We start from the raw sequence: 57,671 nt of genomic DNA, 5'->3' as shown, positions 1-57,671 counted from the left end.
CAACTAGCTGAAATTCCATCAATAAGGGTGCAATTTGCTGCAATTGCTCTAAACGCTTTCCTCCCAGCGAATACTGTTCGAGCTGTGCGGCTGTTTGAGTCACTCGAAAACCCGCACCTTGAATTTTAGTGTTAGCAGCTTGCAGTTCTTTATCTGCTGCTTGAAAAAAGCGGAGTTTTTCTTGTTGAATTTTTTGGGCTAGCGCAACTTCTTTTTCTAATTGAGTGCGCTGTTCTTCATATACTTTCGCAGCAGCTAGAGCATCTTCGCGAGCCTTAATTTGTGGCGCTAATGCCTTTTCTTTGGCTTTTGCCTCGTCAAATTTCTGCTGCTCTACTGCTAGCTCTGAACGAGCTTTAATTAACAGCTTTCGCGCTGCCACCGAGGCACTTTCGGCAGTTTCATACTGACTGCGAGCCGATCGCACTAAAGCCCAATCTCCTTGTAAATGATTGGCAGCTTGCGCTCTTTCTAAACGCTGTGCTAAAATTTTTATCTCAGCAGAATTAGCATTTAATTTAGCCAGTTCTTGTTGCAGCTCTTGCCAGCGAGCGATTTGCGAAAATAGCTGTTCCTCTTCATCTAGATCCTTCTGAGCTTTCATCACAGCGCGATCGAACTCAGGCAACTGCTGCTCTAAAATCAAAAGTTGCGATCGTCTTTCAGCCACCTCATCCGCCGTCGGCGCACTCAACTCAGCTAACTGCCTTTCCACCATTTCCCGTTCCTGTTTCAGCAACTTTGCGAGTTCATTTGTTTCCTTCCGCATCTGCTCAAAAATCTCAAATCCCGCTAGCTGCCGCAAAATTTCCCTGCGTTTTGAAGTATCCCCTTTAATAAACTCATCAAACTTGCCTTGAGGCAGAACAATTGCTCGCGTAAAAGTATCAAAATCCATTCCTAAAATCTGTTCGATCGTATTTTGAACAGCAACGATACTCGTCCCCAAAGTTTCCCATTCGCCATTTTGCCAGTGGTCCAAAATCACCTTATTTTCGGGAGATTTCGGACGAAAACGCCACCTTCTGGTCACCCGATACTGTGCCGAACCCACAGAAAAACGCAACTGCACTTTTAAATTTTCGCTGCCTTGACTTGCCAAATCACTAACTTGTTTACCGCTGCGAGTTGTCGTGCCAAAAAGAGCGTAAGTCATGGCATCTAGCAGTGAAGATTTGCCCGCCCCTGTAGCACCAGTAATTGCAAACAAATCAAGTTGAGAAAAATCTAAACGCTGTTCCTGGCGGAAGCTGGTAAATCCTTCGAGAATAAGTTCTAGTGGACGCATATTAATTTTATATTTTAGATTTTGGATTTGGGCTTTCTATTACTTTTTACCAGGCTCTGCCTGGTAACACAGATTCGGAGGCTCTGCCTCCAATTTTCCTATTTAAGCGCGAGGCATCGCCTCTGGATATTGGTTCCCAGACCGAGCCTGAGAACCTGTTAAAAGAAGGCGGAGACAAGAGTATTTAATTGTTAACTGTTTCCTTAAACTTCTTGTACAAATTTTTAAATTCCTCCAATACTTCCGGTTTCGGTGTCGTTCCCAATCGGTTTTGATAATAGTTGCAAAACTCTACTGCCGGATCGAAATTATTGGGATCGATATTAGTTATTTCTGTTGCTTCTAGCGCTGCATCTGGATAGCGCGGTTCAATTAACAGCGCTTGAGAACAAATTTGGCGCACTCGATCGGCAAGTCCGATTTGCGGACTGTCCAGTTCGACAATTACTTTCAAGAAACCCGGATGATACTGATGAGCTTGTAAAGTTTCATCAAGATTGTCGTTATGACATTTAAGCACTTTTAACGGCTTGTGGCAAGTCACAGGCTTAAATTCCACTTTTGCCTGACTTCCCGGCTCAACTTCAATCAAGCAAAATCCTTTTTCCTGTTCCGCTTCTCCAAAATCTAACTGAATCAAAGAACCCGAATAATAAGCCGGAGAAGTCTCAGAAATACGCTGGTGAATGTGGATGTGCCCGAGGGCAACATACTGAGCTTCTGGGGGAAGAGTTTGCGATGACAGCAGGTATTTTTCTCGCGTGTAATAAGCGACTTCGGATTTTGCCAATCGAGCGCCGTCAATGCTCATGTGTCCCATCAGAATATTGACAGTATTGTCTCTAAAATCCCTGGTTAAATCTTCGAGTAAATATGCTACTATTTCGCGGTAATCTTTGCGGCGATCGGCATCGCCCGACTGCCACAGAGAATTAGCATCTAACAGTCTTTGTTCGGAAGCAAAAGGCATTGCTCCCACACAAAGTTTACCGCTTTTTGTATTGAGAGTAATCGTGCCGCCGTCTGCCGATCGCCTGGGTTTGCCTAAAGCGCGAACACCGGCGAGGGAAAGCAATTGCGCGATGCTGTCGATGCGGGATGCCGAATCGTGATTACCGGCGATCGCAATTGCGGGAATTCCTGCCGCTTGGAGTTCGCAGAAAAAGTTATAAGCAATGCGTTCGGCGTAAGCGGGAGGGTTGGGCACGTCGAAAATGTCGCCCGCAACGAGCACAGCATCGACATCCAAGGCTTTTGCTTGCTTCAAAATTTGTTCGAGGGCGATCGCAATTTCGGAAGTGCGATCGATCCCTCGAAAACGTCGCCCTAAATGCCAGTCAGCAGTATGAATTATTCGCATAGTACGAGGAGTATTTTGTTTATTTTCATAGAAACCTGTAACTTTTTAATCTTCCTCATTTTCTTGAATTGCTGTTTCAATCTCATCAGGAAATGCCTCAGCATAACTAAAAGCATTCACCAAATCTGCGGCACAGAGATCGGGATGACCTTCTAAAATATGAGCATCGGTGGCATCTTGACGGCGATAGCTTATTAACAGCCAAACAGGAATCCGCGTTTTTCGGATACAGGCGGCACCACCCATGACACCGGGAGTCTTTTGAATTCCATACCCAAGGTATTCTATCATTTCTACTCACTCCGAAGGACGGTTAACTCGAATCAGTAAACTTATCGCTGATTCTCGATTAGCAATAGCTTCATTAATGCGTAAAGCCAACTGTTCCCTATTTGAATCATCTTTACAAACAATGATACCAGCATGGTCTTGTTCTAATGTATGCAGCCTGATAAAATGACGGCGATTGAGCGTTAAAATAGCGCGGTCAATACTCACTGCAAAAGCTAACACTTCTTCATCAGGAATTTTTTGATTAGCATTTCCTGCTTCCTGTACGGTAAGGACATCGTGACCCAAAGTCCTCAACCATTCCACAACCCGCTTCGGAAATTGTTCATCTGCATAGAAACGCGCCACTTTTCAATCTTCCTCATTGTCTTGAATTGCTATTTCAATCTCATCAGAATATGCCTCAGCATAAGCCCAAGCATTCGCCAAATCAGCGGCACGCAGAGTCGGATAGTCTTCTAGGAGTTCAGCTTCAGAAATACCTAAACGGCGAGCATTCACCAGCACCCAAACAGGAATTCGCGTTTGTCTGATGCAAGCATCGCCGCCGCACACGCCGGGAGTCTTTTGAATTCCCGACCAAAATTTTCTTAAACTTTGGGCTAGTAATTCTATAGCTTGAGCCTTCTCTTCGGGAGTTAAAGCTAAGAGTTGCGGTTGCAATTCTTTCAGTGTCGTATTTGCAGTTATTGAGTTCATAAATATTAACTTTTTTTTGCCATACAGGTATTCTAGCACTGGTGGCTAAATCAAAACTTTCATTAAACAGGCTTCACATCGTGAAACCGAGTATAATCAACCACCCGCCCTCCCGTCGCCGATTTCAAAATAATATCTACAAACCGCATATTCCACAGAATTTCCGACGCCACAAAAGAATGTCGCGCGTGAATAGTTTGCGAAACTGTTTCGTCAATTCCTGTTAACGTAATTACAATTTCCGCTTGCTGTTCCATCAAGTCTTTGGCAGTAAGTTGGTACAAAGGACTGCTCTCGTCAATTGGGTGCATAACCGTCCAAGTTAATGCAAAAATCGGAGAGTGACTCCGCATCAATTGCAAATCGTAAAAACGCCGCATAAATTCTCCTTCCGATGTTACCTCGTCGCGGATCAAAGTAGCTCGCTGCTGCGCTTCTAAAATTTGGTTGAAACGCTGATTTGCCGTGCGGTACATCAGAGTCGGAACGCCGTTGAAAGGAGCGATTACAGCTACGCGGCTGAAGATAACTCTGGCTGTTGGTCGGGAAAATCTAGCAAAAGCCAGTCCCGTCACCATTGCCACTCCCCACAAAGCAAAAAGCGCTTGGATCGCGACTATAGTATTAGCGTAATCATTGCGCGGATACATAGCGCCGTAGCCGATCGTCGCCATTGTTTGCACGCTGAAATAAAAGGCATCTTTGAAAGAACCCGGTCGCGCGTTAGCAATGCAATCTCCTCCCGCCAAGTAAGCTAAGGCAAATAAAGAATTCGTGACTGTATACGACAGACAAATGAGTATGAAAAATCGCGGCCAAGAAAGAATTAGCAGCCTGTGGTAGAGGTCGGCAAAATGCAGGCGAGGTACTCCCAACTTGACAATATTTAAGGAGAATTGTCCTTTGCGGCTGACTAAACGAGCTTGTGGCTGGCGGTTGCGGTAAATTTTCATTGAGATTTGTAACTGCGGCTGTTTCAATTTGTAACTATTGCTTTGAGCGGGAAAACTTATCCTTTAGACTGATGTCTGATTCCAAAAATTCGGATAAAAGCGGAGTTTAGAAATGGTTGAGCTTAACTGGCATGACTATGTCGTTATGGTTTCTTTTGTGGCTTCTATTGCGGGTCTAGTCCTGCTGGGTGATAATCGCAACTCGCAGCCAACGGACGATCGCACTTTGAGCGAGGAAATCCTAATCAAGATGAGCTTTACTTACTGGATAGTGTACTGCATCTCTTTTTTCGGGCTGAAACTTCACCTACCAGAAGATAGCTGGTTATTGCTTAGTTTGAAGCTGACTACGGTTCTTTCTTACTTGTTGACTGCTTCTAGCATACTCAGCCTGCCGCTGCAACGCATGGCTGTCCGACGAGTTGAAGATTAAAAAAAAGGCGTTTGTAGTAAGGACTTCAGTTCTTTCGATCGCGGTGAAGAAAAACTAAAGTCCTGACTGCAAAGCTAATTGAGTTATATTACCGGGCAATCAGCTCACAGTTAGCTGTGAGCTTGTTTAATTTTTTATGATGTTAGAGAGGCAGACTAACGCGCCCAAAATGGCTAGGGTCGATCGCACTCGTACTTGAAATTGTCATTCTGTTCCTGCCTTCCTTTGGTTGCGGAAATCTCAGTGAGTATCAGTTGGCGAAGCGGGCGCGTTAGCGCATAGCATTAGGTGGAGTTGGTGAGCTGTCTACACTGTAGGCGATAGAATAGCGTGTAGGAGTATGCCACGAACTTAATTGCTCAGGATTTAAAGCCTTTAGAGCTTTTCTTTTTCTCCGGCGGTTTGGACTTTGACTTATTAACTTCACCTAAAGCTTCCTGAAATAAGTTGTGCAGGTGCAGGGGAACGCTGGCAATTTCCGGGAGTTCGGGTTCTAAGGGTTTTTTAAACTCTTGCAGCAGGGCATCTAAATCGCGATCGAGCTGAAAGTCTGGGCGTTGCAATACAGTTTGCAAAATTTGTTCTAATTTCGCTGGATTAACTTTAGCTAACCGTTGCCAAATCCAGACATTAATTGCAGGATCTTCTAGATAGTTGCGAACCAGCTTCTCGTAACCGGGAACGGTTGAAAAGTCTTCGGCTGATAGCATTGCAGTAAATTGAGCGTAAGTAGACAAAAAGGTTTGTCCCCAGCGAGGGTGAGAAAGTGCTGTCACCTGTTCGGCTTTCTTGAAGCGATCGGGCAATTCGACTTTCGGCATTACCATTTTTGAACTAGCATTGCTGTCGAGCATTACCTCAACTGCGTTAGCGTCTGCACCTGCTGCGGCGATGGCGGCTGCTTTGACTTCTTCTCGATCGACTCCGGCATCTTCAACGATATCCGCCAGAGATTTACTTCCATCAACGCCGATATCAGCTAGGCGTTTTTTAGTGATAAATTCCTGAAATTCAGCCAACTGTTTATTCAGGTGGTATCCCGATAGCGTTACTTCCTCGCTGCCAAAAAATTCGGTAAAATCTTCGTGGTACTTTTCTACCGACTCCCAAGCTTGCTCTAACAATTCCGGCGCATCGCTGTACAAATTATTTTTGTGATTTTGCTTGAAATTGCCGATCGCCACCGCCAACTTCGGCTTGCCCAATTTCCCCATCGGTATCGGAGGGCCTGAGAGTATCCACCAGTCATCGGTGAGAGGAGCGATCCGAGCCCGCAAGATTTCTCCTAACTTAAAGCGAGACATTTCTTGCAGGAAATTAGTGCTGTTGGGCTTAACAGCGTAGTGCTTCGCCGTCAGCCAGTTCATCAGTTCAAAGCTGTCGGGGGAAAGCTGAGTGATTTCAAATAAGCCGGTGAAGCTTCTGTGGCGCCAACTTTCTAGCAAGCTGCGATCGCTCTGGGTTAAATCCGGCTGACTTTCGACAAATAGGTCGATCGGCTTTTTCTCCCCGACTTTACCTTCAACTGTAAAACTGTCAATCACTTGATTTTGCTGAGCAATGTCGTAGCGCTCGCCGGTCGATCGAGCAGCCACAAAAGCTTCCAAAGCTACGGCTAACTCTCCCTCAGCATCCAGCACAAAGTCAATTAAATTTTGCTTGAGTGTCCAAGCTCTTTCCAGCATTTCATCCACAATTTATACCGATTTTGAATCAGAGGATTTAGATTAACAATTATCGGATTTGAGGCCACGAACGCTTTCACGCTCCGGCTGCGGCTAATGTGCATCGCGAACAATGACAGAAATATGCGATCGATGCCTCAGTCCTGAATTAGTTTAATTTTAAGGCTAACAGTCAAAAAAAAATGCCCATCTCAAACAGAAGCATCCCGATTTTGTACACAGCGTTTTTTAGGAGTGCGATCGTCCCCCACAGCAAAGCCTCTATATCTCGCTCCGTACTCTGCGGCTCGTACTCCTGTGAAATAAAAATCGTGCTGAAAAATGCGATTTCCACGGAGCATAAAAATACCCTCCCCGATGTAGAGAGGGGCTGAAAATCCCCAAAAACTTAGCTAAACTCGCGTTAAAAATAGTCCCAGGTATCAACAACAGTCCAAGACGCAGCAACCGGGTTTTTTTATCAAAACACTTCGCTGCATTCCCCACCAGGGGTAAAAAACCCGAAACGCTGGAATTTGTGTGCGTCCCAGACTGAGAAATACTTGGCGTCAGCCCTTAGCGGCCGTCTTTGTCAATGTCGCCAGGAACAGCGCGTTCCACGCGATCCCAAGCGTCGCGCGTGGCGTGCTTCGCTTTTTCCCAAGCCACATTAGACTTACCGCGATTTGTTTCGTAGTCGCGCTGCAAATCGTTTTCGCTCTCGTTGAAGCTCTTACCAGTACCGCCATAGCGGCTGTATCCCTCATAACCGGTGCGGTATGCAGGGTGATAGTCGTCGTAAGTCGCGCCCGTGTCCACGTAAGGACGGGAACTGTAGTTGGTTTGCCAATAAGCCTCTTCTACCGTGGGGTCGATCGCCTCGGCCACACCTTTGCCCGCCAAACCGCCGCCAAACGCACCTACAACAGCGCCGACAACTGCTCCTACAGGCCCGCCGATCGCACCGCCGATCGCAGCACCCGCAGCACCCGCACTCGCCGCACCAATACCCGTTCCTACTGGATGAGCCCCTGTTTCCCCGGAAAGCGGGTCGAGGTTAGCATCAGGTTCATGTACCGTTTTTTTGTCATCGCTCATGATATTTATTTCCTTTATCTAACTGTAGTTATTATTAAATTTACCTTTTAAATTAATATCTATTCATCTGCCTTAAGGATGAACCTGCTAGCTAAAATAAAGAGGGGAAGCACAAAACCCTTTTGAACGCAAAAAGTGGTTTTACACGCCCCTATAACGCGGTAAGGTGCGCATTGCGCACCTTACATAATTAGTGTCTAGTGAGTCCTGAGTTCGGCTCAATTGTATACTCACCGAAGGTCAGTATTTACCAGGCACTTGGGTGAGGTAGAAAACTGTAGATTTAGTCCTTGCCCGTGACTTTTTCGATCAAACCTTCAGCTTTTTGAACTATGTTTTCTTGCGGGTGTTCTCCCTTGTACTCCTGTAAGCTTTCGTCGTAAGCTTTCTCGGCCTTTGCAGGATTTTGAGAGGTTTTGACTATTTCATCGTAAGCTGCTTGGGGATTGAGATCCTCGAAACTTTCTGCGGGGTCAGTAATTTTAGCTTCTTGCGGCGCGTGACTCTTGTCTTGACCTGCGTAAGCAGCCTGACTGGGTACTACCGCTAGACCTAGCAGACCAATGAAAGCCAGCGTACAGACCAGCAAAATGCTTTGGCTCAATGTTTGTCCGAGAGCTTTTAAAACCCGCTTCATATCAACTTCTCCTGGTATTTTTCCGCAAAAATTATGGTGTTTGTCACCCCTTCACTGCGATCGCACATTTCATAATTTAGCGATCGGGGCAACTTTTGTTGCAAGTGCTGCGCCCTGAGACAGCGAAAAGGGATATTTACCGTGTTGTGAAATATATTAAACTCCTGCTCGTTAAGTTTACTTCTACCAAAAGATAGATTAGTTCGCTCCGCTCCTAAAATAGAAGATTCCTTACATCAGCTACCATGCTCAGTCACAGGCTAGGATTGCCCGTTCCACAACAAATAACCTTTCTGGGATCACAGATACAAAAGCCTGTAATTATGAAAGCCTGATTGAGGTTGCTACGCCATTTCAGTTATTCGCAACTCGACAAACATCCCAACGCATTTCCAGCCAAAAGTTACAAAGATTCTTGATTAATCTTCAGGTTGCGGCTCTGCATTGCTCCTTCAAATAATTCGGTAGAAAGAGCTTGCTCTACCGACCAAACGCCGGGTTTTTCCAGTTTTCCTTCTAACATTAATTGAGCTATGCTACCAGTACCGATGCCCGTAGCGGCGGCAGCATTTGGGTGTACCGCTGTCGAGCAAACTTTAGCGGGTTGACCGTTTTTGAGACCGCTCACTTGCGATCGCACTGCGACACCAACCCCACTAAAACTATTAGTAACACTGGTCATCCCGTAACTGACGTAGGATAGAAATTCAATAACTCCGTTATTTTTGAGCCAGCTAGCCGGCCAATACTTGGCAACAAACCAAGTAAGGTGATTGTAAAGGTCGGGAGACGTACCAAATTTAGTCACAACGGATTTAACGGGGAAAGTCTCGGGCAAAGTGATTGCTTCCGGCATATCGAACCAGTAAACCCCTGTTTTGCCGTAGGGTGTGGGAAATTCAATTGTTTCGCGATCGCTGTAGGGTTTTACTTGCTGCCACTTGCGATCGGCCCACACCTCAAAAGGAGTTTGCAAGCCTAAAAAAGTAGTTCTCATGACGGTAACGCCAGCACCGCCCGAACCTCCAACTACATAACTCAAATGGATGTGTTCTGCTTCATCTAATTGTTCCACATCTCGGCGCACCATGCTGTTAGAAACACCTGGAAAAATTCCCGTATTAATAATAGCCGTAATCCCAGCATTCTTAGCAGTTTCGCGCAATTCTAAAGCTCTGCGAGTAAAACTGCGGCTGTCGCTGACATCAGTATAATTAACACCTGCTTCTATGCAAGTTTTCAGTACACTAGCATCTCGGTAGTGAAAAGGCCCGGCACAGTGAACGACGAGGTTAGAGGATGAAACCGCTTGGTGCAGGGCTGCACTGTCTGCTAAATCTAAAGCTTGATAGTGCACCCTATCTGGTGGCAATCCCGGCGTAATAGAGCCTTCAGGGTTGCGTCCGGTAATAGTAATTTCTGCATCGGTATGGGTAACAAGGTCTTGGGCAACGCTGCTGCCAATTCGTCCCCGCCCGCCGACAATCAAAACGTGGTTTGCCATCGCTCAAAAAAGGGTAACGCCAGGTTTCAGTCTCTCAACTTTGGGCTAGCGCTTTCATCCGCATAAAGTATGAATTTACGAGAATGTGAGATGCTGGGGGATCGGCGGCGATCGCCCTTATCCGCAGATGGGGAGCGACTTTTACCAGCGACTTGCCTGTTCTGGTAAATTAGAGGTTTGGCTGCGGCGCTAAGTTTAAAAATGCCTTCAGCGTTAACTTGTTCTTCTAATATTGAGAATTTTATCAATGGAATGTGCTCTCGGATGCCAAAATATTTTAACAGATTAGAGGGAACGCGAACCACCGCCACCGATCGCGAAAGATGCTCCCGATTTAGAAAGGGTATTGAGGGCGATCGCAAATCGTTTTCCCTTCACAGGGAATCAACCCGAAAAAATTCTCGCACTCGCATACTAATAAATCAATACAAACAAACGCAGATGTGATTCATCTGCGTTTATCTACGTTCATTGGCAGTTCAAAAAATCTTACTTCTCATTACTCCGAAATACCGACTTACCCTTCGCTTTCAGAGTATTAGCCGCATCTGCGAAAGTCTGCGCGAAAGGCTGCTGCGAGTGCATGAAAACGCGAGCGGTATTGCGTCCCGGCATACCCGAAATCGATCCGCCCGGATGCGTTCCCGCCCCTGTGAGAAACAAACCGTCGATCGGCGTTTTGTAATTCGCCAACTCCGGTAAAGGACGGAAAAATATCATCTGATCTAGCGTCATATCAACGTGATAATAATTTCCCTTCAAAGCGCCCAAACGCTCTCCCAATTCCGCCGGACTTTCCACGTGGCGGCCGATAATTGCATTTTTGATATTTGGCGCGTATTCGGCTAATTTATCAATGCAGCGATCGGCAACTTTGTTTTTCAGCTCATCCGTCCACCCCGTACCGTGCTGGCCGGTTCCTTCAGCATTTTCGATCATGTAAGGAGCAAAAAATTCAATCCAAGCCGTATGATGTCCGGGGGGAGCCATTGACGGGTCTAGTACCGTCGGAAACACCACATACATCGATGGGTCTGAGTCGGGAATTCTGCCAATTGAAGGGTCGCTGTGAGAAATTTCAACGTGTCTCACCGAGTCTGCAATTAAAACCGACCCGATTAAATATTCGTCCCGATGATTCCAGCGCTCAAACTTGGGCATTTCATTGAGAGCTAAGTCTATTTTGAGAATAGTCTCGTTGTTGTTAACAATTTTGCGCTCCAATCTTTCCCGCAAATTCGGGTCAGCAGCATCGACATCGCTATCATCCATTAAATGCAGAAACAAGCGCTTAGCATCAATATTAGAAATGACACCTTTTGTAGCGCGGTATTCCGTGCCGTTGGCAACACGAACTCCCACAGCGCGACCGTCATCAACTAATATTTTCTCGACGTGCTGGTCGGTAAGTACCACACCCGAGTATTTTTTCACTACACTAAGCAGCGCTTGCACTAATGCACCCGTCCCTCCGCGCGGTCTTGCCATGCCGGGATTGTGCCTCATTGCCAGCATAATTGCGCCTACAGCCAGAGTTTTTTGCGAAGGAGGCGCGCCGAGTTCTGCGGCGAATCTTGCTAGGGGTGCTTTAATAAATTCCTCGTCAAACCACTCGTTGAGAATGTCTTCCGCGCTGGTGAGCATCGTGCGAACAAAGTCCAGCGTTTTGTCGGGGGAACCTATGACTGAAAATAAATCTTTGAGTTTGGCAATATCGTAGTTGCCTGCAATATCTATGAGGGATTTTGGTGGCGCATTAAACATCGGAACCATTGCACCTAAAGCCCGCTGCCAAAAGTCTGTATATTCGGCATATTTTTTAGCATCGCGCTCGTTGTAGCGGGCAATTTCAGCACAAGTTTTTTCTACAGATTTGTGCGCTAAGAAATATTTGCCGTCGGGATGCGGACAAAAGGCAACTGGATCGCAGAAAAGATATTCTAAACCGTGTTTTTCCAGTTCTAATTCTTCTACAACTGGCCCTAAATGAATAAATTCGTGGTCGATCGCGCACATATTGAATTTAAAATCCGGCAATTCGGGAATCGCAGCTTCAGTAGTTGCCGCGCCGCCGGGAACCGAACGTTTTTCTAACAACAGGACGGTATATCCAGCTTTGAGGAGATAAGAGGCGCAGACCAGTCCGTTGTGACCTGCTCCTATGATAATCACGTCATACGTTTGCATAGATGAAGCTCTGGGGATAGGATATTTTGCTTATTTTACAAATGTTAACAACTTGGCAGTCTCTACCAATAGAAATAGATTCACCTTCAGGAAGCTGTTTTAGCATCTTACAAAAGATGGAGTTTTTACTAAATGCTACTGTGCGATCCCGCTTATTTCCTCTTGAATTTACAGAGCGATCGCCATTCTCAAATCGCGCCAAAATTATACTGCATTTAGCCGCGTTTATCTGCAAATTATAAAAAAATAAAACAAAGGTAGGAAAAAGGAAGAAGGGAGAGGAAATAGGGAACACGGAATAGGGAATAGAAACAGTTTTGAGATTGATTTCTTCCTCCAAACGCTGCAATTGGAAGGAGTGAAGCCTTAAGAAAATTACTTGCTCAACGCTCAAAACTGCTAGCAAATTACCAATTGGTAATTACCAATTACCAATTATCAATTAGTACATTGAGAAATATTACTTTAGTTCCCGCAATGCCGCCTCAGCTTTTTCTGCACCATCATTGTTGCCTTGCTGGCGGTATGTGTCGAGGGCTTGTTGAAAAGCTTCAATTGCTTCGGATTTGCGATCGCGCGCTTTGAGTGCCGTACCCATATTGTAATAAGCTTCTGCCCGGTCTGGATCGAGCTGAATCACTCGGCGAAAAGTGTTAATCGCTCCTAAAAAATCTTGTTTTTCCAGTTGAATTTCCCCGATTCCTGCGTGTGCTGCCACTAAATTAGGTCGCACCGCAATAGCCCGCTGATAAGCTATCAGTGCTCCGTCGAAGTCGTTTTGAGCCTTGAGAAGTTCGCCAATTTCTAACTGCACTTCTGGATTCCGGGGCTCCAATTTGGCAGCTTCTTCAAAAGCTGCTAGTCCTTCGGAAGCGTGACCACTCCGCAGCAAAGCAGTACCTAATTTTAACTGGACGCTGGGCTGTTTGGGAGCGAGTTCTGCTGCTTCTTGGAGTACGGTAACTGCACTGGCAAAATTTCCTTGCTGGATCAATACTAAGCCCATAGAAGAATAAGCTTGCCAACTTTTCGGATCGAGGGCGATCGCCTCTTGGTATGCTTTAAAAGAACCGCTGTAATCTTTTTGCTGAAAGAGTACCACTCCCAGACCGATCCGGGCATTGACATTTTTGCGATCGAGAACAGCGGCGCGGCGGTAAGCAGCGGCTGCTGCGGGATAGTTTTGCAAATTCGCCATAGCATATCCTAAGGCGTATTGGAAGTCTGCATTGTTCGGTTCGAGATCGATCGCTTGTTGGTAAAATTCCACTGAGGCTTGATAGTTGCCCTGACGCGCTTCTAAATAGCCAATACCAGAAAAAATGCGGGGGTTTTCCCTATCTAAACGTGCCGCTTCCTGATAAATGGCGATCGCCTTACTGTAGTCTCCTAAATCTACCAACTCGCGCCCTTGTCGCAGCAGAGCATCTAAATTTGAATTTTTTTGAGGGTTGACTTCAACTGACGTTTCTGCTGAGAGTGCTATCTGCGGCGCTGCAACAGCGAGTCCCGCTACTAAAAGCGTACTGAATACCAAGAGACTTTGTTTGTGCACGGCCATTTGTTTCAAAGAGTGTGTGGAATGAAAGAGCGAATTGCTGCCAGCTTGCCAAGCTGACAACTTATGGTTTACCAGGAATTTTTGAGTGGCGAGATGTAGTAAATCTACATAACAAGACCCACTCAAAATTTTCGTGATTGAGGCCAACTGATGATTGTAACAACAACTGATATCATCCAAGGAGCAGAAATTCAATCTTACCTGGGAATTGTAACTGCTGAGGTGGTTTACGGCACCAACGCCCTGCGAGATTTCTTCGCGGGCATTCGCGACATCATCGGCGGGCGCACCGGCAGTTACGAGGAAGTGTTTCTCAAAGGACAGCGAGATGCCCTCGCGGAACTGGAAAAACGGGCTCAGCGCCTGGGCGCTAATGCCGTAATCGGCGTGGAAGTTGACACCGGCACGATTAATGTAGACTCGAGCGGAGCTTTGCTGCTGATTACTGCCGTTGGAACGGCTGTAAGATTGCGTTAAGCTGTCTTTCCTGTATACGTCCACGAACTTTTCTAACTGGATAAAATAGTTATCGGTCATCAGTCATCTGTCATCTGTCATTAGTGGCTGGCTGAGGGCTGATGACTTTTTTGTTTCTTTCTTCAGACATAGATACTGGTTATTTCCCCAGGCAGATATAGTTTTTATCAATCTCAGCCACGATTAATGCTTAGGTGAAAGATTGTTAAAAATTAAAGCAACTCTCAGAGGAAAGAAAAAGCTATGTCATATGTAAATAGACCTGTAGATAACGTTGGTACCGAACCCGTGGTGGTGAATTCAGTCATGGAATACCACGATCGAGTGCGGTGGGGTCCGATTTTTTCAGGTTTGGTAATTGCGATCGGCACGCAATTAGTTTTAAGTGCATTGGGCGCTGCGATCGGGTTGAGCAACATTGCCAATTCAGGAGCTCCGCGCACTATTGCAGGGGACGTGGGTACGGGCGTCGGAATTTGGTCAATTATTAGTTTGTTAATTAGCTTGGCTGTTGGCGGTTGGGTAACTGCTCGCGCTTGCGGCCCGATGAATCGCAATACAGCGCTTTTAAATGGAGCAATTTTGTGGGCAACTACCCTAACTATTGGCTCTTGGCTGTTAGCAAATGGCGTGGCCGGTACTTTTGGCGTAATAGCTGCGAATGCGGGAGAAGCAATTAATCAAGCGCAGCAGGGTGGGGTGGATTTGCCGAACAGAGCGCCTAACGTAACTGCTCAGGATACTCGCAATATTGCTAGTAATGCTGCAAAAGCTGGTTGGTCGTTTTTGTTCGGCTCGCTATTGGGTTTAGTTGCTTCGATGGTAGGAGCATCTGCGGGCGCGCGCACTCCCCGGCATCACTCGTAAAAGTTCGATCGGACATGGAAAGTTTATATTCATGAAAGCACTTTTTTTAAGGTGCTTTTTTGTGGGTTTCTCGTTCCCAGATTCTACCAAAAAACGCATTTCTGGAGGCTTTGCCTCCAGGTTTTTAAGTGGAGGCAGAGCCTGGTAACGAGTATAATGTTTCACCGAGGAATGTGCGGGCGACGCACCGTAGAAATTAAGCGGTGAAGTATTTGGCTGCTGGGTGATAGGTAATAATTGCGGTTGTTGATTGTTCGGGATAAAGTTGTTCGCTTTCATCCATGTAGAGGTTGATGCGATCGCACTTTAACAATTCCAGTTGCTTGTACTGATCCGCCATGTTCGGACAAGCGGGATAGCCAAAACTGTACCGCGAACCGCGATATCTTTGCGCTAGCATATCGCGAATGTTCTCCGGTTCTTCGCTACCAAATCCCAATTCCCGCCGAATTCGCGCGTGAGTCCATTCTGCTATTGCTTCCGCCGTCTGCACCGCTAATCCGTGAAAGTAGAGATAATCGGTATATTGATGGTTAGCAAATAGCTTTTGCGCGTACTCTGTAGCAATTTCTCCCACTGTCGCTACTTGCATCGGAAATACATCGATTTTACCCGATTCTTTGGGGGCGAAGAAGTCCGCAATGCACAGCCTGCGCGCCGATTTTTGCCGGGGAAATGTGAATGTTGCAGCGGGTGTCGATACATCTTGCCCGCCAGCCATTATTTCTGGGTCGTACAAATACAAAGAATTGCCTTCAGCTTGACAGGGAAAATACCCGTAAATTGCTTGCGGATGCAGTAACTTTTCTGCGATAATTTTGTGCTTCCACTCTTCCAATATCGGATAAACTTTCTCAGCTAAGAAAGCATCGTATTCTTCCCGCGATTGGTCTTTTGGCTTGCGGAACTGCCACTGACCGGCAACTAAGGCTTGCAAATCTAAGTGCCAGAAAATTTCCTCAAAGGGGATGTCTTCTGGCTGCAACAGTTTCGTTCCCCAGAAAGGAGGATTCGGGCGATCGATATCTGCTGCAACTGCTTCTGACCGCCTGGTATCTATCACCACAGGAGTGTCTGATTTCATCGCATCTTCTCCAGAAGTTTCTGGCGCAGCTTTAGCTTCTTTAACTACCCCATTATCATGCCCTATTTCATCTAAAAATCCTTGCAAGTCTTCCCAATTACCAGCAGATTTTGCTGGCATGAGTTTGTCCATAAAGTGCAAGTCAGAAAACGCATCTTTGCCGTAAACAACTTTACCTTTGTAGGTGTTTTGGCAGTCTTCATGCACAAACTTGGGAGTCAAAGCCGCGCCGCCCAAAATTACGGGTACGGTGATTCCTTTCTGGTTGAATACTTCCAAATTTTCTTTCATGAATGCGGTGGATTTTACCAGCAATCCACTCATCGCTATACAGTCGGCTTTGTGCTTTTCGTAGGCTTCGATGATATTGTCAACAGGCTGTTTAATTCCCAAGTTAATCACTCGGTAGCCGTTGTTTGATAGGATAATATCAACTAAGTTTTTGCCGATATCGTGAACGTCGCCTTTGACCGTAGCGATGATGAATGTTCCTTTGGCATTGTCCCCGGATTCAGACTTTTCCATGTGCGGTTCTAAATAGGCAACAGCCGCTTTCATGGTTTCTGCTGACTGCAATACAAATGGCAATTGCATTTGTCCCGAACCGAACAATTCTCCGACTACTTTCATGCCGTCTAATAGGAAAGTATTGATAATGTGGAGGGGCGGATAGGTTTCTAATGCTTTGGCGAGTTGGATGTCGAGCCCAATGCGTTCGCCGTCGATGATGTGCTGCTTCAAGCGTTCTTCTACCGGGAGGTTTGCGTCTTCTGTCCGATCGCGCTTGGTAGTTTTGCCCGCAAACACCGTTGTCAGGTCGCCCAAGGGGTCGTAAACGCAAATATCGCCGTCAAACTCCCGTTCGTCGTAAATGAGTTTACGGCAGATTTCTTGGTGTTGGGGGTCGATTTTGGCGATCGGCAAAATCTTATTCGGGCTGACAATTGCCGAGTCCATCCCGGCTTGCATTGCTTCGTGCAAAAACATCGAATTCAAAACTTGCCGCGCCGCCGGATTCAAGCCGAAGGAAATGTTAGAAACTCCTAAGATGACGTGACAACCTGGCAATTCTTGGCGAATGCGGCGGATCGATTCGATGGTAGCTTTGCCGTTTTTTCTGTCTTCTTCAATCCCGGTGGAAATGGGCAAAGCTAGGGTGTCAAAAAAGATTTCCTCGGCGGGAATTCCGTAGGCGACGGCGGCGTTATATGCGCGCTGGGCGATCGCAAATTTTTGGTCGGCAGTTCTCGCCATCCCGTCTTCGTCAATTGTCCCGATAACTATGCCCGCGCCGTATTTTTTCGCCAACTCCAAAACTTGATAAAAACGCGGTTCTCCGTCTTCGTAGTTAGTGGAATTTAGCAAACATTTGCCGCCCGCAACTTTTAAGCCGGCTTCCATCTTTTCCCATTCGGTGGAATCCAGCATTAAAGGGAGAGTTGCATTAGTCACAACGCGGGAAACTAATTCTTTCATGTCGCGCACGCCGTCGCGGCCGACATAATCAACGTTAACATCGAGAATGTGCGCGCCTTCTCGCACTTGTTCCCTGGCCATTGCTACTAAACCGTCCCAGTCTTCAGCATTTAGCAAATCGCGGCATTTTTTGGAACCGCTGGCGTTTAGTCTTTCGCCGACAATTAAGAAGGAATTCTCTTGTTCGTAGGGTTGGGCGGTGTAAATTGAAGCGGCGGAAGGTTCCCAAGTAAATTCGCGGATTTTGGGTTTAAGAGTTTTGCCAATTTCTGATAGTTCGCGGATGTGATCGTAGCGGGTTCCGCAGCAGCCGCCGATGACTTGCACGCCTAAGTCTTCGACAAAGCGCATCAAGGCCATTTTTAATTCTATTGGCGTGAGTTTGTAGTGCGCGTGACCGCCGATGTTTTCGGGTAAACCGGCGTTGGGAACGCAGGAAACGACGAAGGGCGAATGTTCGGAAAGGTATTTGACGTGTTCGGCCATGCGATCGGGCCCGGTGGCGCAGTTCAGGCCTAAGATATCTATGGGATAAGGCTGCAAAATTGCGAGGGCGGCGCTGATATCGGAACCGACTAACATTGTGCCGGTGGCTTCCATTGTGACTGATACCATTAACGGAATTCGCGCACCTTTTTTCTTAAATACTTCTTCAATGGCATTTAATGCTGATTTAATTTGCAGCACATCTTGACAAGTTTCGACAATAAATAAGTCAACGCCGCCGTCATAAAGTCCTTCTGCTTGTTCGGCAAAAGCGGCGGTGAGAGTGTCGAAATCGATGTGTCCTAATGTTGGCAATTTGGTGCCTGGTCCGATCGATCCTGCGACAAATCGAGGCTTTTCTGGCGTGGAAAATTCGGCGGCGATACCCTTGGCGAGTTCGGCGGCAGTTTTGTTGAGATAATATGCTTTGTCTGCCAAATCGTATTCGGCGAGTACGATGGAAGCGCCGCCAAAGGTGTCTGTTTCGATGACATCGGCCCCTGCTTCGAGGAATCCCCGGTGCACGTTGGCGACGGCTTCCGGTTTGGTGTGGACGAGATATTCGTTGCAGCCTTCGTATTCTTTGCCGCCAAAGTCTTCTGCTGTGAGGTTTTGGACTTGCAGGTTGGTTCCCATTGCGCCGTCGAAGACGATGACGGGGCGCGAGGGGTGGTGGAGTCGATCGAGGAATCTGCTATTCATAAGCGGTCAAAAAAAACGCAGGTGCTATATATTTACAATTTTATCTATTGTGCAATATTGTCAACAATTATGTGACTGTTGGCAAACGACTAATGACTGAAGGATTTAATGCTGCTGACAATAGTTTGCTCGTACCTGTAATTTTACCGATCGCCCTGGATAATTGTCAAAATTCTGTTGCGGGCGAGGCTGCGGGGGAAAAACTGGCGAGTTGCGAGGGATTTTTTCGGTTAACTGCTGACCTATTTTGCGCAAATGCGATCGCCACAAATAAACGAGTTATATAGCAATCCTAAATGACTCGTAAAATTTTACCCCACCCCAACCCTCCCCGAACCCGCTGGAAGCCCGTAATAAATTCAAAAATGATGCGAGGATTGCTATATAACTAAAGCATTAAGATTTCTTTCTCATTTTTCTGTTGGAAGGTCTTTTAGGCAGTCGCTTAATTTCACTTTCGCCTCCTTGAACTTCTACTTGTTTGAGATTTTCTTCTACTTCTTCTATAATTTCTAAATCAACACTTTCAACCCCGGTTCCGCTGATTTCTTCCTCTTCTTCAATCTCCTCCGAATTCTGTTGATTTGCGATTAACTGCACGGCTAACCCAGAAGCTTGAACCGACAATTCTTCGATTTTTTCATGAATTTCAGCTTTTTCAATCCGATGCTCAATTTCCGCGGATAAATCTTCCTCGGTAGCAGGAAAGTTATCAATTTCTTGACTCATTTCAGTTTCTCTGATTTCCTTTTCTACTAGCTGCATTGATAACTGCTGCTTTTCCCTTGACAATTCCTCAACCTTAGTCGCAAGCATTCTAAGCTGTTCGTTAAGAATGCGAATTTCTCGGTTTTGCTGCTGAATCATTTCTTCCGCATCAGCAAGAGTTCGATTTCTCTCTAATATCACCTCATTTTTAGTTTCTAATTCCAAAGCGCTCATAGCCGCTTTAATTACATTATAAAAATGCGGCTTAGATACATCAACTTGTTTAGCATTATGGCGACTTTTTCCCAAAAGCCCAATCTTTTGTCCTTGCTTAACAGCCAAAACAAAACCTTGATGATTTTTGATTTTTAATTCTTTGACAAAATCTACTTGAACTAAACTGCAAATATATTTGTGACAGTCAAAATAAAATTCTGCTTTCATCAAAAAGCACCCCTTCCTGCTACAGTCCCGCAGAATTATACCACGAACTACTTTAAAAATCGAACAAAATTTATAAAAATAGGTTGGGCATGGAGGGCTGTACCTTAGTTTATAAATGTATGCGATGTCAAGAGTTGTTCAGGACTTATGCGAAAAATCGTTTGACGCGCTACTTCTAGCAGTAATGGGCGCATTGCGTCCCTACAAAATTAGGTTTTGCGGGCATAAATTTAAATATTTTGGCTTAGCAAAATTCGCCAACGGCGACATATTTGATAAATCAATTAATAGTTTGTTCTTCTGACATAAGCGATTTCCAATCCGTGACGATAATAAGCTGTTTCTAAATCAATTCTTTTAGTTTTAACATGAGGTTCTAATTCAAAAAAGCTTAGCTGAATAGGCTCAGCTTTTTTTGGCTCTTTGTTAAACTTGCTCAAAAGTCTTTCTTCTAAATGCTGGTGCGATTCTAAAGTTCCATCTGACATAATGTGCTTAATTTCTAAATTAAACTCTCTGACTTTGTGGCAGACTAAAATAGTCCGGTGACAAGTAATCGGGTCTTTTTCCGCACACATTAAACTGATTTTATAATTGGTTGCGCCTTTGAGCAAGCGCTGAATTCCTGCGGAAAATAGAGGAGTTGCTGCTATGCGATCGTATAACGCTTTACCGCTAGAATCGTAACAGCTTAAATCCTCCGGCCTCGCGCCCAACTCTTTGCCTAAAAAAACATATTGAATGCCGACACTTGAGAGATAAGCTTTAATTTCCGATTTATTAAAATGAGGTAAATAACGGCTGAACGGATGCGATCGCACGTCCGCAACCGCCGTGATTCCGTGTTGTTGCAGCAGCAAAACAAACGCTTCAATACTCAGATTGGAGTGTCCGATTGTAAATAATTCCATTGCTTCAATCTTACTATTCACTCTTTGCCTTGCGGACGAGAGTTTGTGTAGCCCGATTGTTTCAACCTATAGACTTCCACCTGTGGGTTTTTTTCCCAAATTTTGAATCAAAATTTGCCCTGCCAGCAGCATCAAACCCACAGCCGCCATAGCAAAAACACCAGTCCCCAAAGCAGCCATTCCTACCACCAAAGTTCGCACGGCTACCGAAATTTTAATCGCAGTAATATTGTCCGAATGAACTGGCTTACTTGCAAAACTTTGAGCGATAGACATAGTTAGCGCGTACAAAGGTACCGCAATGCTGCCAGCCATCAGCGAACCAGTCAGGCACCGCAATACCGTCGGCGACTTCGGCGGCAAAGCATCCTCAGTAGAACTTGGAGGTTGAGAACTAGAATTAGGATTAGTTAAATCAGCCATTGCGATTTTAGATTTTAGATTTTAGATTTTAGATTTCTGGTTAATTCACCAAAATTAAAATCCGTGTTTCATGGCATTTTATCAGTTATTCGATCTCAATAGACTCTGCGCAAAGTTAGATTCATCTTGACAATCGCCTGTTAGACGCATTTAACTCAGATTGCGATCGCACCCTCTTCGAGTTACGCCCTCGAAATCGGCGGTTTCCTCTCGTTTCCCTCCGAAAAAATCTGAATTCCAGTATTGCTAAACTTTGCTACCCAAAAATCCAAATCTGGAGAAGCGATCGCACTTTTAACCCGTTCCAAAACCTGCTGAGCCTGCTCTGGAGACTCCGCCAGCGCAAACACCGTCGGCCCGGAACCCGACATCATCGTGCCCACAACCCCCGCCGACTCAAAAGCCTCCCGCAACTGCAACACCTGCGGGTACACGGGCAAAGCAACTTTTTCTAAATCGTTGTGCAGCAATTGACCAATTTTCGATCGATCTTTTTGGGCAATCGCCCCCACCATCGGGCCCGAATGCAGCCGTTCCCGGCGGCACTCCAAATCTGCCGCTGCACAATAGGAACTACTGAACTGCTGGCGATAAGTTTGATACGACCATGCAGTAGAAATACTGAGATTGCGGTACTTCGCCAACACCACAGAAAAGCCCGCCAAATCAGGCAGAGGCGACAGTTTATCCCCGCGACCGGTTGCCAAAGCCGTACCTCCAGCAATGCAAAAAGGCACATCCGAACCCAAAGTTCCCCCCAACTCTTGCAACTCCGAATGAGTAAGTCCCAATTGCCACAGCAAATCCATCCCGACTAAAACCGCGGCCGCATTTGCAGAACCGCCGGCGAGCCCCGCGGCCACCGGAATCTGCTTGTGAATGGCAATCTCGACTCCGCCGTATTTTGCCAAAGCATCGGGGAATTGCTTCGCCAACAAATCCGCCGCCCGGTAGGCCAGGTTATTCTTATCAGGAGGGACTTGTGGGTGATCGCAGCGCACGCGAATCGTGTCCGTACCGATCGCGCGCAAGTCAATTCGATCGGCTAAATCTATGCTTTGAAGTACCATCGCCAATTCGTGATATCCGTCGGGGCGATCGCCTATGATTTCCAGATATAGATTGATTTTTGCTGAAGCTAACAGAGAATATGAACGCATAGGTGATTAAGCCGCAGGTGAAAGAAACCCCTGGTTGAAATTAATTGACACCAGTCCGAGTCCATTTTCTCACAACTCAAAGGAAATATTATGCAGGAAATGTGGAAAACTTTTTTTAGTTCCGGGCCATTTATTCCTCACGGTCACTGCTACCTCTGGCAGACCCCGTTAGTCTGGCTTCACCTTACCTCAGATTCGATCATTGCACTGGCGTATTTTTCCATTCCGATTACATTGGTTTATTTTATTTCCAAACGCGAAGATTTACCCTTTGATTGGATCTTTGCGATGTTTGGAGGCTTTATCGTCGCCTGCGGGATCACTCACATATTTGAAGTTTGGACGCTTTGGTATCCTACTTATTGGGTTTCAGGAACAATGAAAGCAATTACTGCCATGATTTCATTTGCTACAGCCATACTTTTGGTAGACTTAATGCCTCAAGCCCTAGCACTTCCCAGTCCCGCCCAGTTAGAATCCGCCAACCGACTCCTAGAAGCGGAAATTGTGGAGCGCCAATTAGCAGAATTTGCACTACAAAAAGCTAAAGAAGAATTAGAAATTCGAGTTGAGGAACGCACCGCAGAATTAAAATGTCAAACTCAACATTTAGAATTCGCCAACCGACTCCTAGGATCTGAAATTGTGGAGCGCCAATTAGCAGAAGCTGCACTACAAAAAACTAAAGAAGAATTAGAAATTCGAGTTGAGGAACGCACCGCAGAGTTAAAATGTCAAACTCAACAGCTCGAACAAGCATTGTCTGAATTGAAGCAGGCTCAATCCAACCTGATTCAAAGCGAAAAAATGTCATCTTTAGGGCAATTGGTCGCTGGGGTTGCTCATGAAATCAACAATCCGATTAACTTTATTTACGGCAATATTACTCACACCCGCCAGTATGCCAATAGTTTGCTAGAACTGGTCAATCTCTATCAAGAGCAGTATCCAAATCTCCTACCTATAGTTCAAGAAAAAATTGCGTCTGTAGATTTAGATTTTATCATTTCTGACCTGCCAAAAATATTAACTTCAATGAAAAACGGTGCAGAGCGCATTCTCGGTATTGTCAAGTCGCTGCGAGTTTTTTCTCGCCATGATGAAGCAGAAATGAAATTAGCCGACATTCACAAAGGAATTGACAGCACACTGATGATTTTGCAAAGCAGATTGAATGCTAATCCCGGTTTTTTGAGCATTCAAGTTATCAAAGAATATGGCAATTTACCGCAAATAGAGTGCTATCCCGGACAGCTAAATCAAGTATTTATGAATATCCTGGCTAATGCTATTGATGCTTTAGAAGAGGAAAGCCACAGCGCGTCGATTGCAGCCAATGGAGCTAATCCCCGCCTGATCAAAATTTCTACTCAAATTTTAGATAGTGAAGTGGTAGAAATCCGAATTAGCAACAACGGGTCTGAAATAAAAGAATCCGTGAGGAACCAGTTATTTAATCCATTTTTTACCACTAAACCAGTAGGTAAAGGCACGGGATTGGGTTTATCGATCGGCTATCAAATTATCACAGTAAGACATCAAGGCGAATTGCAGTGTATTTCTGCACCGGGGAAAGGTGCGGAATTTATTATTAAAATTCCGATTAGCCTACAAAAAATCTTTAAAAAACCACAAAAAACCTAAATTAAACTGTTTGTAGTCAGACCGAAAATTCCTTATTCATAAAAAAACAGAATACCCTGAATCCCGCGCCACTTTAAGAATTTGGGTATCTAACAGAACCGTTAACTTCAAACCTCGCCCATCATATTATTACTCAAATTTACCCATTGCGCCACGCTTAAATCTTCAGCGCGAGATTGAGGATTTATCTGTAACTCTTCTAACAAGTGAACGAGTTTATCTAAATCCACAGCCCCTTTCAAATTATTTCGCAGCATCTTGCGCTTGCTACCAAATCCCAACTTAACTAAATTCTCCAAATAGCGCGGATTAACCGCCGCAGTTTCTATCTGTCTGGGAAGCAGCCGCACCACGGCAGAATCGACTTTTGGCGGCGGATAAAAGTCTTTAGACGGCACATCGCAAATTAACTCGCATTCTGCTAAATATTGCACCCGCACCGACAAAGCGCCAAAAGCTGTCGAACCCGGTTTAGCGTAAAGCCTTTGGGCGACTTCTTTCTGCACTAACAGCACGATCGAATCGAAGGGTTTAGCAGCAGGAACAGATATCGTTCCCAGCAGTTTTTGCAGAATTGGGCCGGTAATATTATAAGGAATATTGGCAACAACTTTATTGGGATTTTGGAATTTGGGAAAAGCTGTTAGTTCAGCCTCTAAGTCCATTTCCAGGATGTCGCCTTGCAACAGTAAAAAATTGTCGGTTTTGCCGAGTTGTTTGGCTAGCTTGAGACACAAATCTCGATCGATCTCCACAGCAACAACAGACTCAGCCGCCGGCAGCAAGCGCCGAGTCAAAATCCCCGTCCCCGGCCCAATTTCCAGGACGCGATCGCCATCCAAAGAAGCTGCTTTCACAATCTTATCTAAGGCTTTCTCGCTTTTGAGCCAATGTTGAGCAAACTGTTTCCGGGGTCTGGTCGATCGCATTTTTTGAATTGTTGGAGAAATCTTAGCCTGTCATTCTATCACAGCTCAATATCTTTTCCCAACCTACGGTGATGTTTATTTTTGTTAACAGGGGTTGAATTAACCAAAAAACTTGGGCACTATAATAAGGACAAACGATAAAAAATAAATTTATTTCTTCCCAATTACCAACAGCAGGACACGGAAGTCACGGATACACGGATAGCAGTTTTTCCAAACAACCAATAACCAATAACCAATAATAAATAATCAAGAACCAATTACCACTTCCCCAACAATGAAATTCCAACGAGTATTTGGTACATTACCCAAAACCACAGCCAGCGCCCCCGGCAGAGTAAACCTGCTGGGCGAACACACAGATTACAACGATGGATTTGTACTTCCAACCGCGATTCCCCAGCGCACAACAGTACAAATCGGCTTGAGCAGTGACGATCGACACCATGTTTATTCAGCAGAATATGACGAACTCATAAATTTTTCAGACGACGATACCATACCGCAAAAATTCGTCAGTTATATCTGTGGCTGCCTGAGACTTGTAGAAAAAGAAGGATACAAAATACCGCCAATCAATCTCTACATTACCTCGACTGTGCCGATCGGAGCCGGTTTGTCCAGCAGCGCGGCTTTAGAAATAGCAACCCTCAGAGGACTGCGCGCGCTGCTGAACCTCCCCCTAGACGACGTGCGGCTAGCTCAAATCGGACAGCAAGTCGAAATCCGGTATGCCGGCTTGAACTGCGGGATCATGGATCAAATGGCATCGAGTTTAGCAGACACCAACACCATGCTATTGATCGACACCCGCAGCCTTGAATGCCGCCCGATACCTTTTCCCACAAGCACAGAAATTTTAATAATTGACAGTGGCGAAAGCCACCAACTAGCAGAAGGAAGCGGCTACAACCAGCGGCGCGCCGAGTGCGAGGAATCCGCGCGGATATTGGGAGTTAAAGCTCTCAGGGATATCGCCGATCCGCAAGCAGTGGAAGTATTGCCAGAACCCCTCAGGAGGCGATCGCGCCACGTCGTTACCGAAAACAACCGCGTGCTCGAAGCTGTAAAATCTTTACCAGCAGAGCGTTTTGGCGAGTTAATGAATGCTTCCCACGCCAGCCAGCGCGACGACTACGAAGTTTCGGTGCCGGCAGTAGACACGCTGGCGGCCATCTTGCAGTCAATCCCCGGAGTCTTCGGCGCAAGGCTGACGGGCGGAGGTTTTGGCGGTGCTTGCGTAGCGCTGGTGGAGAGCGGCAAAGCGGGGGTTATCGCATCCGAGGCGATCGATCGCTACCAGCGCGCGGGTTATAGCGGCCGCGTTTTGGTTCCCGAAATTAAAGTTAATTCTTAACTCCAGAACTATCTCCCGGTAGGGAAGGCCACCGCACAGTCACGATCGTCGAATCCTCCTCGGCAGACCAATAATGAGGTACTCCCGGCAGCCAGAGAGCATAATCTCCTTCGCGACAAAGCAAGATTTCTTGTTCGGGAAATTGCAGGCGAAACCGTCCTTTTACCAGGATAGAAAGCGTCGTGGCTGCCGCATTTACCGCCCACTGAGTCCTACAATCTCCGGCGGGGTGAGTGCCCCATTTTACCTCTAAAACAGAAGTCGATCGCGGGTCATCGCCCGGCGTCATAAAGTGACCCGCAAACCAACCGCCCCGACTTGCACCTTCAGCGCCCGCATTTCCGAAAACCACTTGAGATGACATCAGCTAATCCGGTAAACAACAAAGATGCTTAAATCGGACATCTTGCACCATTTTCCATAAGCTTTTTATGGGCGGGCAGGATGCCCACCCCACAAGAAATTGACTTTTTGTGGAACAGGCATCTTGCCTGTTCTGGGAATGATCCAAGATGTGAGTTAGATCTGACATCTTGCACCATTTTCAATAAGCTTTTGAGGGGCGGGCAAGATGCCCACCCCACAATAATAAATTAATTCTTTGTGGAACAGGCATCTTGCCTGTTCTGAGAATGGTGCAAGATGTTAGTTAGATCGGAGGACACCATCTAACTTATTACTTGCGGCCCGAAGGTTGACCTTCCGTAGTCGCTATTTCCCCAGCTTCCATCAACTGCTTAAAGCGACGTAAATCATTTGCAATTTGCTGTTCGGGAGCTTCGCCAAATAGTTTAGCAGCGCCAGCACCAATTGCACCGCCCGGAGGGTTGTATTCTATGACAACTTTTACCTCAGTACCGCGTCCCGCTGGTGCCGGTTGAAAGCGCACAAAACCAGAATTGTCAACATCAGCTCCTTCCACAGACGCCCAAGCAATTAAGCGATTTTCTTCTTCGCGGACAATCTCTGCATCCCATTCCACACTATTGCCCATCGGCGCGCTGGCAATCCAGTGAGAACGCTTTTCATCGATGACCGTAACGTGTTTGAGATGCTTCATAAACCGAGGTAAATTTTCAAAATTGCGCCATAAACGGTACAATTCATCCGCCGGTTTGTCGATCGTCACCGTCTTTTCAACTTTAATGCTTTGATTGGGATCTGCCGCCGACTGCAAACCCTCCACAACCCCCAGACCGCGCGCCGCTAAACTGCCGCCCGCAACCGCCAGCAAAGCGCCTCGCAAAGAACGCTGCGACAAACCAAAAAGCACCAGCGCCCCGCCACCAATTAAAGATGCCCAGCGTTCGGTATCGCCGCTGCTACTTTGGTTTTGTTTGTCAGAATTTGTCATTGAAGTAGATTCCATTGGTTTAAACCTCGTAAATTAATAGCGAAAAATAGCAGCTAAAGGCGCCTCGTCCGGCACTTTTTCCGGCGGCACCGCGTAAACAGTTCCGCCGTTGAGGATAGTTTGAATTGCTGCGGCATTCAACAAATCTTCGTCGCCCAATTCTGCCTCGGGGTGGATTTGCACCGCGTTCGTATCGGGATTAAAAGTACCCCACTGCTGAACGCCAAGAGCAACAAACAGTCGATCGACCCGTCCAAAATAAGCAGCCGAAACAGCTTCTTTCAAATCAGCAGAAATTTTATCGCTTCCTGTCAGATCGCGGTATTGTGCGATCGCCTCTGACTGAGCCTGCACAAACAAAGGTTCCACCAGCGGCAAAGCTTCGGCCCGCAACTCTTCCGGCTTGAGAAGTTTCTGATTGCCTGTAATTCCTTCTTCAACTAAATGCCGGTAGGTATTGGCTTCTCGGTAAAGCGGGAGCAAATACTCAACTCCAGCTAACACTAAAGGAGCTTTTTTATTGCGCAAATAATTGTGCAGCGCCGCATCGATTATGTGGAAATACTGCAATATTTCGTGCTGGCGCTCATCTTGATCTGGACTTCCTTGACCGTGAAAACTTCCCGGCTGCTGAAAAGAATTATTAGTGCCTCCTTTTGTAGTAGCAATCCGAAACTGACCATCTTTAGCTGTCGGGTCATATTGCAGAGCCTCCTCAAGGCTTTTCGGCAAGTTTTCAACTTCAACTTCCCTAGCACTGTAAGCCGTACACTCAATCAGCCTCACTTCCTTCTGACTGAGAGCTAAAACATAAAATAAATTATCTCCTGTCAGCATAGGCATCAGCGGTTTGACGTGAAAATTGTCGCTCACAACCACTAATTCCTCAAAATTCACCGGACAGGTATAGTAGCGGAAAAATCCCGAACCGACAAAAATCGCCAGCAGGTTGCTTTGATTTTCCCAAAAGTTTTCCTGGTCAATTTCTGCTCGGACTGGATCTAGGAATTCCGCAGCTTCTTTTTTGTCAAATCCGTACTCTACTATTTTGTCTTCAGCCTCTCTGATTAAATTTTTGAACCGAATCGGGTTTTGTTGAATTTCTGTTCCTTGAGCGACTGGCATATAAATTGAAACGCACAATCCAGGAGATTGTTGTACCAGCGCTTTGAGTTCCTCTACAGATATTAAGTTCACCGCTGAAACTCCTCTTCTAAGGGGTTTTGTAATAAAAACAACCGATTCTTTAAAATGTATCTCTCCTGACGTGGCTCCTGCGTCTGCCTAAAGTAATGATCGCCTGCTGTAGAGCCTTTCATCCCCGAACTAAAACGGGGTTTGCAGCCGCTGTTTCAATCGAACTGCTTATCACCTAAGATAGACGGCGCTAACTCGGCCGCTACTTTACCATAATTTAGTTTAGTCGGGTTCCACTACTCGTTATATCTGATGAAAACAAAAATGTTTCTGTGGTTGCTGTGGGCAACATTTATTGCCTACACCTTGCTGCTAGCTCCTCTCGATCGGCCCGGAACGTTAACAGTTATGGAAAAAATGCTCAAGTTGCAGCTAGAAGGAATTAACCCCTACCTTGTCACCATATTCGCTCTCATGGGAGTGTGGCCGATGGTCTACGCTTGCCTCCTATTTATTGATGAGAGAACCCAAAATATATCCGCTTGGCCTGCTTTCCTCGCTTCCAACGGCGCCGGCATCATCGGCTTAATTCCCTACTTACTCCTCCGCCAGCCCCAGCCACAATTTTCCTGCCGCAAAGATATGTTGCTCAAAATATCAGACTCCCGCTGGACAGGTATTGTACTTTTACTAACTACTATCTGGCTGTTAGCTTGGGCTTGGTTAAATGGAGATTGGGGAGATTATGTCAGGCAGTGGCAGTCAATTCCTTTTGTGCATTTAATAACTTGGGATTGTTGTCTGATGGCTGTAATATTTCCCTCACTTCTGGGAGACGACATGGCACGCCGCGGACTTGCGGACGATCGCATTTTTTGGGCAGTCTCTCTAGTTCCGCTGTTAGGGCCGCTAGTTTATCTTTGTCTGCGCCCCCCTCTGCCAGAATCTGCAACCGAAATCCCCACTTTCCCACTGACAGCCGGAAATTGAAACATTGAAAAATTTGGTAGTGTTCAAGATTTAATGATATAGGAGTAAAGTTTATTTCCTTCTCGTCTGCTCATGCCTGCCTCTCCAACGAAAGCGTTAAGGGCATTGGTGTAGTCTGTGCGTAGCGTGGAGAAAGATTTTAATTGTCCTGAAAATCTCGATCGACACTTATGAGGTGACTTTATGGAGCCAAATGATACATCGGCCCGCTACGACCTAATTGCCCAATGGTGGCAAACTCAGCATCAAGATTCAACCTACGGGATTGCCCAATTAGAACGGGCGATAAAATTTACTTCTAACCAGCACGCAGCACTTGATGTCGGGTGTGGAAGCAGCGGACGTTTTATTAACAGTTTATCCAAGCATGGATTTCAGCCTGAAGGACTTGATATTTCTAGCGAAATGATCGATTTAGCCCGGCGGCTACATCCAGAAATCACGTTTTACCGCGAAGACATTTGTGATTGGCTGCCGCCGAAACTTTACAGCCTGATTGCAGCGTGGGATAGCACGTTTCATCTGCCAATCAACAAGCAAGCGCCTGTGATACAAAAGCTATGCGATGCGCTTGAACCCAATGGAGTGATCCTGTTCACTTGTGGCGGCGGACATACAAGCAGCGAGGTTTCGGGAGCATTTCAAGGTCAAGACTTTGATTACAGCACTTTGGGTGTAGATACTTTCCTGCAAATTCTGATTGAGCATCATTGCACCTGCCGCCATCTCGAATATGACCAGTATCCTGAAAATCATGTTTATATAATTGCCCAAAAGACCTAATTTATCATTCGCACCATTAAAGTGTGGAATGTCGCAACTGGTGGATTTATTAGGACGTTGATGGGCGATCGCTTGTATGAAGGCATGAATATTCGAGGCCGGGCGGGATTGACGAAGGCTCAAAAATCGACATTGAAAGCGTTAGGGGCGTTGGTGTAACGTGTGTCGAGATTAGGGCGATCGCGTTAACTCAGCCCTTAACTTGCGGATCTTGAGTGGTGAAATTTGGTAAGATTTTGCAAACTGAGTTCATGTCGCAACAGGTTACGCCATAAGCCATTTAGAGGAAATAGACGTTTCGCTTTTAATAAGGAAGCACATTTAATTGGTAAAACTCAAGGCTTTCTGATTCTTGACTCCATTCTGCAATTCCTCATTCACCCATAACTCAAATAGGAAAAATACCTGATGTCTACATTCAAATACAACCGTCTAGACAAGAATAATGCTGCGGTTTTGCTGGTCGATCATCAAACTGGACTGTTCTCACTTGTGCGTGATATTGGTGCCGCAGACTTCAAAAATAATGTGCTGGCGCTGGCAAGTGCAGCCAAATTTTTCAACCTGCCTACAATTTTGACAACTAGCTTTGAGCAAGGCCCCAATGGAGTCATCATCCCTGAACTGAAGGAGAAGTTTCCAGATGCTCCCTTTATTCCGCGTCCCGGACAAATCAACGCTTGGGACAACGAGGACTTTGTTAAAGCAGTAGAAGCAACAGGCAAGAAGCAATTGATTATTGCCGGAATTGTCACTGATGTATGTGTTACTTTTTGTGCGCTTTCGGCATTAGAGGCAGGTTATGAGGTTTTTGTTGTCACCGATGCCTCTGGAACCTTCGATGAAGCCTGTCGCTATGCAGCTTGGGATCGAATGTCTCGTGCTGGAGTTCAGTTGCTCAATTGGTTTAGCGTTGTGTGTGAATTGCACCGTGACTGGCGCAACGATATTGAAGGACTGGGTAGTCTGTTAGCAGGGTTTATTCCTGACTACAAAAACCTGATGACCAGCTATGCAGCAACGGCAAATACTGGATCTCCCAATAAGTAGTGAGAAAGCGCCTACTTTATTTAGCTCGTGTTTAACTGAGTTAATATTGTCATCGCTAGGTTATCAATTTTATGTAAAACGTAGCGGTGGCAACTACTTCGTTGTAAGTCACGTAGAGGGTGTTTTTAATAGGTCTTGTCAATGATTGCAAGTCTTTGTCTGGGCCGAACTATTTCACCATTTCAGCCTAATTAAAAGATACGCCTTACTGTGCCTACGAGCTCCAAGAACCCTATCTGCGGCTCATTTTTGGGTTTATGGGCATCACTGATATTGAAGTCACCCATGCTGATAATCTCATGGGTGGAGAAGAGGCTCGAACGCAGGCGAGCACCGATGCCCAAACTGCCTTACAAGCTGCTGGATCTCGCTAGTCATTTCCTCTCATGCCAAAACTGCGCGATCGCATTCGTTAATCTCCCTTCTGTTTCAAGACGTGCTGCCGAAAATTGCCGAGCAATTTGGTGTCTCTAGGGTCGTTTTTCTTAATAAAACTTTTCTCTCAGTTAATTCTCTAAATTTTATGTTGGAAGAACCGTTGGCGAGCAATACCAGTGAAGAAAACTATCTAGTCACTGCTGTGATCTCTCATGTCGTGAAACCGGGGCGCGAGCAAGGTTACGAAGCATGGTTTCATGGCATCGCCGCAGATGCACGCAAATTCAAGGGACATCTGGGTGTGAGCACTATTCGACCCCAGCATCACGCTCATCCTGAGTACGTGGTCATTCTCAAGTTCGATTGCTACAACAATCTCAAGGCCTGGCTGGAATCTGATGTTCGGCGAGAGTGGATTGAGCGATTGCAGCCTTTGATTGAAAACCCAGAAGATATTCAAACTCTGACCGGATTGGAAACCTGGTTTACGCTGCCCAATAAATCGATGAAGGCTCCACCCCCTCGCTACAAAATGGCGTTAGTTACATGGTTGGGAGTGTTTTTTACCATTTCTATTCTCAATCGTTTGTTGGTACCGCTACTATCAGGGCTTCCTGCCTTGCTCATATCTCTGATGATCTCTGGTCTGACTGTTATCCTGCTCACCTATTTGGTCATGCCGCGCTTAACACAATTATTTCGCAAATGGCTATATCCCATTCCCTAAAGTAAGCTTACTCCGACCTAAAGCGCGGAGCTTTAGCCTCTGATTTGAGCGATCGGAAAGAGAGACAATTGTCCCTCTAGTTGACAACTCATCCCCGGACTTTCGGGATGGCTTACAGACACCCCCAAAGCAGCAATATTAAGAGCCACATTCATGTCAGCATCATATTCAAACCCGCAATGCCCACAAGGCTAATCCACTCCGACTCCTGTGGGATTGCATGATGAATCTTCATCCTCAAGCCGCATTCAGTTGAAGGGTGAATGGCGTCGTTGCTAAGGGCATCACAGTTTTTAACTACTTTTACGGAGGTCTTAGAAGCTTTAACAACAGCTATATCTTATAGATTTGTGGGTGCGCTATAAGCCAGCAGTGAGGTATTTGCTGTCGAGCAAGCTAATTTGGGCTTGGAATTTATTTAAGCCCCGTTAGTTGTAAGTGCATGGTACAAAAACCGATTTCTGCGTCAGTCTATAGAGCAAATTAAAATTAGGGGTGAGTGCTTTTCACTTACCCCTGCCATTTTTTGTCAGCCGTTTAACCAACCAATTGCAGCAAGAAATCGCCAAAACAGCCGCGCAATTGCTACTATATAGCCTTGTCGATACTCAGCGCCAAAATCGCGAATACTCCCAGCAAATGACCGGCGCTCATGCAAGCCAAAAATGCGGGTACGCTAACATTGTTAAACAGAGAGGGAAAGGGCAAAGGCATTTTCGGCCCGACGTGGGGATACCAAATTCTGCGGCTGAGAACTAGCAATGCTAAGATATTGCAGACAAACATCACCAGAGGCTTTTGCCAAGTTCCTGATGCTGTGTCAGTCAGAGCGGATTCTACTACTGCCAGTAAATTTGAGTTAATCATCGTTGATGCTCCTATTTTTCATAAACTATCAGAAATGCTCGATGAGATTTCTTACCAAAAATACAGCAGGGGCGATCGCCTTTACGCAATAAATATCTGTTGGTGTTAATATTCACCGCGCCAGCGACAGCGCCCCCACCCGTAATCATCGAATCACATCAAGAAGTCTTTGAATGCCATTCAAAAGTAACGAAAGATACAAAGGGACAAAACCATACTCGCTGCCATTTGTAACTTTTAGCCTGTCTGGCAATGGCGGCATTTACTCACGCTGCCATACAGGAAATACAGCTACTCATTAGTGAGCAATGTAGGTAGGCAGAAAGTGAAGTATGTCGCGGAGAACGCTATATCCAGCGGCGTCCCAAAGCAAATAAGCTAAGAAACCGATCATCGCTAAGCGACCGTTCCAAAGTTCTGCTTGCGGGTTGAAGCCAAACAGAAAGGCATTCCGATCTTTGCCGTTGTAAGCATTAGCCGTAGGAGGCAAGTTAGTAGGACGAGTTTCCATGTTTTTACATTCCTTAACAATGTTTCGCTTCTCATGGTAACGACCTAATTTCTGCTTTGCTATCTGCCTCTAGGCTCAAAATAAACACAAGTCTAAAGGAGGATTTTGAAACAAAAAATAAAGTGTTAACTTTTGTTACGCGAGTTTTTTTAGCGAGCTCCTGTATCTGTAGATACTGAATACAACCGCAAGTTTGAGGGCAGCAGTGAAATGCCCGATCGCCCCCTAGCGACAAACAACGGCGCTGGTGACTCGACAAGAGTGAATCCGCGCTGTGCTAGAGGCAATAAAATTTAGTAAATTTCAACTTAAAACCCGAACACGATCGCCCCTGAGTTAATTAAAATAGGAGATAAACAGATCGATCGGGAGAAACAGTTATCGAAACCATCTACGGCAATCTTCAAGGTTTAAAGTCCAGCCAGCTCAAGCAACTCGAAAAGCTGTACCATCAGCGACTACCAGGCGATCGCATCACCACGGCAGAATTCGCCCAGCGCGTCGCGGCCATCAGCACGGAAATAGACAAACCAATCTGCACCTACATCAACCGCCGCGGACAAGTAATTCGCGTCGGCGTCGGTACACCCCGCCAAACGCAGATTGCGCCCTTAGAATTGCCCCGCTACGGGGGAGGTCGCCTCAGCGGCATTCGCTGCATCGCCACCCACCTGAAGCCAGAAACCCCAACCGAAGCAGCCCTCACCGCAATGGCAATTCAGCGCCTGGACGCTCTAGTTTGGCTGACACTGACCGGCGGAGGATTTCAGCGCCGCGGCGGCGGTGCAACTGGTTACATCCAAGAAACTTATCTCGCTCACTTGATACCCCAGGGAGACCAGCCAAATTTTGAGTTCTCTGTTTTGAGCGCTCAGTTAGAACCAGATGCAACTGATGAAATAGAAGAGCCTTCAATTCAAAAGTCACCAATCCAAACTCAAAACTTTCCCTGGAAAATATCAGAACCGCTAAATTTGGACGAACTCGCCGACCAAGACTTTCTGGATTTGGTGGAAGGACTCGAAGCAGAGTTTGAAGCAGAGTTTGTCGCTAAGCAGGTCGATGCAGACCAAGACAAAGTGCTGTTGGTAGGTGTAATGACTCAGCACATGACTCAGTTGGATTTTGAGGACGGACTCGCAGAAATCACGCGGCTGGTTGAAAGCGCCGGGGGTCAGGTACTGCAAACAGTGCGCCAAAAACGATCGCGCCCCCATCCGCAGACAGTCGTCGGCGAAGGCAAAGTTCAGGAAATTTCCCTCACCGCTCAGACGATTAGCGCTAACCTCGTGGTATTCGATCGCGACCTGGCCCCCGCACAAATACGGAACTTGGAAACTCAGATAGGTATTCGCGTAGTCGATCGAACAGAGGTAATTCTCGACATCTTTGCCCAAAGAGCTCGATCGAGCGAGGGTAAATTGCAAGTCGAACTCGCTCAGCTAGAGTACGCTCTGCCCCGGCTCACAGGTCGCGGTCAGGCAATGTCGAGACAGGGCGGCGGCATCGGTACTAGAGGCCCCGGAGAAACCAAACTAGAAACCGAACGGCGGACGATCGCCAAACGCATTTCTCGATTGCAGCAAGAAGTAAATCAACTGCTGGCCCACCGCTTCCGGCTGCGGCAGAACCGGCACCACCACGAAGTACCCTCAGTGGCGATCGTCGGCTACACCAACGCCGGTAAATCGACTCTGCTCAACCTGCTCACCAATTCCGAGGTTTATGCTGCCGACCAGTTATTTGCCACCCTCGACCCCACCACGCGACGGTTGACCCTTCCTGGCACTGTTACTCGGGAACCGCTGTCGATCGTCCTCACAGATACAGTAGGCTTTATTCGGGAACTGCCCCCCGCCTTGATCGACGCTTTTCGAGCTACCCTCGAAGAAGTCACTGACGCCGATGCTTTGCTGCACCTTGTCGATCTCTCCCATCCGGCGTGGCAGAGCCAAATTCGATCGGTCATGAATATTTTGACAGATATGCCCGTAACTCCCGGGCCAGCCCTTGTAGTTTTTAACAAAATCGATGCTGTAGATGGAGATACTCTCGCCCTCGCCCGAGAAGAGTTTCCTCAAGCCGTATTTATTTCTGCCGCCAAAGGTCTCGGGATGGAAAGTCTCCGCGATCGACTAGCTCAGCTCATTCAATACGCCCTCTACCCTCGGTAAATACTTAAATATTCCTTTTTACTGGTTGACAGTCAGGAATACACGTACATATACTGAGGACAGATATCGTCGAACCATGAGATTATAGAAGAGTAGCCAGATTGTGCATTGCAAAGTACAATACAGCAGCTCTCGTTTGCGCTCGGTTAAATAATTAATTTCAGGAGGCGGCGGTCAAGGTAAAAACACTCTTTGTTAATGGCTGTAACGGCTGTTGGTTGAGAGGTTGCAAAAAGATGTTGCTTCACTCTGTGCAAACCACTTCCTAGTGCAAACCACGGTACGCGAGGTCAAGGTGAAAGAGAATAATATTCTTAAAGTGTTTGGGCGGTCACCTCAAGCGCTATACTATCTTTTACAGGCGCTCGCGAAAGAAAACATCCATTTTATTGTAAGAACTGTAAAATCCTTGCCCGTCGTGCAGCGCTAATCTCTAGGACTATTTCTATTTTCAGATTTTACCACTGTTTAACTAAATAGTTATGTTTACGCCACTGGCAAAACTAGGAATTGGACTCTCTGCCACAATGGCCACAGCGTTTTACTATCTAGCTGCTGCCCCTCCGGCTTCAGCAGTCGATGTGTGCGGCCCCGGAAACTTTTCAAGTGAGTGCGCCAAAGCCGAGGCAAGCAGCGAGCAATCAGCAACAACCTCATCATCAGCAGCATCCCTGCGAGACCCGGTGCAGCAAGAGCAGGTAGTTGAATCACCATCACCAGCAGTCATACCGGACCCGGTACAGCAAGAGCAGGTAGTTGAACCACCACCAGCAGTCATACCAGACCCGGTACAGCAAGAGCAGGTAGTTGAACCACCACCAGCAGACCCGGTACAGGAAGTACCCGAAACCGAACCACCACTAACGGCGCCCGCCGCGGGGGACTTGGGAAACATATACACCACCTCCACGTCCAAGCCGCCAAGAGCTACTATCCCTGAACCCGGTATGGTGGTAGGACTCATGGTGACAGGCGCAGGAATCATCTGTTCCGGCAGAAGACGAAACAAGCAGGTTGGTCAGCAACGGTAGGCAGGCTCGACCTGCTGCTTGTTTTCAAACTCTCTCCGTTTTTTCAAGCGTGGGTGTTTTTTTTATTTTTAGGCTAAAATTAAAAAATTGTATAAATAATAACATTACAGGTTGCTTGCTACAACTATTTAAAAATTAAAATAAGATTGGTTAAGATTACAATTAAAAAATATAGTTATTATTTGCTCGTCCGATGACCCCTAAAATAGAAATTTACACTTGGAGAACTTGCCCGTTTTGCATTCGTGCAAAAGCACTGCTGAAGCGAAAAGGGGTGGATTTTACAGAGTACGCGATCGACGGAGATGAAGCAGCACGGGCTCAAATGACCGATCGAGCCAACGGAGGCCGCACCCTGCCACAAATATTCATTAACGACCAACACATAGGTGGCTGCGACGAAATGCACAAACTTGATGCTCTAGGCCAGCTAGACCCGCTGCTAGCAGCAAAATAAGGCATTCCCTGTCGAATTTTCAGTCAGCCCAAATTTTCCTGCGACCAATTCTTAATTTTAATTGACAATGAAATTTGCATTCATCATCGATCCCCTCGCGCGACTAATTCCAGGACACGATACCAGCGTAGCGCTGATGGAGGCAGCTCAAGAGTTAGGTCACGAAGTCTGGGCGACTCAAGCCAACGAACTAAGCGTCATCGGCGGCAAAACCTGGGCAATGCTCAGTCGGGTAGCACTCACCCCTGTAAAAGTCGTAGATGGACGCTGGGAGGCTGCTGAGGCTTGGTACGAGGTGGAACAGCCTACTTTGCTGCAGCCTCTCGAAGCAATGGACGCAGTATTTATGCGGACAGACCCTCCAGTCAACATTCCTTACCTCTACGCTACTTACCTTCTAGATGGCATCGATCCGGCTAAAACTTTGGTAGTTAACAGTCCCAAAGGATTGCGGGCGGCGAATGAAAAAATGTATGCTTTGCAATTTGAGGGAGCGATCCCCGAGACAATTGTTTCTCAAAACAAGCAGGTAATTCGGCAATTTGTTGAGAAAAAAGGAGCGGCCGTTCTTAAACCCTTGGGCGGCAAAGCTGGCGAGGGGATTTTGTTTTTGGAAGCGGGCGATCGCAATCTCAACTCCCTGGTCGAAATTAGCACTCAACAAGGGCAAATTCCAGTGATGGTTCAGACTTATCTGCCGGAAGCAAAAGAGGGAGACAAGCGGATTATACTGTTGGATGGCAAGCCCATCGGTGCTATCAACCGTATTCCCACTGGCAATGAATTTCGCGGCAATATGGCCGTCGGCGGCAGAGTCGCAAAAACAGAAATTACCGATCGCGAACTGGAAATTTGCACTCAGTTAGAACCAGTGCTGCAACGGGACGGACTGTACTTTGTCGGCATTGATATCATTGGCGGTTATCTCACGGAAGTTAATGTCACCAGCCCTACAGGGATCAGAGAAATTGACTTGTTTGACGGCGTTAGTTTGGGCAAACAAGTAATTGAATGGGTGGAGAAGGAAGAAGGAAGAAGGAAGAAGGAAGAAGGATGAGGGAAGAAGGAAAGCACGACACAGATTTGGACACGGATACACGGATTAATTATCGAGCGTCATGCCGATGTTGAATTCATTAGTTATTTGTTAGTTGCTACCAATTCCCAATTCCCAATTCCCAATTAGAAAATTATGTCAAAAATTGGCGTGGCAGTAGTCGGTACAGGTTTCGGTCAAAAAGTGCACCTTCCCGGATTCCAGGCACATCACCGGACAGAGGTTGTGGCTGTTTACCACCGGAATTTAGACAAAGCAAAGGCGATCGCCTCTAGCCACAATATCCCCTACGCTTGCGACTCGATAGCCGATATAGTAGCCATCCCGGAAGTAGCGGGTGCCAGCATTTCCACGCCGCCATTTTTGCATTATGAAATGGCAAAAACCGTCTTAGAAGCAGGCAAGCATTTATTATTAGAAAAACCCACAGCCCTGACAGCCAATGAAGCCAGGGAACTTTACCGATTGGCAAACAGCGAATCTCAAACCGATTTAAAAAAGGGTGGTGCCAGAGCAATTGCCACAATGGACTTTGAATTTCGATTCATCCCCGCATGGCAAATGCTAGCAGAACTATTGGCAGCAGGATATGTGGGAGAAAAGCGTTTAATTAAGGTTGATTGGCTGGTGTCGAGCCGTGCTGATGCTACTCGCCCCTGGAATTGGTACGCGCAAAAAGAGCGTGGCGGCGGAGTTTTGGGCGCGACTGGTTCTCACGTTTTTGATTATATTAGCTGGCTGTTCGGCCCGCCGCAGAGGCTTTCTGGGCACTTGATTACAGGAATTTCGGCGCGGCCCGATCCGAATGATTCGGGAAATTTAAAATTAGTTGATGCAGATGATTCTTGCACGTTGATGTTGGAAGTAGCCGGGGGAACGCCTTGTCAGGTTTGTTTGAGTTCTGTTACTTATCAAGGGCGGGGACACTGGGTGGAAATATACGGGAGTAAGGGTACGTTGGTGTTGGGAAGCGACAACCAGCAAGATTACGTACACGGATTTCGCTTGTGGGGTTCCCAAGGTGGAGCACCTTTAGCTGAAATCAAAATTCCTCAAAGATTGGAGTTTCCTCAAGTTTATCCAGACGGGAGAATTGCACCGTTTATTCGAGTAGTAGATAGGTGGGTAGAAGCAATAGATGCGGGTAAATCGTTGATACCCTCGCTCAGAGAAGGGGTTTACTCGCAGTTGTTGATGGATTTGACCCAGGAGTCGAATGCTACGGGAACTTGGGTAGATGTACCGAATTTAGATAAATTTTTGGGCACTAAGTAAAAGTAATAACTCCCAAAGCAATCTCGCGCACTCGATCACACCCCAAACCCGATAAACTACTAATAGAGAAACTCAATCCAACCCTATATCCAGAGTCGGTAGTTGTGAATGGCGCGCCCTGAAAGTCCTTGCCTCAGTATAGCGATCGCTCGCCTGAGAACCGCTGGGGCAAACCATTTTGCCACTTGGGTTCTACAAGCTCCTTATCCCAGCGGGTACGTTCACCACGACTGTATGTGGCCCGATACCCTATCCCAATCATGGAAAGCTTGGCAGGAAATGTTTTCGCCCTCCGGGACAATTCACGAATTGCCCCTAAATCCAGATGCCAGTATATTCTCGCCGGAAAACAGCCAGAATATACTGGCACAAACTGAACAACGAACCCCTCACTCCCTACAGCTACCTCCACCGGCGCCATCTGTGCCGATCCACCTCGGTCAAGCGGGGTGGGGCGACAGGGGGGAGCAGAATCCGCCGCCGCCACCGGCCAGCTACAGCAGTCGCCTGATGCAGCATTTGGGGATTAATCTTTGGCAGTGGCTGTTTGAAGGGCCGATTCAAGGTAGTCTCCAGGAAAGTAAAGGTATCGCGATCGGGCAAAATCTACCCCTGCGAGTGCGCGTAGATTTGCGCGAACCGTATTTAATTGCTTTGCCTTGGGAAATTATGCAGCCTCAAGCCGGTCAACCGGCGATTTCTCTGTCGCAGCAACTGCTTTTCAGCCGCACTACCAGCAATGTTGAACCTTTGCCACCCCTGCAGCCTGCGGAGTCACTCAACATTTTGCTAGTTTTGGGACAAGCAGAACCCGGCCGCGGTGCTAATTCTCAATTTTCCAGCAATAACGGTCATTTGCAGTTGGGAGAAGAAGCACTCGCCCTAGCTGGTGTTCTGGAAAGTGCTTTTCAAACCGACGAGAGCGGCAAATATTCTGACATCAGCGTTCCGACTCGTGTCGATACTCTGATCGAACCTACTCCGGCGGAACTCATTTCTCGGCTGGAAACGCAAGCTTACAATATTCTGTTTTACGCCGGCCACGGGATACCGGGGCCCGATGGCGGCTTGCTGTTTTTGGGGCCGGACACCGCGATTAACGGTACTGAACTGGCTCAGGTGTTAGTTCGGTGCCGCGTGACTCTGGCGGTGTTTAATGCCTGCTGGGGAGCTCAGCCGGCGGTGGAGATGCTGCACTCAACTAACGGCCAGCAACAGGCGATCGCCCGCAGCAGTTTGGCTGAGGTACTGATCCATCACGGGGTGCCTGCGGTGTTAGGGATGCGCGACTCGATCGCCGATCGCGAGGCCCTGAGTTTTATTCAAACTTTTGCTCAAGCTTTGGCCGGGCGGATGTCGGTCGATCGGGCAGTGGCCGTCGCCAGACAGCAGTTACTGACACTCTACAAGTTCAATCAACCGGCTTGGACGCTGCCTGTGCTGTATATGCACCCTGAGTTTGACGGTCAGCTAACTGAGCTGGTTGATGACCTAAAAACTGAATTGCCTTTAAATTCTTCTACTTGGCTGGGACGGTTGCCATCTTGTGCTTATTTGCGGGGGCGCGATCGACCAAATGCCAAATCCACCGAATCGACCAATCAGGTTTGGCCGATTCGCGCGGGTATGGTTCGAGTCGGACGCTGGGAAGAAAACGACGTAGTGATTCGAGAACAGTGGGTTTCTCAAAAACACGCCGAGATTTTCTGCAGAAACAGTATCGGAGATAGCCGCGAAGAACCTAGCTACTTCCTGCGGGATTTTTCTCGCTACGGGACTCTAGTTTTGGGGCCTGAGGGATGGCAGAGAGTTCACCACCAAGAATTGCTGCTGCGCAGCGGCACTCAGCTAAAATTTGGCAGTTCTCAAGGTCAGATTTTTGAGTTCACTATTGAGGTTCCAAAAACTTCGGGCTACAGTGAGACTGATTGCGGAACGAATTAAGATGCGGGTGTAGCTAATGAAGGCGAGGGGCGAGCGGCACAGCAAAGTTCTGGGCGTTGAATCTCCAGTCTGAATTTAAAAGAGTTACTTACCACTGATAGCTCGCAACTAGCTCTTGGCACAGTCCCCCTTCTATAATTTTCCTTTTCCCCCTGAGGTATTACATCATGGCTACCCAATCTCCTGATTCTGAATATTTTCGCGACTCACAAACTCAAGCCCAGATGGAACTTCTCGCCACAATAGTTCAGGCTGATGTTGCTTATCCCTGGAATCCTGCACAGCTTGAATCAGAATCTTATTTGAGTGCCGCAGAGCAGGAATTTGCGCTGTCTGATTCCTTCAGCGACAGCGATATTGCCCTGAAGTCGCAAGTTTTATTTTCGCAATTAGAACAAGTTTGGCTGACGACTGCTCTCCAAAAGTCTTTGCGCGAAAAATTTACTCGCGTTCCTCAAGCTTTTCTGACCAGCATCGCTCAAAGCGTACAAAACGCAACTGTTAAGTATCAATCTTTAGCTGACCAAATGGTAGAGTGCGTGTTAGATATTTTGCCTCAGTGGGGTGAGGAAGATTTGCAGGTGTTGGCGCGTCCTTTGGCTTATGCCATGCGAGATGTTGATTCGCAAGGGGTGGAATTGGTCGTGGCGACTCAAAGACCTTGGGTCCAATTGTCGGAAATAGAACAGGCGAGAGTTAGTTTGGCTGTCGCCCGCTATGCAATCTCGGAATTAGCAGTTTCTGATTAATTGTTTGATGACTGGGTTTTTGTGCTGGGATCGCGGTAATTTTTTTAAATTAATATAAAATTTCTCTACCTTTAGCTAGATGTCAAATTAGTCTAATTGTTAAACTATATGGATTGCTATACTTTGATATAGCGATCCTATTTGATTTGTATACACGTTGACACTCCTAGTAGTTTTATGAGGATTTTCTGTCCTCACTACAAACGAATTTTATTGCGGTTGTTCGATCGCACATAATATCAAGGATATGTTGCTGTTATAGCCACCGCGCGTTCGATTGCTTCTGACTTCTCTCCTAGATCGCTTTTTTAAAGCCTTCTTGCTTTTTCTCTCGGACTTCTTCCTGACATCCGTTACCTCCGAAGAAAGGGAATCCGTTGCCGAACTTCCTTCAATATCTGTTATACTTTGCCCGGATTGAGCCCGCCGATCAGTTTGCCACGAGCAAGCAAAATCAACTATCATACAAGAATCACAATGTTAAAAAATGTAAATACAATCATTGGGGTGTCTCGGAATTTTTAACAGGATTAAAAAGTGGACAGCAAGAAACCCTGACTGTTACAGGTACAATCGGGAATTTTAAATATATTTTATGACAAATTCAAGATTTGACCTTCAAGACTTGAAACCCCGCTTTTGGCGAATTTCGCGGGTGCCGGCAGCAACGCTAGTCGTGTTGGGAGCTCTTGCTTTCGCTGGTGCGATCGCCGGAGCCTGGTTTGCCAATGAAGGTACAGTCAGCGGTATTTTTGCCACAATCAACACTTGGCAGCAAAACCCGCCTGTGTTGCTGCAAGTGCCTGCTACGAGCAAGATGTATTTGTTAGTGCCGACTTTGGTGCTGGTTTCGGCCGCTTTAGCTGCAATTAAAATTTCGCCTCAACCGCAGAAATGGTCGCGCGCTGTGGTAGTTGCAATAGTTCTAGCTTTAACCATTCGCTACGTTTTGTGGCGATCGCTCGCTACTCTAAATTTAACCGATCCCCTCAACGGTATCTTTAGTTTGGGGCTGTTTTTCTTAGAAATGGTAATGGTTTTTAACACCAGTATTCAACTGTATTTAATGCTGAGAATGAAAGACCGGCGTCGAGAAGCCGATCGCATGGCAGTTGCAGTTGAAGCTGGAAACTTCGCTCCGGCAGTAGATATTTTTATCCCAACTTACAACGAACCGGCGTTTATTTTACGGCGCACAGTAATCGGCTGTCAAGCTTTAGATTACGCTAACAAAAAAGTATATTTGCTCGACGATACCAAGCGCCAGGAAATCAAATTGCTGGCAAAAGAACTGGGATGCGAGTATATAACCAGACCAGATAATATTCACGCTAAAGCTGGAAACATCAATCATGCCACAGCCCTAACTAATGGAGAACTAATTGTAGTTTTCGATGCAGATTTTATTCCCACTAAAAACTTTTTAACTCGAACAGTGGGATTTTTTCAAAATCCAGAAATCGCCCTCGTTCAAACACCGCAAAGCTTTTACAACCACGACCCCATCTCCCGCAATTTAGGTTTAGAAAATGTGCTCGCGCCGGAAGAAGAAATATTTTACAGGCAAATTGAAATCATCAAAGACAGCGCCGACAGCGTGGTTTGTTGCGGTACATCTTTTGTAGTTAGGCGGAGTGCTTTAGAAATAGCGGGAGGCTTGGTCACAGATTCAATCTGCGAAGATTATTTTACCGGAATTCGGCTATCAGCAACCGGATATCGCTTAGTTTATTTAGATGAAAAATTGAGTGCTGGTTTGGCGGCTGAAAATATAGAGGCTCATCTAAATCAAAGGCTACGCTGGGCTAGAGGTACGCTTCAGGCATTTTTTATTGATTCCAACCCTTTAACAATTCGCGGTCTCAGATTCGTACAAAGGCTGTCTCATTTGGAAGGATTGCTGCACTGGTTTACCAGTTTAACCAGGGTTTTATATCTGTTGATACCTTTAGCTTATTCGTTTTTCGGCATAATTCCTTTGCGGGCAAGTGCGCGGGAATTGCTGTACTTTTTCGTGCCTTACTATTTGGTACAACTTACTGTGTTTTCTTGGCTGAACCGCAGATCGGGATCGGCTTTGCTTTCCGATATTTATTCGTTCGTCCAGTGTATTCCTTTAGCGGTGACGGTCGTGAGTTCCATGCTGAATCCCTTTGGGAAGGGGTTTCAGGTGACGCCAAAAGGAATTGCGAGCGATCGCTTTAGTTTTAACTGGAATTTGGGATGGCCTTTGATTGTCTTGTTCGCAGCTACAGCCTTCAGTTTGTGGCACAATTTAAACGTTAATTTAGTTAAAAATGTGTGCAACGTACAGTCAATATCAGAAAGTGCACATTGTTTGTCAAAAGGAATGAGTTTGGGATGGATTTGGAGCGCTTACAACCTGCTGATGATCGGGATTGCATTACTAATTTTGGTGGACATTCCTAAGCCGGACATTTACGAATGGTTCAATTTACGCAGGGTTGTACAATTGAATATTGGCGGTAAAAGTTTTTGGGGTATAACCACTGTAATTTCGGAAAGTGGCGCTGAAGTTGCTCTGACTCAGTGGCCAAGCTTTGCGGTGAAAGGTAAGGGTAGTAAAGAGAGTTTGACGCCAGCAGAGATTTTACCAAAATATGCCGTTCAGACAAATTTATCGCAGGGTAAAATAAACGCGCTCCCTTGCAGTGCGGCAGTCAAAGCAAGGAGATCGCTAGCGCCGTCTGTTGTTGAGTTCGGCACTGAGCGTCGTTTGGCCAAAGGTTTGATTGATTGCGATTCGGCGACTCTGGAAATTATGGAAGAGAACTGTTTTATTCCTGTGGCGAAGATTGAGCTGGTGAGGGATAAATCTCAGTTAGAGTCGAGTTTTAGGGATGCAGCAGGGTGCAATTTTGCGGAATTTCCCACTGTGCGAATTGCGTTCGATCGCCTGAATATTAGCCAGCACCGCTGTTTGATCGAAATGCTGTACTGTCGCCCGGGCCAGTGGAAGCGGCAGGAAACTCCCGGAGAATGGCGATCGCTGTGGCTGTTGTTAAGAATTGCTTTGAAACCGAGGGCTGTTTTTGAGAGGAATAGGTCAGTGAGACCGATCGGAGTTTCGCAACTTTAGAGCAAATTTCTCCTCGTTAGGAATTTTTCACCGCTGATATCAGCAGATGAAGGTTGATGGATTTTTAGATTACCTTACCTCATATCTTTTAAGTAATATTGCAAAAATATTTATACATTTTCAGTTAGCAAATAGAAAAAGTTTTCAAGATTTGGAAAAATTCTTGCGGTGGTTCTGCGCCAACGTCGGTTTGGGTTTGCAACTGGGCAATCAAATAGCAGAATATGGGGATGAGTTATTTGACAGTCAGGTTAGCTGCAAGATGTACTCCGAGCAGTATTTGCTACTCTCAACAACCAAACTTTTAGTGTTAGTTTGAGACGATATCGATCGCTTGTTTGCCTATCTCAATTTGACGATCGACTTTTTACCTCTTAGCAGCTTTAATTATATAACTAGCAATTTGCGTTACTACCATAACTGAAACACATTTTGCGATCGCTTGGAGGAAGTTACATTTGAAAACGGGATCTTTAACTGTTGTCGGGACGGGAATTCAATTAGTTGGTCATCTGACCTTAGCAGCGAAGGCGTGGATCGAGCAAGCTGACAAAGTTCTGTTCGCCGTAGCCGATCCTGTTACTGCTAAATGGCTACAGACACTCAATCCCACCGCAGAAGCCTTACCTTACAATACCAACAATCAGCGGCGTAGAGAAACTTATCGAGAAATGGTCGATCGCATTTTGGCTGAAGTTCATCAGGGTTTGAATGTTTGTGCGGTTTTTTACGGTCATCCCGGTGTTTTCGCTTACCCCACCCATGAAGGGATTAAACAGGCGCGCCGTGAAGGTTTTAGGGCGCAAATGTTACCAGGAATTTCAGCGGAAGATTGCTTATTTGCTGACTTGGGTCTTGACCCAGGACGCAACGGATGTCAAAGTTTTGAAGCGACAGATTTTCTGATTCGGGGGCGTAAATTTGACCCGACCAGTGCTTTAATTTTGTGGCAGATTGCGACGATCGGCAATCTGGGTTTTTATCAAGAAGGGATTCAATTGCGCGGTCTAACTGTGTTAGCTGAAGTGTTAGAAACATACTATGGTTCTGACCACGAAGTAATTGTTTACGAAGCAGCGGTTTATTACCCGGTTTGCGAGCCAGTTATCCAGCATATTCCTCTGTCCAAACTGGCTGAAACTCGTGTTACTCTAGTTTCGACACTTTATGTTCCGCCTCAAGCGCCTGCACCTGCAGACAGTGAAATGATGGCGCGGTTGGGTATGTCTTTTGTTAAGGAAACTTAAGGTATTTTGCCAAGCAAATGTAGTAAGAACTACACTTTTTGGCCAGCAGATAAAAAGTGTATGTGTTAGAGGAGAAAAAATGTGGTAATGTCGCTTTATATAGAACAAAACCCTGACGATGCTAAGGCTCTGGCTCATCGTGGTGAAAACCATCGGCTGACGGGACATTTTGGAGCAGCTTTAGACGATTTCAAGCGATCGCTCGCGTTGGAACCTGACAATGCTTGGGCGATCGCACACCGGGGCGAAACCTATTATTTGATGAAACGCTATCAGGAGGCATTCGCAGATTTCAACCGCGCCATTGAACTGAACCCTGATTATAATTGGGCGATCGCTCACCGAGGCGTAACCTACCGCTTTCTGGGAGAAGCATATTACCCAAAGGCGCTGGCTGACTTGGATCGAGCAATTGAGCGTCAGCCGGATTATGTTTGGGCGATCGCTTATCGCAGCCGCATCTATGAGTTGATGAAGTGTTACAAGCAATCCCTGATTGACTTTGATCGAGCGATCGCCCTTGACGAAACCATATTTGCGGGGAAAAATTGGCAAATTGAGAAAGGGTTGATCCTTTGCTATGACGGTCAATATTCTGAGGCGATCGCCTGTTGCGAGCAGAGGTTGCAACAGGTTGCTGATGACACTACAGCTTTGTACTGCATTGCCGTATCTAAGGCGCGTTGGCAGGGAGTGGACAAAGCAGCAAGCGAAATCGAGCGATCGCGGACAGCATTGCTTGCTCAATGGGAGACAGGCGATCGGGGAGATATTCTCTACCGACTCTGCGGCTTAGCAATTTTGGCAGGGAACTGCGAACAAGCATGGCAGTATCTGCGAGAAGCTATTCCGATCAATTATGAAGCCATTGAGTTAGTCGGTCACGATCCAGCTTGGTTGGATTGGCGGGATGACCCGAAAACTCTGGCATTGCTCGCTAGTTAAGTGTTTGAGAAAACAAATTTCAAGTAATTCAACATCAAGTAACATTTCAGGAGGATTTTATGCAGATGGATATCGAAGACCTGATGATGGCCCAACAAGCAGAAACTCTTCGCTTGTCAGGGGCTTACGAAAAGGCGATCGAGATTTTTGAACAACTCCAAATGTATCCTGACAATGCTTGGGTTAATGCCCACTTAGGAGCAAGCTATTACCATTTAATGGATTATGGGAAAGCAGAACATTATTTAAATCAAGCGATTCACAAAAACGATAGGTATTTCTGGGCTCATGCACAGCTAGGTGAAACCTATCGTCTTCGAGCAATTACGGAAAGTAAGGAAAGGCAAAAATATGTTGATTTAGCTATAGATTGTTTCCAAAAAGCGCTTAACTCTAAACCACCAGAAGACAGTAACTATGCCTGGGCATTAGCTCACTTGGGAGCAACCTATCGCCTGAATATAACTAACGGTATCAGCCAATTCCTTGAAGAGTTGATATTTCCGCCATCAAGCACAGAAAAATTATCAGGAATAGAAATTATAAAACTACAAGTAGAAAAGGCTTTGAAATGCCTTAACAGAGCGATTGAACTCATGCCTACATACGCTTGGGCATGGGGTATGCGAGCGACAGTTTACAGATTGGCTAAAGACTACGAAAATTCATTCTGGGATTTGGAAGTTGAAGCTGTAATAGCTCCGAGTATGGAGATTATGCAACAGTCTTCTTCTCCCGTTCCATTCTTAAAAAGTGGCAGGGTAAATCTTTACGAACACGCTTTCCTGTCTTTTTATTTGACCAAGAATCAATCAGGCGATGACAAAAAAAGACATTACGTTAGAGCGATAACTTTTTTCCAACAAGCTTTGATACTTAGTCCAGGTGACTTGATGGCTAAGCTAATTCTCACCATAATTGAGGCTAACCAAAAGAAGGAAGATGGGGGCTCATTAAAACCAGATGACATTAAAAATATTCAAATAAAATTAGAGCAATTTTTTGAAGATACAGAAGTGGAGTTTTGCCAAAAATGTAAAAAGATATTGCGATATCTAATTAATGTTCCAGAACCGTCAGTTAGTATAGAGCAGTTTGAATCGATAAATAAGAAAGCTGAGAAGGGAAATAAATTAAAGGAGCTTATTTTGGAAGAGGTGATAAATGACCCTACATCAGGTGTTGAAAAAGAGCCTCAATTATGGCTATGGAAAAACTTTGATCTGAAAGAGATGTGCAGTTATATTCTTTTCTTTCTTTGTGAAGTAAGCCATCTTCTGGGAAACAAAAGTAATATTGGTACAGAAACGGCTTATCTAGAGCTTGCACTTCTCATCAATCCTTACTACGTTACAGAAAGGCTTTATCAAACTCCTGTGTTTTCAGATAAAGAGACAACAGAAATATTTAAAGAGTTGCACGATGATGGAATAGTGTTAAATTTTTCTGAACCCAATTAATGAAACCCTTAATTGCCAGAAAATCAACTGAAAAAATCAATGACGATTAGTTTAGTTCTTAACTGTTCGCGAGCTGAGAGATTTAGGAGAATATCCCATGAGTAACCTATTGGATTTATTAACAGATTTAGCACTTGACCCCAAGAAACAAAGTGCTTTCATCAATAACCCCAGTTCCTTAATGGACGAAGTGGGTTTATCTGAAGTAGAACAGACTGCAATGATGAGTGGTGAAAATGCTAAAATTGCAGCACTCTTTGCAGACGAACGAGTGCCGCTTGCCATTACTGCAATCGATCCCGGACCAGATCCCCTGCCAGATCCAGACCCTTTTCCTCCTTCTCCACCGCCAGACCCCAAACCTGACTCTGACTAGGATGTGGTATTGAAGTCAAACCCCTCATAATTTTCTACACTTGGGAAAGTAGATTGATTTTTCATCAACTCAAACCGCACTTGTTGCGGTTTTTTGTCCTAAAAACTTAACTATGCAAAATTACCAAATTACTGAAAAACTGCATGAGAGCAGTAACTCGTTAGTCTATCGCGGATATCGGCAAGCAGACAATCTGCCTGTTATCCTCAAAATGCTCAAAGAATCCTATCCTTCACCTGAAAAAATTGCCTGGTTTAAGCGAGAGTATGAAATAACCCAAAACATTAACTTACCAGGCGTAATAGATGTTTACAGCTTCCAAAACCTAGAAAATCAGTGGGTAATTGAGTTAGAAGATTTTGGCGGCGAATCCCTCAATCTGATAATCGCTAAGAAGCAATTTACAATTGCTGAATTTCTCCACCTGGCAATTGAGATTGTTGACATTCTCGGTCAGATTCACCAGCAGTATATTATTCACAAAGATATTAACCCATCAAATATTGTTGTAAATCAGCAGACAGGTAAGCTGAAGCTAATTGATTTTGGAATTTCTACAACCCTGTCGCGAGAAAACCCAAGTTTTCTTAACCCGAACGTATTAGAAGGAACGCTAGCTTATATCTCGCCAGAACAAACAGGTCGCATGAATCGAAGAATCGATTACCGCACTGATTTTTACTCGCTGGGGATAACTTTTTATGAATTACTAACCGGACAGTTACCTTTCCCCACGGATGATGTTTTGGAATTAGTGCATTGTCATATTGCTAAACAACCTATCCCACCGCACGAAGTCAAACCAGAAGTTCCACCTATTATTTCAGCGATCGTGTTGAAATTAATGGCAAAAAATGCTGAGGAACGCTACTTGTCAGCATATCAAATAAAGGCAGATTTACAAGAATGTCTCAGACAGTGGCAGAGCAAAGAGCAAATTGACCCTTTCCCAATCGCTCGCCACAATATTTCCGATCGATTTCAAATTCCCCAAAAACTGTACGGGCGAGAACGGGAAATTTCTGCCCTATTAGCTGCTTTCGAGCGAGTTAGCCAAGGAACCAGTGAAATGATGCTGGTTTCTGGATATTCTGGGATTGGAAAAACAGTATTAATACAAGAGATCTATAAGCCGCTGACTCGCCAACGCGGTTATTTTATTGCTGGTAAGTTTGACCAGTTTCAACGAGATACTCCCTACGCATCCTTAATTCAGGCATTTCGTTCGTTAATACGGCAGTTACTAACAGAAAGCGATGCCCAAATTAGCAAGTGGCGAGAGAAACTCCAAGCAGAATTAGGGGAAGCTGGAGGGGTAATCGTTGAAGTTATTCCTGAAGTAGAACTAATTATTGGTTCGCAAGCACCCCTACCAGATATGCCTCCAGCAGAACAGAGGAATCGCTTTAATCTGGTTTTTCAAAAATTTATTAAGACATTTACTCAGCCCGAACATCCATTAGTAATTTTCTTAGACGACTTACAGTGGGCAGATATAGCCTCGCTGGAATTAATTCAACTGCTGATGACAGTAGCAGATAATAAATATCTATTTCTCATGGGCGCCTATCGCGATAATGAAGTAACCGAGGCGCATCCGCTAACTCAAATTTTGGAAAGTATTGCCAAAGCAAAAGTAACAACCATTAATAAAATATTGCTGGCACCTTTAGCGTTAACCGATATTACGCAACTTTTAGTTGATACGCTTTTTGCGGAATCAAAAAATGCTAAGCCACTTGCCGAGTTGCTCCAGCAAAAAACTGGTGGCAATCCGTTTTTTATCAATGAATTCTTAAAATCACTGCATTCTGAAGCATGGTTGTATTTTAACTACGAATCTCAGAAATGGCAGTGGGACTTAAAACAAATCAAAGCGCAACCGCTTACAGATAACGTTTTAGAACTAACGAGCAAAAAAGTAAAAAAACTCCCGACAGCAACTCAGGCAGTCTTAAAATTAGCAGCTTGCGTAGGAAATCAGTTTGACTTGAAAACACTGGCGATTATCTACGAAAAATCTCTCCAAGAAACAGCAACAGATTTACGGTCAGCACTCCAATCGGGTCTAATTATACCCCTCAGCCATGCCTATCAGTTGGCGGAACTTGATGTAGCAGGTTTGTCAGATCGGTTAGTTGCAGAATACAAATTTGCCCACGATCGCATTCAACAAGCAGTTTACTCTCTCATCTCCGAAGCAGATAGACAGTCAGTACATCTGCGCGTGGGCAGGTTGTTACTCCAAAATACACCATCTGAAGAACTGGCACAGAAGCTGTTTGATATTGTCAATCATTTGAACAAAGGTCGTGCGCTGATCGAGCGACAAATAGAGCGATACGAGTTAGCTCGATTAAATTTACAGGCAGGTAAAAAAGCCAAATCTTCAGCAGCTAGCCAACCCGCTTTCAATTACCTTCAGATCGGCTTAACTTTGTTAAATAAAAAGAGTTGGTCGCAGCAGTACAACCTTACCTTAGATTTGCATTTAGAAGCAGCAGAAACAGCTTATACAATTGCCAACTACGATGAAATGGAGCGCTTAGCTGGGGTAGTTTTGCAAAAAGCCAAAACGCTGTTAGACAAAGTAAAAGTCTATGAAATCAAAATGCAAGCTTATTGCGCCCAAATGAAATTCCTAGAGGCGATCCAAATTGGGCTGGAAGTTCTGAAATTACTTGGGGTCGAATTACCGGAACGACCGAACCAATCCGATCTGACACGAGAGATGGAGCAGATAAAATCTGCTTTAGCGGGCAGGCAAGCCCAGGAGTTAATTGACTTAACGCAAATGACCGACCCGTATAAACTAGCAGCTATGCGGGTGATGAACTACTTGATGAGTCCTGCGTTCATAGCAATTAATCAACTGAGCTTGTTAATTTGGTGCCGACAGGTGAATTTATCGATTCAGTATGGTAATGCTGCTAGCTCTGCTTATCCATACGTGGGTTACGGGCTGATCCTCTGCTCGTCAGGAGAGCTTGACGCTGGCTATCAGTTTGGAAAACTTGCTTTGAACTTACTAGAACGATTCAAAGATAAAACATTCAAAGCAAGAATTTATGTAATATATATGGGATTTATCAAGCATTGGAATGAACCGCTCAGAGACACGTCTTCTTTTTGCATGGAAGCTTATCAATGTGCGATAGAAACAGGAGATCTTGAATATGCTGCTAGTGTTAGGCAAGGCTATGCTTACGCTTTGTACCTCAGCGGTGTGGATCTGACCGATGCCAAGAAAGAGACGGCGAAAGCCCTTGAAGTTGCCTATCAAACTAAACAGGAAGCATACATTCATTGGGCTAAAATCTATATGCAGGCGATCCTGAACTTGGCGGATCAAGTAGAAAATCAGTGCTATTTGATTGGTGAAGTATACGATGAACAAAAGATGATACCAGTTCATCTAGAAAGTGGCGATCGAACTGCGCTCATGCACGCTTATTCCCATAAAGTTATCCTCTGTTATCTTTTCGAGGAATTTCAGAAAGCTGTGGAGAATGCAGACCGCTTTGAAGAATACTCAGCTAATGCCACTTCGTTTTTTATTCTCCCTGTTGTCTATTTATATGATATGTTAGCCCGACTGGCGCTATATCCTAATTCCTCAGAAACGGAAAGAGAAGAAATCCTGACAAAGGTTGCTGCTAAACAAGAAAAAATGGAAACATGGGCAAAGCAGGCTCCCATGAATTACCTGCACAAATTCTATCTAGTCGAAGCGGAACGCGATCGCGTATTAGGCAACGATAAAGATGCCAGAGAATATTACGACAAAGCCATCATCTTAGCCCGCGAAAACGAATATCTCAACGAAGAAGCCCTCGCCTACGAACTAGCAGGCAGGTTTTATTTAGCCAGAAACCAAAATCATGTTGCCCGTCACTACCTGCAAGATGCCCACTATGCCTATCAGCGTTGGGGGGCTGTAGCTAAAGTCAAAGATTTGGAAGCGCGATACCCGCAATTTTTAGCCCTTCAGTCGCTTAGTTCAACCCGAACAGATACTGAAAATAATATCATCAATCCAATCACCACAACTGGTAGCAGTTCCGGCGAAGCGCTAGATTTTGCCGCAGTAATGAAAGCATCCCAAGCTATTTCCGGTGAAATCGTTCTAGAACAATTATTAAACCAGGTGATGAAAACTGCGATCGAAAACGCAGGCGCCCAAAAAGGTTTTCTGATTCTGGATAAAGGCGGGAATTGGGCGATTGAAGCGGAAGCAGCATTAGAATGCGATCGCATTACCATTATGCAATCCATTCCCGTAGATTCCGTAGATCCTGCAACTGGAATTCCCCTCCTATCAACCGCCATAGTTAACTACGTCGCTCGCAGCCACGAAAATGTAGTATTAAATAACGCCACCGATGAAGGACAATTTACCCGCGACTCTTACATTACCGCAACTCAACCCAAATCTATTCTCTGCACTCCCCTACTCAATCAAGGCAAACTAGGTGGAATTCTCTACTTAGAAAATAATTTGGCGATCGGCGCATTTACCTCGGAAAGAGTGGAAACTTTAAAAATCATCGCCGCTCAAGCCGCGATCTCGATTGAAAATGCAAGTCTATACGAACAATTAGAAGAGTACAACCGAACTTTAGAGCAAAAAGTAGAAGATCGCACCGCACAATTAGCCCAAGCTAATGCAGAAATATTAGTTTTGAACGATCGGCTAAAAGTAGAAAACCTTCGCATGAGCGCCGAACTAGACGTAACCCGCCGCCTGCAACAAATGATTTTGCCTCAACAGCAGGAATTAGAGTCAATTGAAGGGCTAGAAATTGCTGCATTCATGGAACCGGCTGATGAAGTTGGCGGCGACTACTACGACGTACTAAATCACGGCGGTAAAGCCACAATTGGCATCGGTGACGTGACAGGACACGGTTTAGAAAGCGGCGTGTTAATGATTATGGCGCAAACAGCAATTCGCACTTTATTGGTTCACAATGAAACCGACCCAGTTAAATTATTGCAGACAGTCAACCAAACGCTTTTTGACAACGTAGAGCGCATGAATTGCGGTAAAAGTATGAGCCTTTCTTTGCTGGAATATCGGGGGGACAACATCCTGCGTTTGAGCGGACAGCACGAAGAGGTGATTGTCGTGCGTTCTAGCGGCGAAGTAGAGCAGATTGATACCATGGAGTTAGGCTTTCCGATCGCCTTGGAACCAGATATTGCCGATTTCATTGCTACTACTGAAATACAGTTAAATTCCGGGGATGTTGTCGTACTCTACACAGATGGAATTACCGAAGCTTTTGATATGAATAAAGATGAATACGGTATCGAGCCATTGATTGAAGTTGTTGTCCTTAACAGGGAACAGTCAGCAACAGAAATTAAGCAAGCTATTATTGACGACCTGCGGCGATACATCGGGGAGCAAAAAGTATTTGATGATATTACTTTGGTAGTAATCAAACAGAAGTAAGTATGGGAGAATTTAGTTGCGGCAGTGTCAGTGTCCTATTGTTTCCGGTTGCACCCGAATGATATTGAGTAGTCCGACAGTCCGACAGGGAATGAATTCCCTGCCTCAAAGCTAAAGTCCTCTGAAGAGGACTAATGATTTTAAAAATTTTTATTCTCATATCGTTTCCGGTTGGGTGGGAATGATAAAGGCAAGGTCGCGCAATTCCACATTCCCCCACTCCCCATCATAAGGAGTGTAACCGGAATTGATATCAGTCCTCTTCAGAGGACTTTAGCTATTAGACAGGGGTTTCAACCCCTGGCGGACTGCCGGGTAGGCGGGAGGATTGATGGACTAAAAGCTTAAGTTGACACCAATGGGCAATGCCGTTTACCTACGCTCCAATCATCAAAAACACTTAATGAGAGATGTAAGTCTCACCCCATTAATTGTAGGGAAACGGCACTGCCGTGTCCTGATTGTGCGTAATATGAATTCCGATGCCAGCGGATTTGATATAACTACTGATCTTGTAAGCCTTTCTGCTTGAGCAGCCCTAGAACTTACCACTGAATATTATAACCTACATTGGCGATCGCAAATAGTTTACAAACCGGATATCGGCACAAAATCGTAACCGTAACTCGTGCGATTTCCGGGTTTAACAGTTACTAACTGAACTGCGCGATTGCGATCGCCCGAAGGTAAAAACCGAATCGGGCCCGATGCTCCATTTGCCGAAAAATCTGAGGCCGATAAAGCTTGTTGAATGCCTGTACGAGTCGGATTGCGCCCTAAACCGGCAATTAACGCGATCGCCGCATCGTAGGCTAAAGCTGTGCGCCAACTTACTTCAGCATTCCAAAGTTGTTTGGATGTTTGGGGAAAGTTTGACTGCGGATCTGCGAGAATGTGCCAAGGAACAGCCAGCACCATATCTGTTGCTCCTGCGCCACCGATTTGCAGTGTTTTAGCAGTATAAGCGCCGTCTCCTGCTAGTAACGGCAGCCGTTTGGCGTTTACTTGCACTACTTGCAAAGCTTGGTCGATCGTGGCTGAATTGGATGCTAACAGAATCACTTCGGCTCCTTGGGCGATCGCATTTTTAACGCTATCGGCTGCATTAAAATTGCCCTTAGCAAAGTCAAATTCGGATACGATTTGTCCTCCATCTCCGTAAAGAGCCGTGGTGAATTCATCTCTTAAAGATTTGCTGTAACTGCTGGCAGAATTGAAAACTACAGCAGCTTTTTGCTTTTGCAATTTTTCCACCATATAGCGGGAAAGAGCATTAGCCGCAAACCGATCGCTCGGCACTGTCCGAAATATATTTTTGGCAGATCCTGAGAGCTGCACAGACGTACTTGTGGGAGAAATTGCTACTAATTGTTTTTGCTGGTAAATCTTGCTGGCTGCTAGCGTCGTATCTGAACCAAAATGTCCGATTACTCCTAAAATTTCCGAGTTATTTGCTAAAGCGCTGGCAATTTGTGCCGCCATTTCTGGGTTGTTGTCATCGTTAGCAATTAACACTTTTAAGGAAGTACCGCTAATGCCGCCGCTTTGGTTGATTTCATTTTGAGCTTGAGCTACCCCCCGCATAATTTCTAGAGCAGCATTGATATCGCCACCAATGGGAACTGCGGTGGCAATTGTGTAGGATTTGCGATCGCCGATGCGGGCGTTGTTGAGGTAAATTAGTGCTTCGGGATCGTTGCGATTGGTTTTCAGCGAAGCTTGTAAGTCGGAAATAGCTGCGTTATAGTTGCCAGATGCGATCGCCTGTACTGCTGCTTGTTTGGTTGTTGTTGCTTGCTCTGGAATTAACAGTTTTTGTCCGGCACTCAGACGCTGCCCAATTGCCTGCTCTGATTGCGGCGAATTCCCCGTCGAAGAGTTGGGAAATGTCTGATTTGGGGGTGATGAACCTCCGAGATTGATGCCGCCTCGGCTTGTCAGCCACCAAATACCTGCACCGGCTAGCCCGATCGTAATTAGGAGCGATAATACCAGAACAACGGTTTCATTTTTTTGGGACATGGCTGTACAATTTTAAATTTTAGAAATAACGAAGTTAGAAGCAATCAGGAAGGCACTCTCAGAGATTTTTACACGGATATACGGATTAATTATCGAGCGTTCCTTCTGATGTTGAAGTCAGAAGTCAGAAAAGCTACTCTACTTATATAGCAATTCCATTTGAGATGTAAATATGTATTTCGATGGTAAAATAGAAAAGTTTGATAATAAATGAAAGGGAAGAAAGCAAATGGAAG

General features: G+C 45.8%; 53 protein-coding genes (1 of these 53 running past the window's edge). 25 read left to right on the top strand and 28 right to left on the bottom strand.

Annotated features, from left to right (window positions below):
- The 6 genes from E5S67_RS00265 to E5S67_RS00240 all read right to left on the bottom strand — a co-directional run.
- Positions 1–1,288, bottom strand: partial view of an AAA family ATPase gene (locus E5S67_RS00265; RefSeq protein ID WP_172184341.1) — the 5' end (the start) only. 1,754 nt of this gene lie to the left of the window's left edge; the window shows 1,288 of its 3,042 coding nt (coding positions 1–1,288); the start codon lies at positions 1,286–1,288; its stop codon lies beyond the left edge, outside the window.
- Positions 1,289–1,472: 184 nt separating this feature from the next.
- The gene (locus E5S67_RS00260) at positions 1,473–2,648 is read right to left on the bottom strand and encodes a metallophosphoesterase family protein (RefSeq protein WP_172184338.1); all 1,176 of its coding nucleotides are present in this window, start codon (positions 2,646–2,648) and stop codon (positions 1,473–1,475) included.
- Positions 2,649–2,693: 45 nt separating this feature from the next.
- Positions 2,694–2,939 (bottom strand): DUF433 domain-containing protein, encoded by a 246-nt coding sequence (locus tag E5S67_RS00255; RefSeq protein ID WP_172184336.1) that lies wholly within the window; start codon positions 2,937–2,939, stop codon positions 2,694–2,696.
- A gap of 6 nt (positions 2,940–2,945) precedes the next feature.
- Positions 2,946–3,287 (bottom strand): DUF5615 family PIN-like protein, encoded by a 342-nt coding sequence (locus E5S67_RS00250; RefSeq protein WP_172184333.1) that lies wholly within the window; start codon positions 3,285–3,287, stop codon positions 2,946–2,948.
- A gap of 3 nt (positions 3,288–3,290) precedes the next feature.
- Positions 3,291–3,638, bottom strand: a complete 348-nt coding sequence (locus E5S67_RS00245; RefSeq protein ID WP_172184331.1) for a DUF433 domain-containing protein — start codon at positions 3,636–3,638, stop codon at positions 3,291–3,293.
- 62 nt (positions 3,639–3,700) lie between these two features.
- A complete protein-coding gene (locus E5S67_RS00240) occupies positions 3,701–4,591 on the bottom strand; it encodes an ion channel (protein ID WP_172184328.1) in 891 nt (296 codons plus the stop codon).
- Positions 4,592–4,703: 112 nt separating this feature from the next.
- Between E5S67_RS00240 and E5S67_RS00235 the strand changes: the two genes are divergently transcribed.
- Positions 4,704–5,024, top strand: a complete 321-nt coding sequence (locus E5S67_RS00235; protein ID WP_172184325.1) for a hypothetical protein — start codon at positions 4,704–4,706, stop codon at positions 5,022–5,024.
- A gap of 359 nt (positions 5,025–5,383) precedes the next feature.
- On the opposite strand, the gene E5S67_RS00230 is transcribed toward E5S67_RS00235, so the two are convergent.
- From E5S67_RS00230 to E5S67_RS00195, 8 genes are all read right to left on the bottom strand, one after another.
- On the bottom strand, positions 5,384–6,718 hold the full coding sequence (locus E5S67_RS00230) for a hypothetical protein (RefSeq protein WP_172184323.1): 1,335 nt from the start codon (positions 6,716–6,718) through the stop codon (positions 5,384–5,386).
- Positions 6,719–6,900: 182 nt separating this feature from the next.
- A complete protein-coding gene (locus E5S67_RS00225; RefSeq protein ID WP_172184320.1) occupies positions 6,901–7,050 on the bottom strand; it encodes a hypothetical protein in 150 nt (49 codons plus the stop codon).
- A gap of 214 nt (positions 7,051–7,264) precedes the next feature.
- Positions 7,265–7,786 (bottom strand): hypothetical protein, encoded by a 522-nt coding sequence (locus E5S67_RS00220; protein ID WP_172184317.1) that lies wholly within the window; start codon positions 7,784–7,786, stop codon positions 7,265–7,267.
- Positions 7,787–8,069: 283 nt separating this feature from the next.
- Positions 8,070–8,423: a hypothetical protein gene (locus E5S67_RS00215; protein ID WP_172184314.1), complete on the bottom strand. Its 354-nt coding sequence runs from the start codon at positions 8,421–8,423 to the stop codon at positions 8,070–8,072.
- 403 nt (positions 8,424–8,826) lie between these two features.
- Entirely contained in the window at positions 8,827–9,927 is a 1,101-nt protein-coding gene (locus tag E5S67_RS00210; protein ID WP_172184311.1) for a saccharopine dehydrogenase family protein, read from the bottom strand.
- Between the two features lie 489 nt (positions 9,928–10,416).
- A complete protein-coding gene (crtO, locus tag E5S67_RS00205) occupies positions 10,417–12,114 on the bottom strand; it encodes a beta-carotene ketolase CrtO (RefSeq protein ID WP_172184308.1) in 1,698 nt (565 codons plus the stop codon).
- A complete protein-coding gene (locus tag E5S67_RS00200) occupies positions 12,101–12,520 on the bottom strand; it encodes a hypothetical protein (RefSeq protein WP_216670099.1) in 420 nt (139 codons plus the stop codon). Before E5S67_RS00200 ends, crtO begins: the two co-directional genes overlap by 14 nt.
- A gap of 54 nt (positions 12,521–12,574) precedes the next feature.
- Positions 12,575–13,675, bottom strand: coding sequence for a tetratricopeptide repeat protein (locus tag E5S67_RS00195; protein ID WP_172184503.1), 1,101 nt, complete (start codon positions 13,673–13,675; stop codon positions 12,575–12,577).
- A gap of 150 nt (positions 13,676–13,825) precedes the next feature.
- Between E5S67_RS00195 and E5S67_RS00190 the strand changes: the two genes are divergently transcribed.
- Both E5S67_RS00190 and E5S67_RS00185 read left to right on the top strand, forming a co-directional pair.
- The gene (locus tag E5S67_RS00190; RefSeq protein ID WP_172184303.1) at positions 13,826–14,152 is read left to right on the top strand and encodes a YbjQ family protein; all 327 of its coding nucleotides are present in this window, start codon (positions 13,826–13,828) and stop codon (positions 14,150–14,152) included.
- 243 nt (positions 14,153–14,395) lie between these two features.
- Positions 14,396–15,019, top strand: a complete 624-nt coding sequence (locus E5S67_RS00185) for a hypothetical protein (RefSeq protein ID WP_172184297.1) — start codon at positions 14,396–14,398, stop codon at positions 15,017–15,019.
- Positions 15,020–15,215: 196 nt separating this feature from the next.
- Here the strand turns inward: E5S67_RS00185 and metH are convergent, their stop codons facing one another.
- On the bottom strand, positions 15,216–18,767 hold the full coding sequence (gene metH / locus E5S67_RS00180) for a methionine synthase (protein WP_172184294.1): 3,552 nt from the start codon (positions 18,765–18,767) through the stop codon (positions 15,216–15,218).
- Between the two features lie 92 nt (positions 18,768–18,859).
- Between metH and E5S67_RS00175 the strand changes: the two genes are divergently transcribed.
- Positions 18,860–19,054, top strand: coding sequence for a hypothetical protein (locus E5S67_RS00175; protein ID WP_172184291.1), 195 nt, complete (start codon positions 18,860–18,862; stop codon positions 19,052–19,054).
- A 109-nt stretch (positions 19,055–19,163) separates the two neighbouring features.
- Here the strand turns inward: E5S67_RS00175 and E5S67_RS00170 are convergent, their stop codons facing one another.
- The 4 genes from E5S67_RS00170 to ispE form a co-directional block, all read right to left on the bottom strand.
- Positions 19,164–19,922, bottom strand: coding sequence for a hypothetical protein (locus E5S67_RS00170; RefSeq protein WP_216670098.1), 759 nt, complete (start codon positions 19,920–19,922; stop codon positions 19,164–19,166).
- Positions 19,923–20,203: 281 nt separating this feature from the next.
- Positions 20,204–20,830, bottom strand: coding sequence for a DUF488 domain-containing protein (locus E5S67_RS00165; protein ID WP_172184286.1), 627 nt, complete (start codon positions 20,828–20,830; stop codon positions 20,204–20,206).
- A gap of 66 nt (positions 20,831–20,896) precedes the next feature.
- Positions 20,897–21,253 (bottom strand): DUF3082 domain-containing protein, encoded by a 357-nt coding sequence (locus E5S67_RS00160; protein WP_172184283.1) that lies wholly within the window; start codon positions 21,251–21,253, stop codon positions 20,897–20,899.
- Positions 21,254–21,435: 182 nt separating this feature from the next.
- Positions 21,436–22,413, bottom strand: a complete 978-nt coding sequence (gene ispE / locus E5S67_RS00155; protein ID WP_172184280.1) for a 4-(cytidine 5'-diphospho)-2-C-methyl-D-erythritol kinase — start codon at positions 22,411–22,413, stop codon at positions 21,436–21,438.
- 90 nt (positions 22,414–22,503) lie between these two features.
- Here ispE and E5S67_RS00150 point away from each other — a divergent pair, with 90 nt between their 5' ends.
- The gene (locus tag E5S67_RS00150) at positions 22,504–24,057 is read left to right on the top strand and encodes a sensor histidine kinase (protein WP_172184277.1); all 1,554 of its coding nucleotides are present in this window, start codon (positions 22,504–22,506) and stop codon (positions 24,055–24,057) included.
- 107 nt (positions 24,058–24,164) lie between these two features.
- Here the strand turns inward: E5S67_RS00150 and rsmA are convergent, their stop codons facing one another.
- The gene (rsmA, locus tag E5S67_RS00145) at positions 24,165–24,986 is read right to left on the bottom strand and encodes a 16S rRNA (adenine(1518)-N(6)/adenine(1519)-N(6))-dimethyltransferase RsmA (RefSeq protein ID WP_172184274.1); all 822 of its coding nucleotides are present in this window, start codon (positions 24,984–24,986) and stop codon (positions 24,165–24,167) included.
- A 277-nt stretch (positions 24,987–25,263) separates the two neighbouring features.
- On the opposite strand from rsmA, the gene galK reads away from it, so the two are divergent.
- Positions 25,264–26,343: a galactokinase gene (gene galK, locus E5S67_RS00140; protein WP_172184271.1), complete on the top strand. Its 1,080-nt coding sequence runs from the start codon at positions 25,264–25,266 to the stop codon at positions 26,341–26,343.
- Here galK and E5S67_RS00135 read toward each other — a convergent pair.
- The 3 genes from E5S67_RS00135 to E5S67_RS00125 all read right to left on the bottom strand — a co-directional run bounded on the left by E5S67_RS00135 (position 26,333) and on the right by E5S67_RS00125 (position 28,894).
- The gene (locus tag E5S67_RS00135; RefSeq protein WP_172184268.1) at positions 26,333–26,707 is read right to left on the bottom strand and encodes a signal peptidase I; all 375 of its coding nucleotides are present in this window, start codon (positions 26,705–26,707) and stop codon (positions 26,333–26,335) included. The genes galK and E5S67_RS00135 overlap by 11 nt on opposite strands.
- Before the next feature lie 312 nt (positions 26,708–27,019).
- On the bottom strand, positions 27,020–27,712 hold the full coding sequence (locus E5S67_RS00130; protein WP_172184266.1) for an SRPBCC family protein: 693 nt from the start codon (positions 27,710–27,712) through the stop codon (positions 27,020–27,022).
- 18 nt (positions 27,713–27,730) lie between these two features.
- Positions 27,731–28,894 (bottom strand): baeRF3 domain-containing protein, encoded by a 1,164-nt coding sequence (locus E5S67_RS00125; RefSeq protein WP_172184263.1) that lies wholly within the window; start codon positions 28,892–28,894, stop codon positions 27,731–27,733.
- Between the two features lie 252 nt (positions 28,895–29,146).
- Between E5S67_RS00125 and E5S67_RS00120 the strand changes: the two genes are divergently transcribed.
- The 5 genes from E5S67_RS00120 (at position 29,147) to E5S67_RS00095 (ending at position 32,762) form a co-directional block, all read left to right on the top strand.
- Positions 29,147–29,824: a DUF2834 domain-containing protein gene (locus tag E5S67_RS00120; protein ID WP_172184260.1), complete on the top strand. Its 678-nt coding sequence runs from the start codon at positions 29,147–29,149 to the stop codon at positions 29,822–29,824.
- A gap of 183 nt (positions 29,825–30,007) precedes the next feature.
- Positions 30,008–30,607, top strand: coding sequence for a class I SAM-dependent methyltransferase (locus E5S67_RS00115; protein ID WP_172184257.1), 600 nt, complete (start codon positions 30,008–30,010; stop codon positions 30,605–30,607).
- Positions 30,608–30,628: 21 nt separating this feature from the next.
- Positions 30,629–30,766, top strand: coding sequence for a hypothetical protein (locus tag E5S67_RS00110; protein ID WP_172184254.1), 138 nt, complete (start codon positions 30,629–30,631; stop codon positions 30,764–30,766).
- Between the two features lie 249 nt (positions 30,767–31,015).
- Complete coding sequence (gene ycaC / locus E5S67_RS00105; RefSeq protein ID WP_172184251.1) at positions 31,016–31,657, top strand: isochorismate family cysteine hydrolase YcaC; 642 nt, start codon at positions 31,016–31,018, stop codon at positions 31,655–31,657.
- Positions 31,658–32,180: 523 nt separating this feature from the next.
- A complete protein-coding gene (locus E5S67_RS00095; RefSeq protein WP_172184499.1) occupies positions 32,181–32,762 on the top strand; it encodes a putative antibiotic biosynthesis monooxygenase in 582 nt (193 codons plus the stop codon).
- Between the two features lie 32 nt (positions 32,763–32,794).
- Here E5S67_RS00095 and E5S67_RS33890 read toward each other — a convergent pair whose 3' ends face one another.
- The 3 genes from E5S67_RS33890 to E5S67_RS00085 form a co-directional block, all read right to left on the bottom strand.
- Complete coding sequence (locus E5S67_RS33890) at positions 32,795–32,917, bottom strand: hypothetical protein (RefSeq protein WP_281363504.1); 123 nt, start codon at positions 32,915–32,917, stop codon at positions 32,795–32,797.
- 433 nt (positions 32,918–33,350) lie between these two features.
- The gene (locus E5S67_RS00090) at positions 33,351–33,629 is read right to left on the bottom strand and encodes a photosystem I reaction center subunit PsaK (RefSeq protein WP_172184248.1); all 279 of its coding nucleotides are present in this window, start codon (positions 33,627–33,629) and stop codon (positions 33,351–33,353) included.
- A gap of 298 nt (positions 33,630–33,927) precedes the next feature.
- A complete protein-coding gene (locus E5S67_RS00085) occupies positions 33,928–34,140 on the bottom strand; it encodes a chlorophyll a/b-binding protein (RefSeq protein ID WP_006634547.1) in 213 nt (70 codons plus the stop codon).
- Positions 34,141–34,520: 380 nt separating this feature from the next.
- Here E5S67_RS00085 and hflX point away from each other — a divergent pair, with 380 nt between their 5' ends.
- From hflX to E5S67_RS00050, 7 genes are all read left to right on the top strand, one after another.
- Positions 34,521–36,314, top strand: a complete 1,794-nt coding sequence (gene hflX / locus E5S67_RS00080) for a GTPase HflX (protein ID WP_172184497.1) — start codon at positions 34,521–34,523, stop codon at positions 36,312–36,314.
- 482 nt (positions 36,315–36,796) lie between these two features.
- Positions 36,797–37,345, top strand: coding sequence for a hypothetical protein (locus E5S67_RS32965; protein ID WP_246276562.1), 549 nt, complete (start codon positions 36,797–36,799; stop codon positions 37,343–37,345).
- Between the two features lie 193 nt (positions 37,346–37,538).
- Positions 37,539–37,802: a glutaredoxin 3 gene (grxC, locus tag E5S67_RS00070; protein WP_172184245.1), complete on the top strand. Its 264-nt coding sequence runs from the start codon at positions 37,539–37,541 to the stop codon at positions 37,800–37,802.
- A gap of 67 nt (positions 37,803–37,869) precedes the next feature.
- Positions 37,870–38,859, top strand: a complete 990-nt coding sequence (gene gshB, locus E5S67_RS00065; protein WP_172184243.1) for a glutathione synthase — start codon at positions 37,870–37,872, stop codon at positions 38,857–38,859.
- Between the two features lie 135 nt (positions 38,860–38,994).
- Positions 38,995–40,134, top strand: a complete 1,140-nt coding sequence (locus tag E5S67_RS00060) for a Gfo/Idh/MocA family protein (RefSeq protein WP_172184240.1) — start codon at positions 38,995–38,997, stop codon at positions 40,132–40,134.
- Between the two features lie 108 nt (positions 40,135–40,242).
- A complete protein-coding gene (locus E5S67_RS00055) occupies positions 40,243–42,078 on the top strand; it encodes a CHAT domain-containing protein (protein ID WP_172184237.1) in 1,836 nt (611 codons plus the stop codon).
- Between the two features lie 167 nt (positions 42,079–42,245).
- Positions 42,246–42,827, top strand: coding sequence for a hypothetical protein (locus E5S67_RS00050; protein WP_172184234.1), 582 nt, complete (start codon positions 42,246–42,248; stop codon positions 42,825–42,827).
- Between the two features lie 210 nt (positions 42,828–43,037).
- Here the strand turns inward: E5S67_RS00050 and E5S67_RS00045 are convergent, their stop codons facing one another.
- Positions 43,038–43,292: a hypothetical protein gene (locus tag E5S67_RS00045; protein ID WP_172184231.1), complete on the bottom strand. Its 255-nt coding sequence runs from the start codon at positions 43,290–43,292 to the stop codon at positions 43,038–43,040.
- A 130-nt stretch (positions 43,293–43,422) separates the two neighbouring features.
- Between E5S67_RS00045 and E5S67_RS00040 the strand changes: the two genes are divergently transcribed.
- The 7 genes from E5S67_RS00040 (at position 43,423) to E5S67_RS00010 (ending at position 55,413) form a co-directional block, all read left to right on the top strand.
- Complete coding sequence (locus E5S67_RS00040; RefSeq protein WP_172184228.1) at positions 43,423–45,927, top strand: glycosyltransferase family 2 protein; 2,505 nt, start codon at positions 43,423–43,425, stop codon at positions 45,925–45,927.
- 46 nt (positions 45,928–45,973) lie between these two features.
- Positions 45,974–46,246 carry an AAA-like domain-containing protein gene (locus E5S67_RS33885; protein WP_172184226.1) on the top strand — a complete coding sequence of 91 codons (273 nt, stop codon included), beginning with the start codon at positions 45,974–45,976 and terminating at the stop codon, positions 46,244–46,246.
- A 139-nt stretch (positions 46,247–46,385) separates the two neighbouring features.
- Positions 46,386–47,174 (top strand): SAM-dependent methyltransferase, encoded by a 789-nt coding sequence (locus E5S67_RS00030; protein WP_172184223.1) that lies wholly within the window; start codon positions 46,386–46,388, stop codon positions 47,172–47,174.
- 87 nt (positions 47,175–47,261) lie between these two features.
- Positions 47,262–48,119, top strand: a complete 858-nt coding sequence (locus E5S67_RS00025; protein ID WP_216670102.1) for a tetratricopeptide repeat protein — start codon at positions 47,262–47,264, stop codon at positions 48,117–48,119.
- Between the two features lie 65 nt (positions 48,120–48,184).
- Positions 48,185–49,579, top strand: a complete 1,395-nt coding sequence (locus tag E5S67_RS00020) for a tetratricopeptide repeat protein (RefSeq protein ID WP_172184217.1) — start codon at positions 48,185–48,187, stop codon at positions 49,577–49,579.
- A 97-nt stretch (positions 49,580–49,676) separates the two neighbouring features.
- Positions 49,677–49,955 carry a hypothetical protein gene (locus tag E5S67_RS00015; RefSeq protein ID WP_172184214.1) on the top strand — a complete coding sequence of 93 codons (279 nt, stop codon included), beginning with the start codon at positions 49,677–49,679 and terminating at the stop codon, positions 49,953–49,955.
- Positions 49,956–50,067: 112 nt separating this feature from the next.
- Entirely contained in the window at positions 50,068–55,413 is a 5,346-nt protein-coding gene (locus E5S67_RS00010) for an AAA family ATPase (protein WP_172184212.1), read from the top strand.
- A 588-nt stretch (positions 55,414–56,001) separates the two neighbouring features.
- Here the strand turns inward: E5S67_RS00010 and E5S67_RS00005 are convergent.
- Entirely contained in the window at positions 56,002–57,435 is a 1,434-nt protein-coding gene (locus E5S67_RS00005; RefSeq protein WP_172184209.1) for an ABC transporter substrate-binding protein, read from the bottom strand.
- Positions 57,436–57,671 lie beyond the last annotated feature (236 nt).

Source organism: Microcoleus asticus IPMA8, assembly GCF_013179805.1.
Lineage (GTDB): Bacteria > Cyanobacteriota > Cyanobacteriia > Cyanobacteriales > Microcoleaceae > Microcoleus > Microcoleus asticus.
This window is presented reverse-complemented; position numbering and strand designations above follow the sequence as displayed.

What these genes read in the sequence shown, in the direction of transcription:
- E5S67_RS00260 (WP_172184338.1), bottom strand. Translation starts at nt 2,648, where the DNA reads ATGCGAATAATTCATACTGCTGACTGGCATTTAGGGCGACGTTTTCGA.
- E5S67_RS00255 (WP_172184336.1), bottom strand. Translation starts at nt 2,939, where the DNA reads ATGATAGAATACCTTGGGTATGGAATTCAAAAGACTCCCGGTGTCATG.
- E5S67_RS00245 (WP_172184331.1), bottom strand. Translation starts at nt 3,638, where the DNA reads ATGAACTCAATAACTGCAAATACGACACTGAAAGAATTGCAACCGCAA.
- E5S67_RS00240 (WP_172184328.1), bottom strand. Translation starts at nt 4,591, where the DNA reads ATGAAAATTTACCGCAACCGCCAGCCACAAGCTCGTTTAGTCAGCCGC.
- E5S67_RS00235 (WP_172184325.1), top strand. Translation starts at nt 4,704, where the DNA reads ATGGTTGAGCTTAACTGGCATGACTATGTCGTTATGGTTTCTTTTGTG.
- E5S67_RS00225 (WP_172184320.1), bottom strand. Translation starts at nt 7,050, where the DNA reads ATGCTCCGTGGAAATCGCATTTTTCAGCACGATTTTTATTTCACAGGA.
- E5S67_RS00220 (WP_172184317.1), bottom strand. Translation starts at nt 7,786, where the DNA reads ATGAGCGATGACAAAAAAACGGTACATGAACCTGATGCTAACCTCGAC.
- E5S67_RS00215 (WP_172184314.1), bottom strand. Translation starts at nt 8,423, where the DNA reads ATGAAGCGGGTTTTAAAAGCTCTCGGACAAACATTGAGCCAAAGCATT.
- E5S67_RS00210 (WP_172184311.1), bottom strand. Translation starts at nt 9,927, where the DNA reads ATGGCAAACCACGTTTTGATTGTCGGCGGGCGGGGACGAATTGGCAGC.
- crtO (WP_172184308.1), bottom strand. Translation starts at nt 12,114, where the DNA reads ATGCAAACGTATGACGTGATTATCATAGGAGCAGGTCACAACGGACTG.
- E5S67_RS00195 (WP_172184503.1), bottom strand. Translation starts at nt 13,675, where the DNA reads ATGGCCGTGCACAAACAAAGTCTCTTGGTATTCAGTACGCTTTTAGTA.
- E5S67_RS00190 (WP_172184303.1), top strand. Translation starts at nt 13,826, where the DNA reads ATGATTGTAACAACAACTGATATCATCCAAGGAGCAGAAATTCAATCT.
- E5S67_RS00185 (WP_172184297.1), top strand. Translation starts at nt 14,396, where the DNA reads ATGTCATATGTAAATAGACCTGTAGATAACGTTGGTACCGAACCCGTG.
- metH (WP_172184294.1), bottom strand. Translation starts at nt 18,767, where the DNA reads ATGAATAGCAGATTCCTCGATCGACTCCACCACCCCTCGCGCCCCGTC.
- E5S67_RS00175 (WP_172184291.1), top strand. Translation starts at nt 18,860, where the DNA reads ATGACTGAAGGATTTAATGCTGCTGACAATAGTTTGCTCGTACCTGTA.
- E5S67_RS00165 (WP_172184286.1), bottom strand. Translation starts at nt 20,830, where the DNA reads ATGGAATTATTTACAATCGGACACTCCAATCTGAGTATTGAAGCGTTT.
- E5S67_RS00160 (WP_172184283.1), bottom strand. Translation starts at nt 21,253, where the DNA reads ATGGCTGATTTAACTAATCCTAATTCTAGTTCTCAACCTCCAAGTTCT.
- ispE (WP_172184280.1), bottom strand. Translation starts at nt 22,413, where the DNA reads ATGCGTTCATATTCTCTGTTAGCTTCAGCAAAAATCAATCTATATCTG.
- E5S67_RS00150 (WP_172184277.1), top strand. Translation starts at nt 22,504, where the DNA reads ATGCAGGAAATGTGGAAAACTTTTTTTAGTTCCGGGCCATTTATTCCT.
- rsmA (WP_172184274.1), bottom strand. Translation starts at nt 24,986, where the DNA reads ATGCGATCGACCAGACCCCGGAAACAGTTTGCTCAACATTGGCTCAAA.
- galK (WP_172184271.1), top strand. Translation starts at nt 25,264, where the DNA reads ATGAAATTCCAACGAGTATTTGGTACATTACCCAAAACCACAGCCAGC.
- E5S67_RS00135 (WP_172184268.1), bottom strand. Translation starts at nt 26,707, where the DNA reads ATGTCATCTCAAGTGGTTTTCGGAAATGCGGGCGCTGAAGGTGCAAGT.
- E5S67_RS00130 (WP_172184266.1), bottom strand. Translation starts at nt 27,712, where the DNA reads ATGGAATCTACTTCAATGACAAATTCTGACAAACAAAACCAAAGTAGC.
- E5S67_RS00120 (WP_172184260.1), top strand. Translation starts at nt 29,147, where the DNA reads ATGAAAACAAAAATGTTTCTGTGGTTGCTGTGGGCAACATTTATTGCC.
- E5S67_RS00115 (WP_172184257.1), top strand. Translation starts at nt 30,008, where the DNA reads ATGGAGCCAAATGATACATCGGCCCGCTACGACCTAATTGCCCAATGG.
- ycaC (WP_172184251.1), top strand. Translation starts at nt 31,016, where the DNA reads ATGTCTACATTCAAATACAACCGTCTAGACAAGAATAATGCTGCGGTT.
- E5S67_RS00095 (WP_172184499.1), top strand. Translation starts at nt 32,181, where the DNA reads ATGTTGGAAGAACCGTTGGCGAGCAATACCAGTGAAGAAAACTATCTA.
- E5S67_RS33890 (WP_281363504.1), bottom strand. Translation starts at nt 32,917, where the DNA reads ATGAATGTGGCTCTTAATATTGCTGCTTTGGGGGTGTCTGTAAGCCAT.
- E5S67_RS00090 (WP_172184248.1), bottom strand. Translation starts at nt 33,629, where the DNA reads ATGATTAACTCAAATTTACTGGCAGTAGTAGAATCCGCTCTGACTGAC.
- E5S67_RS00085 (WP_006634547.1), bottom strand. Translation starts at nt 34,140, where the DNA reads ATGGAAACTCGTCCTACTAACTTGCCTCCTACGGCTAATGCTTACAAC.
- E5S67_RS32965 (WP_246276562.1), top strand. Translation starts at nt 36,797, where the DNA reads ATGTTTACGCCACTGGCAAAACTAGGAATTGGACTCTCTGCCACAATG.
- grxC (WP_172184245.1), top strand. Translation starts at nt 37,539, where the DNA reads ATGACCCCTAAAATAGAAATTTACACTTGGAGAACTTGCCCGTTTTGC.
- gshB (WP_172184243.1), top strand. Translation starts at nt 37,870, where the DNA reads ATGAAATTTGCATTCATCATCGATCCCCTCGCGCGACTAATTCCAGGA.
- E5S67_RS00060 (WP_172184240.1), top strand. Translation starts at nt 38,995, where the DNA reads ATGTCAAAAATTGGCGTGGCAGTAGTCGGTACAGGTTTCGGTCAAAAA.
- E5S67_RS00055 (WP_172184237.1), top strand. Translation starts at nt 40,243, where the DNA reads ATGGCGCGCCCTGAAAGTCCTTGCCTCAGTATAGCGATCGCTCGCCTG.
- E5S67_RS00050 (WP_172184234.1), top strand. Translation starts at nt 42,246, where the DNA reads ATGGCTACCCAATCTCCTGATTCTGAATATTTTCGCGACTCACAAACT.
- E5S67_RS00045 (WP_172184231.1), bottom strand. Translation starts at nt 43,292, where the DNA reads ATGATAGTTGATTTTGCTTGCTCGTGGCAAACTGATCGGCGGGCTCAA.
- E5S67_RS00040 (WP_172184228.1), top strand. Translation starts at nt 43,423, where the DNA reads ATGACAAATTCAAGATTTGACCTTCAAGACTTGAAACCCCGCTTTTGG.
- E5S67_RS33885 (WP_172184226.1), top strand. Translation starts at nt 45,974, where the DNA reads ATGAAGGTTGATGGATTTTTAGATTACCTTACCTCATATCTTTTAAGT.
- E5S67_RS00025 (WP_216670102.1), top strand. Translation starts at nt 47,262, where the DNA reads ATGTCGCTTTATATAGAACAAAACCCTGACGATGCTAAGGCTCTGGCT.
- E5S67_RS00020 (WP_172184217.1), top strand. Translation starts at nt 48,185, where the DNA reads ATGGATATCGAAGACCTGATGATGGCCCAACAAGCAGAAACTCTTCGC.
- E5S67_RS00015 (WP_172184214.1), top strand. Translation starts at nt 49,677, where the DNA reads ATGAGTAACCTATTGGATTTATTAACAGATTTAGCACTTGACCCCAAG.
- E5S67_RS00010 (WP_172184212.1), top strand. Translation starts at nt 50,068, where the DNA reads ATGCAAAATTACCAAATTACTGAAAAACTGCATGAGAGCAGTAACTCG.
- E5S67_RS00005 (WP_172184209.1), bottom strand. Translation starts at nt 57,435, where the DNA reads ATGTCCCAAAAAAATGAAACCGTTGTTCTGGTATTATCGCTCCTAATT.